General features: G+C 70.2%; 54 protein-coding genes and 1 pseudogene (2 of these 55 only partly in view). 21 read left to right on the forward strand and 34 right to left on the reverse strand.

Annotation, left to right across the window (positions count from 1 at the left end; all coding sequences use genetic code 11):
* The 5 genes from M8445_RS04015 to M8445_RS04035 form a co-directional block, all read left to right on the forward strand.
* Nucleotides 1-1,113, forward strand: partial view of a DUF3160 domain-containing protein gene (locus tag M8445_RS04015; protein WP_273989860.1) — the 3' portion only. The gene continues 933 nt to the left of window position 1, outside the view; the window shows 1,113 of its 2,046 coding nt (coding positions 934-2,046); the start codon falls outside the window, past its left edge; its stop codon occupies nucleotides 1,111-1,113.
* Between the two features lie 133 nt (nucleotides 1,114-1,246).
* A complete protein-coding gene (locus M8445_RS04020; RefSeq protein WP_273989862.1) occupies nucleotides 1,247-2,149 on the forward strand; it encodes a CapA family protein in 903 nt (300 codons plus the stop codon).
* Nucleotides 2,146-2,727, forward strand: coding sequence for a hypothetical protein (locus M8445_RS04025; RefSeq protein ID WP_273989864.1), 582 nt, complete (start codon nucleotides 2,146-2,148; stop codon nucleotides 2,725-2,727). The genes M8445_RS04020 and M8445_RS04025 overlap by 4 nt, the downstream gene beginning before the upstream one ends.
* Nucleotides 2,728-2,779: 52 nt before the next feature.
* On the forward strand, nucleotides 2,780-3,463 hold the full coding sequence (locus M8445_RS04030; RefSeq protein ID WP_273989866.1) for a hypothetical protein: 684 nt from the start codon (nucleotides 2,780-2,782) through the stop codon (nucleotides 3,461-3,463).
* A gap of 259 nt (nucleotides 3,464-3,722) precedes the next feature.
* Nucleotides 3,723-5,126 (forward strand): RtcB family protein, encoded by a 1,404-nt coding sequence (locus M8445_RS04035; RefSeq protein ID WP_273989868.1) that lies wholly within the window; start codon nucleotides 3,723-3,725, stop codon nucleotides 5,124-5,126.
* Between the two features lie 547 nt (nucleotides 5,127-5,673).
* Here M8445_RS04035 and M8445_RS04040 read toward each other — a convergent pair.
* Together M8445_RS04040 and M8445_RS04045 are read right to left on the reverse strand one after the other, a co-directional pair.
* A complete protein-coding gene (locus M8445_RS04040) occupies nucleotides 5,674-6,927 on the reverse strand; it encodes a M16 family metallopeptidase (RefSeq protein ID WP_273989870.1) in 1,254 nt (417 codons plus the stop codon).
* Nucleotides 6,920-8,275 (reverse strand): M16 family metallopeptidase, encoded by a 1,356-nt coding sequence (locus tag M8445_RS04045; protein ID WP_273989872.1) that lies wholly within the window; start codon nucleotides 8,273-8,275, stop codon nucleotides 6,920-6,922. The genes M8445_RS04040 and M8445_RS04045 overlap by 8 nt, the downstream gene beginning before the upstream one ends.
* A 172-nt stretch (nucleotides 8,276-8,447) precedes the next feature.
* Between M8445_RS04045 and M8445_RS04050 the strand changes: the two genes are divergently transcribed.
* Nucleotides 8,448-8,963: a M23 family metallopeptidase gene (locus M8445_RS04050; RefSeq protein WP_273989873.1), complete on the forward strand. Its 516-nt coding sequence runs from the start codon at nucleotides 8,448-8,450 to the stop codon at nucleotides 8,961-8,963.
* Between the two features lie 6 nt (nucleotides 8,964-8,969).
* Here the strand turns inward: M8445_RS04050 and M8445_RS04055 are convergent, their stop codons facing one another.
* Nucleotides 8,970-9,521, reverse strand: a complete 552-nt coding sequence (locus M8445_RS04055; protein WP_273989874.1) for a GNAT family N-acetyltransferase — start codon at nucleotides 9,519-9,521, stop codon at nucleotides 8,970-8,972.
* 93 nt (nucleotides 9,522-9,614) lie between these two features.
* Between M8445_RS04055 and M8445_RS04060 the strand changes: the two genes are divergently transcribed.
* Together M8445_RS04060 and M8445_RS04065 are read left to right on the forward strand one after the other, a co-directional pair.
* Nucleotides 9,615-9,929, forward strand: coding sequence for a hypothetical protein (locus M8445_RS04060; RefSeq protein WP_273989876.1), 315 nt, complete (start codon nucleotides 9,615-9,617; stop codon nucleotides 9,927-9,929).
* Between the two features lies 1 nt (nucleotide 9,930).
* On the forward strand, nucleotides 9,931-10,983 hold the full coding sequence (locus tag M8445_RS04065; protein ID WP_273989877.1) for a DUF6745 domain-containing protein: 1,053 nt from the start codon (nucleotides 9,931-9,933) through the stop codon (nucleotides 10,981-10,983).
* On the opposite strand, the gene M8445_RS04070 is transcribed toward M8445_RS04065, so the two are convergent.
* The 10 genes from M8445_RS04070 to M8445_RS04115 are packed head-to-tail and all read right to left on the reverse strand — an operon-like array spanning nucleotide 10,959 to nucleotide 19,347.
* On the reverse strand, nucleotides 10,959-11,921 hold the full coding sequence (locus M8445_RS04070) for an STM4011 family radical SAM protein (protein ID WP_273989880.1): 963 nt from the start codon (nucleotides 11,919-11,921) through the stop codon (nucleotides 10,959-10,961). The two genes, M8445_RS04065 and M8445_RS04070, sit on opposite strands and share 25 nt — an antisense overlap.
* Nucleotides 11,912-13,249 (reverse strand): STM4012 family radical SAM protein, encoded by a 1,338-nt coding sequence (locus M8445_RS04075; protein WP_273989881.1) that lies wholly within the window; start codon nucleotides 13,247-13,249, stop codon nucleotides 11,912-11,914. The genes M8445_RS04070 and M8445_RS04075 overlap by 10 nt, the downstream gene beginning before the upstream one ends.
* Complete coding sequence (locus tag M8445_RS04080; protein ID WP_273989882.1) at nucleotides 13,246-14,046, reverse strand: STM4013/SEN3800 family hydrolase; 801 nt, start codon at nucleotides 14,044-14,046, stop codon at nucleotides 13,246-13,248. The genes M8445_RS04075 and M8445_RS04080 overlap by 4 nt, the downstream gene beginning before the upstream one ends.
* Nucleotides 14,030-15,160: an STM4014 family protein gene (locus M8445_RS04085; protein ID WP_273989883.1), complete on the reverse strand. Its 1,131-nt coding sequence runs from the start codon at nucleotides 15,158-15,160 to the stop codon at nucleotides 14,030-14,032. Before M8445_RS04085 ends, M8445_RS04080 begins: the two co-directional genes overlap by 17 nt.
* On the reverse strand, nucleotides 15,157-16,077 hold the full coding sequence (locus M8445_RS04090) for an STM4015 family protein (protein ID WP_273989884.1): 921 nt from the start codon (nucleotides 16,075-16,077) through the stop codon (nucleotides 15,157-15,159). The genes M8445_RS04085 and M8445_RS04090 overlap by 4 nt, the downstream gene beginning before the upstream one ends.
* Before the next feature lie 25 nt (nucleotides 16,078-16,102).
* Nucleotides 16,103-16,753, reverse strand: coding sequence for a histidine phosphatase family protein (locus M8445_RS04095; protein ID WP_273989886.1), 651 nt, complete (start codon nucleotides 16,751-16,753; stop codon nucleotides 16,103-16,105).
* Nucleotides 16,750-17,706: an NUDIX domain-containing protein gene (locus M8445_RS04100; RefSeq protein ID WP_273989887.1), complete on the reverse strand. Its 957-nt coding sequence runs from the start codon at nucleotides 17,704-17,706 to the stop codon at nucleotides 16,750-16,752. Before M8445_RS04100 ends, M8445_RS04095 begins: the two co-directional genes overlap by 4 nt.
* Nucleotides 17,703-18,341, reverse strand: a complete 639-nt coding sequence (locus tag M8445_RS04105; protein WP_273989888.1) for a nucleoside deaminase — start codon at nucleotides 18,339-18,341, stop codon at nucleotides 17,703-17,705. The genes M8445_RS04100 and M8445_RS04105 overlap by 4 nt, the downstream gene beginning before the upstream one ends.
* On the reverse strand, nucleotides 18,338-18,724 hold the full coding sequence (locus tag M8445_RS04110) for an NUDIX hydrolase (RefSeq protein ID WP_273989889.1): 387 nt from the start codon (nucleotides 18,722-18,724) through the stop codon (nucleotides 18,338-18,340). The genes M8445_RS04105 and M8445_RS04110 overlap by 4 nt, the downstream gene beginning before the upstream one ends.
* A 14-nt stretch (nucleotides 18,725-18,738) precedes the next feature.
* On the reverse strand, nucleotides 18,739-19,347 hold the full coding sequence (locus M8445_RS04115; RefSeq protein ID WP_273989891.1) for a GGDEF domain-containing protein: 609 nt from the start codon (nucleotides 19,345-19,347) through the stop codon (nucleotides 18,739-18,741).
* Nucleotides 19,348-19,629: 282 nt separating this feature from the next.
* Between M8445_RS04115 and groES the strand changes: the two genes are divergently transcribed.
* From groES to M8445_RS04130, 3 genes and pseudogenes are all read left to right on the forward strand, one after another.
* Entirely contained in the window at nucleotides 19,630-19,917 is a 288-nt protein-coding gene (groES, locus tag M8445_RS04120) for a co-chaperone GroES (protein WP_189064704.1), read from the forward strand.
* Between the two features lie 147 nt (nucleotides 19,918-20,064).
* Nucleotides 20,065-21,699: a chaperonin GroEL gene (gene groL / locus M8445_RS04125; RefSeq protein WP_273989892.1), complete on the forward strand. Its 1,635-nt coding sequence runs from the start codon at nucleotides 20,065-20,067 to the stop codon at nucleotides 21,697-21,699.
* A gap of 202 nt (nucleotides 21,700-21,901) precedes the next feature.
* A pseudogene (locus M8445_RS04130) lies at nucleotides 21,902-22,279 on the forward strand (P-loop nucleotide/nucleoside kinase family protein); the annotation flags it as partial.
* A 374-nt stretch (nucleotides 22,280-22,653) separates the two neighbouring features.
* Here the strand turns inward: M8445_RS04130 and M8445_RS04135 are convergent.
* Nucleotides 22,654-23,886 (reverse strand): benzoate/H(+) symporter BenE family transporter, encoded by a 1,233-nt coding sequence (locus tag M8445_RS04135; protein WP_273989894.1) that lies wholly within the window; start codon nucleotides 23,884-23,886, stop codon nucleotides 22,654-22,656.
* A gap of 117 nt (nucleotides 23,887-24,003) precedes the next feature.
* On the opposite strand from M8445_RS04135, the gene M8445_RS04140 reads away from it, so the two are divergent.
* Nucleotides 24,004-25,485: an aminotransferase-like domain-containing protein gene (locus M8445_RS04140; RefSeq protein WP_273989896.1), complete on the forward strand. Its 1,482-nt coding sequence runs from the start codon at nucleotides 24,004-24,006 to the stop codon at nucleotides 25,483-25,485.
* Nucleotides 25,486-26,104: 619 nt separating this feature from the next.
* Here M8445_RS04140 and M8445_RS04145 read toward each other — a convergent pair.
* The 5 genes from M8445_RS04145 to M8445_RS04165 form a co-directional block, all read right to left on the reverse strand.
* Nucleotides 26,105-27,337: a 2,3-bisphosphoglycerate-independent phosphoglycerate mutase gene (locus M8445_RS04145; RefSeq protein WP_273989898.1), complete on the reverse strand. Its 1,233-nt coding sequence runs from the start codon at nucleotides 27,335-27,337 to the stop codon at nucleotides 26,105-26,107.
* Between the two features lie 90 nt (nucleotides 27,338-27,427).
* A complete protein-coding gene (gene trmH, locus M8445_RS04150) occupies nucleotides 27,428-28,093 on the reverse strand; it encodes a tRNA (guanosine(18)-2'-O)-methyltransferase TrmH (protein WP_273989900.1) in 666 nt (221 codons plus the stop codon).
* Nucleotides 28,094-28,124: 31 nt separating this feature from the next.
* Nucleotides 28,125-29,141, reverse strand: a complete 1,017-nt coding sequence (locus M8445_RS04155) for an MBL fold metallo-hydrolase (RefSeq protein ID WP_273989901.1) — start codon at nucleotides 29,139-29,141, stop codon at nucleotides 28,125-28,127.
* Nucleotides 29,142-29,189: 48 nt separating this feature from the next.
* Nucleotides 29,190-30,530 carry a deoxyribodipyrimidine photo-lyase gene (locus M8445_RS04160; protein WP_273989902.1) on the reverse strand — a complete coding sequence of 447 codons (1,341 nt, stop codon included), beginning with the start codon at nucleotides 30,528-30,530 and terminating at the stop codon, nucleotides 29,190-29,192.
* 121 nt (nucleotides 30,531-30,651) lie between these two features.
* Nucleotides 30,652-31,302, reverse strand: coding sequence for a trimeric intracellular cation channel family protein (locus M8445_RS04165; RefSeq protein WP_273989904.1), 651 nt, complete (start codon nucleotides 31,300-31,302; stop codon nucleotides 30,652-30,654).
* A 287-nt stretch (nucleotides 31,303-31,589) separates the two neighbouring features.
* Between M8445_RS04165 and rpmF the strand changes: the two genes are divergently transcribed.
* Entirely contained in the window at nucleotides 31,590-31,772 is a 183-nt protein-coding gene (gene rpmF, locus M8445_RS04170; protein ID WP_055363851.1) for a 50S ribosomal protein L32, read from the forward strand.
* A 558-nt stretch (nucleotides 31,773-32,330) separates the two neighbouring features.
* Here rpmF and M8445_RS04175 read toward each other — a convergent pair.
* Nucleotides 32,331-34,736, reverse strand: coding sequence for an ATP-binding protein (locus M8445_RS04175; protein WP_273989906.1), 2,406 nt, complete (start codon nucleotides 34,734-34,736; stop codon nucleotides 32,331-32,333).
* Between the two features lie 313 nt (nucleotides 34,737-35,049).
* Here M8445_RS04175 and M8445_RS04180 point away from each other — a divergent pair, with 313 nt between their 5' ends.
* A complete protein-coding gene (locus tag M8445_RS04180) occupies nucleotides 35,050-35,469 on the forward strand; it encodes a bleomycin resistance protein (protein WP_273989908.1) in 420 nt (139 codons plus the stop codon).
* Nucleotides 35,470-35,514: 45 nt separating this feature from the next.
* On the forward strand, nucleotides 35,515-36,003 hold the full coding sequence (locus M8445_RS04185) for a hypothetical protein (RefSeq protein WP_273989910.1): 489 nt from the start codon (nucleotides 35,515-35,517) through the stop codon (nucleotides 36,001-36,003).
* Nucleotides 36,004-36,020: 17 nt separating this feature from the next.
* On the opposite strand, the gene M8445_RS04190 is transcribed toward M8445_RS04185, so the two are convergent.
* On the reverse strand, nucleotides 36,021-36,533 hold the full coding sequence (locus M8445_RS04190) for a PaaI family thioesterase (protein ID WP_273989911.1): 513 nt from the start codon (nucleotides 36,531-36,533) through the stop codon (nucleotides 36,021-36,023).
* A 29-nt stretch (nucleotides 36,534-36,562) separates the two neighbouring features.
* Here M8445_RS04190 and hemW point away from each other — a divergent pair, with 29 nt between their 5' ends.
* On the forward strand, nucleotides 36,563-37,786 hold the full coding sequence (hemW, locus tag M8445_RS04195) for a radical SAM family heme chaperone HemW (protein ID WP_273989913.1): 1,224 nt from the start codon (nucleotides 36,563-36,565) through the stop codon (nucleotides 37,784-37,786).
* A gap of 16 nt (nucleotides 37,787-37,802) precedes the next feature.
* Here hemW and M8445_RS04200 read toward each other — a convergent pair whose 3' ends face one another.
* The 3 genes from M8445_RS04200 to M8445_RS04210 form a co-directional block, all read right to left on the reverse strand.
* Nucleotides 37,803-38,708, reverse strand: a complete 906-nt coding sequence (locus M8445_RS04200) for an LD-carboxypeptidase (RefSeq protein WP_273989914.1) — start codon at nucleotides 38,706-38,708, stop codon at nucleotides 37,803-37,805.
* Between the two features lie 70 nt (nucleotides 38,709-38,778).
* Nucleotides 38,779-39,294 (reverse strand): GNAT family N-acetyltransferase, encoded by a 516-nt coding sequence (locus tag M8445_RS04205; RefSeq protein ID WP_273989915.1) that lies wholly within the window; start codon nucleotides 39,292-39,294, stop codon nucleotides 38,779-38,781.
* Nucleotides 39,291-40,232 carry a carbon-nitrogen hydrolase family protein gene (locus M8445_RS04210; protein ID WP_273989916.1) on the reverse strand — a complete coding sequence of 314 codons (942 nt, stop codon included), beginning with the start codon at nucleotides 40,230-40,232 and terminating at the stop codon, nucleotides 39,291-39,293. The genes M8445_RS04205 and M8445_RS04210 overlap by 4 nt, the downstream gene beginning before the upstream one ends.
* 83 nt (nucleotides 40,233-40,315) lie before the next feature.
* On the opposite strand from M8445_RS04210, the gene M8445_RS04215 reads away from it, so the two are divergent.
* From M8445_RS04215 to M8445_RS04225, 3 genes are all read left to right on the forward strand, one after another.
* Nucleotides 40,316-40,903 (forward strand): 5-formyltetrahydrofolate cyclo-ligase, encoded by a 588-nt coding sequence (locus M8445_RS04215; protein WP_273989918.1) that lies wholly within the window; start codon nucleotides 40,316-40,318, stop codon nucleotides 40,901-40,903.
* A gap of 17 nt (nucleotides 40,904-40,920) precedes the next feature.
* A complete protein-coding gene (locus M8445_RS04220; RefSeq protein WP_273989920.1) occupies nucleotides 40,921-41,484 on the forward strand; it encodes a DinB family protein in 564 nt (187 codons plus the stop codon).
* Between the two features lie 172 nt (nucleotides 41,485-41,656).
* Nucleotides 41,657-42,733 carry a PilT/PilU family type 4a pilus ATPase gene (locus M8445_RS04225; RefSeq protein ID WP_273989921.1) on the forward strand — a complete coding sequence of 359 codons (1,077 nt, stop codon included), beginning with the start codon at nucleotides 41,657-41,659 and terminating at the stop codon, nucleotides 42,731-42,733.
* A gap of 78 nt (nucleotides 42,734-42,811) precedes the next feature.
* Here M8445_RS04225 and M8445_RS04230 read toward each other — a convergent pair whose 3' ends face one another.
* The 5 genes from M8445_RS04230 to M8445_RS04250 all read right to left on the reverse strand — a co-directional run bounded on the left by M8445_RS04230 (nucleotide 42,812) and on the right by M8445_RS04250 (nucleotide 48,776).
* On the reverse strand, nucleotides 42,812-43,153 hold the full coding sequence (locus M8445_RS04230) for an endonuclease domain-containing protein (RefSeq protein ID WP_273990827.1): 342 nt from the start codon (nucleotides 43,151-43,153) through the stop codon (nucleotides 42,812-42,814).
* A gap of 200 nt (nucleotides 43,154-43,353) precedes the next feature.
* The gene (locus M8445_RS04235; protein WP_273989923.1) at nucleotides 43,354-43,815 is read right to left on the reverse strand and encodes a hypothetical protein; all 462 of its coding nucleotides are present in this window, start codon (nucleotides 43,813-43,815) and stop codon (nucleotides 43,354-43,356) included.
* Nucleotides 43,816-43,857: 42 nt separating this feature from the next.
* Nucleotides 43,858-44,349, reverse strand: a complete 492-nt coding sequence (locus tag M8445_RS04240; RefSeq protein ID WP_273989924.1) for a hypothetical protein — start codon at nucleotides 44,347-44,349, stop codon at nucleotides 43,858-43,860.
* Nucleotides 44,346-48,338, reverse strand: coding sequence for a DNA polymerase III subunit alpha (gene dnaE, locus M8445_RS04245; protein WP_273989925.1), 3,993 nt, complete (start codon nucleotides 48,336-48,338; stop codon nucleotides 44,346-44,348). The genes M8445_RS04240 and dnaE overlap by 4 nt, the downstream gene beginning before the upstream one ends.
* A 9-nt stretch (nucleotides 48,339-48,347) precedes the next feature.
* Nucleotides 48,348-48,776 (reverse strand): hypothetical protein, encoded by a 429-nt coding sequence (locus tag M8445_RS04250; protein WP_273989926.1) that lies wholly within the window; start codon nucleotides 48,774-48,776, stop codon nucleotides 48,348-48,350.
* Between the two features lie 112 nt (nucleotides 48,777-48,888).
* Between M8445_RS04250 and M8445_RS04255 the strand changes: the two genes are divergently transcribed.
* Entirely contained in the window at nucleotides 48,889-49,485 is a 597-nt protein-coding gene (locus M8445_RS04255; protein WP_273989928.1) for a PAS domain-containing protein, read from the forward strand.
* A 61-nt stretch (nucleotides 49,486-49,546) separates the two neighbouring features.
* Here the strand turns inward: M8445_RS04255 and M8445_RS04260 are convergent, their stop codons facing one another.
* Nucleotides 49,547-50,347 (reverse strand): class I SAM-dependent methyltransferase, encoded by an 801-nt coding sequence (locus M8445_RS04260; RefSeq protein WP_273989930.1) that lies wholly within the window; start codon nucleotides 50,345-50,347, stop codon nucleotides 49,547-49,549.
* 71 nt (nucleotides 50,348-50,418) lie between these two features.
* Here M8445_RS04260 and M8445_RS04265 point away from each other — a divergent pair, with 71 nt between their 5' ends.
* The gene (locus tag M8445_RS04265) at nucleotides 50,419-51,342 is read left to right on the forward strand and encodes a LysR family transcriptional regulator (protein WP_273989932.1); all 924 of its coding nucleotides are present in this window, start codon (nucleotides 50,419-50,421) and stop codon (nucleotides 51,340-51,342) included.
* Nucleotides 51,343-51,374: 32 nt separating this feature from the next.
* Here the strand turns inward: M8445_RS04265 and M8445_RS04270 are convergent, their stop codons facing one another.
* The 4 genes from M8445_RS04270 to M8445_RS04285 form a co-directional block, all read right to left on the reverse strand.
* A complete protein-coding gene (locus M8445_RS04270) occupies nucleotides 51,375-51,977 on the reverse strand; it encodes a c-type cytochrome (RefSeq protein ID WP_273989933.1) in 603 nt (200 codons plus the stop codon).
* A gap of 95 nt (nucleotides 51,978-52,072) precedes the next feature.
* The gene (locus M8445_RS04275) at nucleotides 52,073-52,459 is read right to left on the reverse strand and encodes an MGMT family protein (protein ID WP_273989934.1); all 387 of its coding nucleotides are present in this window, start codon (nucleotides 52,457-52,459) and stop codon (nucleotides 52,073-52,075) included.
* A gap of 36 nt (nucleotides 52,460-52,495) precedes the next feature.
* Nucleotides 52,496-54,265: an N-acetylmuramoyl-L-alanine amidase gene (locus M8445_RS04280; RefSeq protein ID WP_273989936.1), complete on the reverse strand. Its 1,770-nt coding sequence runs from the start codon at nucleotides 54,263-54,265 to the stop codon at nucleotides 52,496-52,498.
* 272 nt (nucleotides 54,266-54,537) lie between these two features.
* On the reverse strand, nucleotides 54,538-55,035 hold the 3' portion of the coding sequence (locus M8445_RS04285; protein WP_273989937.1) for a peptidoglycan-binding domain-containing protein. Its footprint extends 465 nt past the window's final position; only the last 498 of its 963 coding nucleotides appear in the window; its start codon lies off the right edge, out of view; the stop codon is at nucleotides 54,538-54,540.

Below are 55,035 nucleotides of genomic sequence, written 5' to 3' on the forward strand. Positions count from 1 at the left end.
CCCCCGCAGGTGAACAGCGCCGTGGTGATCGCCCGCCCCGGCGAGGGCCGCGAGGTGCGCGACGCGCAGACACTCGGCTTCCGGCTGATGGGGCAGCGCTTCACGCTGGACGGCGCGGCCTTCCAGCGCCTCGTGTACCGCGAGGTGGGCACCGACACGCAGCCGCGCCTGCTGCCCAGCGGCCTTGACCTGCTGGCCGTGCTGGGCAGCGACGCCGCGCTGAATGAACTGCGCCGCACCGGGCAGTCGAAGTACGCCAACTACGACGCGAACATGGCGAAACTCCGCGCGAATTTCGCCGCGCTGAAGCAGGCCGACTGGACCGCGAACGTCTATTCCGGCTGGCTGTACGCCCTCCAGGCCCTCGCCAGGCCTGAGCCGCGCGACGCACGCTACCCGGCGTTCATGCGCACGCCCGCCTGGACGCGCAAGGAGATGCTGACCGCGCTGGGCTCCTGGACGGAACTGCGCCACGACACGATCCTGTACGCCAAGCAGACCATGGCCGAGATGGGCGCCGGGGAACCCCCGCAGCCCCCACGCGGGTACGTGGAACCCAACCCGGCCCTCTGGGCACGCCTGCAGACCCTGGAGGCCCTGACCCGCCGCGTCCTGAAAGAGCAGGGCGTCCTGTCGGAACGCACCGCGCAGAACCTCGACTCGCTGCGCGACATGCTGGGCCTCCTGAGCCGCGCCACCGCCAAGGAACTGGCGGGCACCCCGCTGACCCGCGACGAGTACGACCGCATCCACTACTTCGGCGGGTGGCTGGAACAGATGAAGATGGCCAGCGCCGACCCCGAGGACGGCGAGAACGCCAGCCAGTTCGACGAGGATGCCATGGCCGCCGTCGTCGCGGACGTCGCCACCGGCGTTGATAGGACGGGAAATACCGTCGCCCTGGAGGAAGGCACGGGCTTCATCCACGAGCTGTACGCCGTCGTGCCCGACGGTCGCGGCGGCCTTCAGGTCGCGCGGGGCGGCGTGTACTCGCAGTACGAGTTCACGGTGCCCGTCTCGGGCCGCCTGACGGACGAGGCGTGGCGCGCGCAGCTGCGTCAGGGCAAGGTGCCGCCCGCGCACCCCTGGCTGGATGGCGTGCTGGTGAAGTGATGCGGACTCCGAGTGAATGGTTTGCACAAACCATTCACTCCGAGCGGATGCGAGTAGGAGAGAAGCGGGTTCCGGACGTGGAGTTGATGACCCGGCGCCCTTCCGGGTTGTCAACGAAACAAACGGAATCCGTATGAGGATCGCCATTTGCGGCCTGCTGGCGGGTCTGCTGCTCACCTCGGGCGGGCGGGAGGCCCCGCCATCTGGGCCGCCGTCCGGGCCGGTCACGCTGGCGCTGGCCGGCGACCTGAGCCTCGCGCGCGGCGTGGCGCAGGCGAACGCCACCGACTGGCCTGCCACGCTGCGGGCGGTGGCGCCCCTGCTGCGCGCCGATCTGGTGGCCGCGAACCTGGAATCCCCCCTGACGGACGCGCCGCGCGTCACGCCGGGCATCGACCTGCGCGCCCCGACCGGCGCAGCGGCCGCCCTGTGGCCCCTCACGCATCTGGGCGTGCTGAACAACCACGGCCGGGACGCTGGACCAGCCGGGGAGGTGCAGTCGCAGGACACGCTGAGGCGCGCGGGCCTCCACCCGGTCACGGCGACCCCGACCGTCCGCGTGGTACGTGGCCAGCGGGTCGCGCTGCTGGCGTGGCTGGACGACGGCGCGGTTCCCCTCCCCCTGACGGCGGTGCGCGCGGCGGCGCGGCAGGCGGACACCGTGATCGTCCTGGCCCACTGGGGCGAGGAGTACGGCCTGACCACCGCCCGGCAGCGGACGCAGGCGCGGGCGCTGGTGGCGGCCGGGGCGACTGTGATCGCCGGGAGCGGCCCGCACGTCCTCCAGGGGCACGAGGTCCTGACCGGACCACGCGGAGCGGCGCTGGTGCTGTACAGCCTGGGCAACCTGCTGTTCGACCAGCCGTTCCCAGCGGCGCAGATCGGCGCGGTGGTGCGCGTGCCGCTGCCCAACGTAGCCCGCGCCTGCGCCGCCCCCACCCGCACCCGCGCGGGCCGCGTGACCCCCGCCAGCGGGACGCAGCGGACGCAGGCGCTGACCCGGCTGGACCTCCCTGCCTGCCCGGAGGTCCGGTGAGAGGCCTGTTCACGGCCCTGCTGCTGCTGGGCAGCGCACTTGCGGGCGGCGGCGAGGGAACGTGGCGCAGCCTCACCCCGGCGGGCGACTGGACGGCCAGCCCCGCCCGGCACGCCCCGCCCCCCTGCCCGGCCCTGACCCTGCCCCCAGACTGGGAGGTGCGCAGCAGCGTCCTGGCCGACGTGACCGGCGACGGCGCCCCCGAGTGCGTGCTGGCCGTCTGGCGCCCCTGGCGCGACTGGCGCACCGCCCGCTGGAGTGCGCACCCCACGCCCATCCAGGGCAACCGCGACGCGCGCGGTTACAGCAGCCACGTCGCTGTGCTGCGCCCCCTGGGCGGCGGCCGGTACCGGGAGGTCTGGGTGGGCAGCGCCCTGTTCCAGCCGCTCGCGGCGCTGACTGTACTGCCCGGCGGGACGCTCGCCACGCTGGAAACCACCTACGCCGCCCCCGGCGCGCCCGCCCGCGCGCTGAGCCTGTGGCACTGGACCGGCTTCGGGTTCCGGCTGGACCGCCGCGCCCTTACCGTGGCCCGCGAGGTGCAGCCCGACGCGCAGGGCCGCCCCGCTGTCCGGTAACGCCGGGCCGTCCGGTAGCGCAGGGCCGCCCGGAAACCCGGCATGATGGGGTATGCGCCGCCTCTGCCTGCTGCTTGCCGCCTCGCTTCTGCCCGCGCACGCCGCGCAGGTGCCAGTCCCGACGCCCACGGGCGGTATTCCCGCCGGGGCGACCGTCGCGCGGCACGAGGGTCCGAACCTGACTGTGCAGACCACCGCACCCGCACGGGAGGGCCTGCTGAGCGGCCTGCGCGTCACGGCCGGAACGGTCACGCGGACCTTCCCGGCGTGGCGCACCCTGAGCAACCCCACCTTCTGGCCGGGCCTGACCGTCACGGACGTGGGCGGGGACCGCCAGCCGGAACTGCTCGTGACCCTGATGACCGATGAGGGCACGGGCGTGGCCGTGTACGACGCCCGCGTCCTGACCCTGCCGGACCTGCGCGAGTGGCCGGTCACGCCGCCCCTGCCGTACCTGCGCCAGCAGGTCCGCTTCGGCACGGGCAGCCTGATCCTGCCAGACCGCACCGTGAAACTGCCCGCACTGCCCGGCGTGCCCCGCACCGGGGCCGCCCGCATCGGCGATCAGGTGCGCTGGACCGTGCAGGGCGGCCACCTGACGGCACTGGTCGAGGTGCAGCGCGACTGGGCGTTCACGGGTCGCCTCGTCCTGACCTACCGCGCGCAGGGCGGGCGGCTGATTCCCGACCAGATCCGCTTCGACCCCACCCCGCTGGACGCTGACCCGCTGGAGTAGGCACTGGCCTACGCCACTGCATACGCCACTGGGCGGATGCCTGCCCCCCCACCCGCGCGGCACACTCATCACGACCCGATTCAGGGAAAGGAGGCGACCATGCCCGCAGGAACACCCAGTACAGCTCCATTCAGCACAGCCACACCCAGTACGCCCGACGCCCCGGACGGCGATCCCGGCGACCGGACACCCACACCCCGAGGCCCCACCACCCGAGGCGCAGTCGCCTCCCCACCCACCTGAAAGAGAGAGCCCCGACATGAACGGCAAACACCTCGTGAAACTCGGCCTGGAAAAGAAAGCCATCGCCCTCGCCCAGACCGCCGCCACCCAGCGCGAAACCGCCGGACTGACCCGCGACGACATCCTGAGCGAACTGCGCGCCGTGCAGGCCACCCCCGCCGCGTACACCGCGGGCGGCGTGTACGCCCCGCTGGCCGCCGAACTCCTCGCGCAGCAGGCCATCATCGACGCCCGTAAGGGCAGCGACCTGCGCGCCCAGCCCCTCCCCTACCCCACATGGGGCGCCGACCTGATCGACCCCGGCGCACACCGCCAGATGGACGTCGCCATGCGCCTCCCGGTCAGCCGCGCCGGCGCCCTGATGCCCGACGCACACGTCGGCTACGGCCTCCCCATCGGCGGTGTGCTGGCTACCGAGAACGCCGTCATTCCCTACGGCGTCGGCGTGGACATCGGCTGCTCCATGATGCTCTCCATCCTGCCCATCCAGCCCGGCGCGCTGCGCACCGACGAGGCTGGCACCCTCCTGCTCAAGCACACCCGCTTCGGCGCGGGCGTCGCCTTCGAAAAACGCGACCGCCAGGACCACGAGGTTCTGCACGAAAACACCTGGCAGGAGCAGCCCCTCCTCCAGCACCTGTTTGAGAAGGCCGCCACGCAGATCGGCACCAGCGGCAGTGGCAACCACTTCGCCGAATTCGGCACCCTCACCCTCCCACAGGGCGACCTCGGCCTCGACGCCGGACAGTACCTAGCGCTACTCACCCACAGCGGCAGCCGCGGCTTCGGCGCGCAGGTCGCCGGACACTTCACCGCCCTCGCCGAACGCCACCACCCCACCCTCGCCCCCGAAGCCAAGAAACTCGCGTGGCTCCCCCTCGATCACGAAGACGGACAGGCGTACTGGCAGGCCATGAACCTCGCCGGCCGCTACGCCCTCGCCAACCACCACCTCATCCACGCCCGCCTCGCCCGCGCCCTGAACGTCACCCCCCTCACACAGATCAGCAACAGCCACAACCTCGCCTGGAAACAAACCGTGAACGGCCAGGAACTCATCGTCCACCGCAAAGGCGCCACCCCCGCCGCCCCCGGCCAACTCGGCCTCATCCCCGGCAGCATGGCCGACCCCGGCTTTGTGATCCGCGGCCTCGGCCACGAAGGCGCCCTGCAAAGCGCCAGCCACGGCGCCGGCCGCCAACTCGGCCGCAAAGCCGCCATCGGCGCCCTCGCCAAGAAAGACGTCCAGGCGTACCTCACCGGGCGCGGCGTCACCCTCATCGGCGGCGGCATCGACGAAGCCCCACAAGCGTACAAACGCATTGAGGACGTCATCGCCCGCCAAGAAGACCTCGTGAACGTCGTGGCCAGCTTCCAGCCTCGCGTGGTTCGCATGGACAGCGGGAGTGAGGACATCTAGCAGTTGGATTGGGTGCGCCTGGCGGCGGGCCTCCCCACCCCCCAGCCCCCTACCCCAGGGGGGCAGGGGGAGCTGTCGTTGGCACTGGGCAGGTATTTCGCCGAGGTGGTCGGCGGGCATGGTGCGGGAACGGCCACGTATGGGGCTGCATGCCTCCGTTCTCGCGGCGTTCGCCCCGCGCGCTGCGCGCACGACGGGCTCGTCTGCCACGACGCCCGTGTGGCCACAATTCTTGGTGCGTGCTGGAAGGTTCTACTTTTTCTCGCTTCCGCAAGAGCATGGTTTTCAAAGCAGATCAGCAGCTGTCATCAGGTTGCCCTGCCCTTGACCGCAGATCACCACCGGCCGTCGTGCGCGCAGCGCGCGGGCCTTCCACCGGGCACGGCAGGATGGCGTCAAAGCCGGACACGTCACCGCCCACTGCACATACGCCGCGCCAGTCGAATCTCTTGCCCAGTGCAACGCCTGCTCCCCCTGCCCCTCTGGGGTAGGGGGCTGGGGGGTGGGGCAGCACACGGGAACCCCGCCGCAGGCGCCCACCTTCCAGTCAGAGAGCCGTGATCGGCCCGAGAGCCACGATGGTCAGTTCGTTCAGTGGGCACAGGCGCAGGACTTCGCGGACGTCGTCGGCGGTGACCTGTTCGTAGCGGCGGACGTGTTCCTCGGTGGTGAGGGTGTGGCCGGTGGCGAGGTGTTCCATGCCGAGGGTGAACAGGCGGCCCTGGGGGGTTTCGGCGCGCAGGAGGGTGCTGACGGCGAGTTTGCGGGCGGCGCGGCGCACGGCGACCGGGGTGATGAGGGTGTCGGCGTCTGCGAGGACTGTGCGGTACGTGGTGAGGGCGGTGGCGGCGCGGTCGGGGTCGCAGGAGAAGCCGCCTTCGAAGGTGCCGGTGTCGTGGTATTCGAGGTGGCCGAGGTCGGCGCTGTCGCAGGTGCCGTTGTCGATGAGGTGCCAGTAGAGGGCGCCGTTCTCGCCGCCGATGAGGTCGGCGAGGATGTGCGCGGCTTCGCGCAGGGGGTGGGTGGCGCTGAGGCCGGGGGTGGCGGCGGTGACCTGCACGCGGGTGAGGGTGGGGTCGTGGATGGTGCGGGTGGTGCGGGGGTGGTGTGGTTGGGCGGGGGTGTGGGTGTGGGGGGTGGCGGCGGGCCAGTCGCTCAGGTGGGTGGTGGCCCAGTCGAGGGCGTGGGCGGGGTCGAACTGGCCGGTGAGGGTGAGGGTGACGCGCTGCGCGCCGTAGCGTTGGCGGTGGTTGCGGCGCAGGGCGTCGGGGGTGAGGGCGGTGACGGTGTCGGTGGTGCCGAGGATGGGCCAGCCGAGGGGGTGGGTGCCCCAGTAGTCGGCGCGGAGTTCGTCGGTGACGCGGACGGTGGGTTGTTCGGCGTACATGGCGATTTCTTCGAGGATGACGCCGCGTTCGGTGTGGATGTCGGTGTCGCGCAGGGCGGGGCGCATCAGTTCGGTGAGGGTGCTGAGGAGTTGCGGGGTGTGTTCGGGGAGGGTGGCGGCGTGGTAGACGGTGGCTTCTTCGCTGGTGAAGGCGTTGGCGTTGCCGCCGAGGTCGTCGAGGCGTTCGTTGAGTTGGGCGGCGCTGAGGGTGTCGCTGCCTTTGAAGAGGAGGTGTTCGATGAAGTGGCTGGCGCCCATTTCGGTGGGGGTTTCTTCGCGGCTGCCGGTGTTGACGAAGTACCCGGCGGCGGTGGTCTGGGCGTGCGGGTCGGGTTCGAGGAGGAGGGTCAGGCCGTTGGGGAGGGTGTGGCGCTGGGTGGTGGGCGCGGTGGTGGGGTGGGTGGGGTCAGGCATGGGGTCCTTCGCTGGGGGCGCTGTCGGGTGCGGCGCTGTCGGGTGCGGCGTTGTCGGGTGCGTGTGCATCGGGTTCCTGTGACTGGGGGCCGTGCTCGTCGGGGCCGATGGTGACGGTGGTGGCGTCGGGCGCGGGGTGGTAGCGGGTCAGGAAGCTGTTCACGTCGTCCAGGGTCAGCTTGCTGAGGGACTCGCGGAGTTCGGTGACGCTGCGGATGCGGCCGAACACGGCGGCGTCGCGGGTCAGGGCGTGGGCGCGGGCGCGCATGCTTTCGGCGCCGAACACGACACTGACGGCCAGTCCGGCGCGGGCGCGTTCGAATTCGGCGGGTGTCAGGCCCTGCGGGAGCCGGTGCAGTTCCGCGAGGATGACCTGAAGCGTTTCGGGCGCGCGGGCGGGGGTGCTGCCGGCGTAGGCGCTGAGGAAGCCGCTGCCGCCCAGGATGACGGGGTTGGCGCTGACGGCGTACGCGAGACCGCGTTCCTCGCGCACGGCGTGGAACAGGCGGCTGGCGCTGCCGCCGCTCAGGGCGGTCAGGGCGACCTGCCACGCCATCCAGTCGGGGTGGCCGGGGGGCACGCCGGGCATGGTGAGGCTCAGGTGGGTCTGTTCGGCGTCCGGGTCGGTGGTGTGCGCGCGGGCGCGGGTGCGCAGCGTGGCGGGGATGGGGTCGTGCGCGCCGGGGCGCAGGCCGCCCAGGGTGCCCAGGGCCAAGGCGTGGGCCTGTTCGGGCGCGAGGTCCGCGACGAGACCCAGGACGCTGCCCGCCTGCCCGTAGCGTTGCAGGTGGGCGCGCAGCGTGGTGGGCGTCAGGGCTTCCAGGCCCTGCGGGGTGCCGCTGGCGGGGTGGCCGTACCCGCTCAGGGGCGTGCCGGGCGGCGTGGGGAAGGCCGTCTGGCGGGCCAGTGTGGCGAGGCGGTCGGCGGGACTGTCCAGCAGGCCTTCAAGGTCCTGGCGGGCCAGGTCGGTCAGGACTGGCAGTTCGCCTTCCGGCAGGTGCGGGTCGCTAAGGACACTGGCGGTCAGGGTCAGCGCGGCGCTCAGGTCGGCGGTCAGGCCGCTGACGGAGAAGCGGGTCGCTTCGGGGCCGACGCCGCCGCCCCGGCGCACGCCGAGGTCGTCGAAGGCGTCCTGCAGGGCGCGGGCGTCCAGGCCGGCGGCGCCCTTGAACAGCCATTCTTCCAGGACGGCGCTGGCGCCCTCGTGCCCGGCGGGGTCGTGGGCGCTGCCGACGGGCACGCGCAGGTCGAAGGCAAATCCGGGTCCGGTCCGGCGTTCGAAGGCGACCGTCAGGCCGCCGGGAAGCGTCCAGAGGTGCGCGGGAATGGGGTGGGAACGCGCAGGCATCCGGGCAGTCTACCCTGCGGGGCGCTCCGGGCGGCAGCGGCGCGCACGGTTGGTCCGGGCGTGGTTGAGGCGGCCTTCATGCTGGGCGCACTCTGCAACTTTTGTCCGGTTCCGGCGCGGCCCCCACGCGCCATCCTGGGGCCATGAGGCTGGGTCGGGATGGGGGGCAGGGGTGAGGCGGGTACTGGGCTGGCTGGTCACGCTGGCGGTGCTGGGCGGCGCGGCGTTCCTGTTGTGGCCGCAGCTGGAGGGCGCGCAGCGGTACGCGGCCCTGATGTCGGCCCCGGGGGCGACCGAGGCCTCGCTGCCCAACCCTCTGCCGGGGCAGCGCTTCGTGGACACCTGGGGTGGGGCGCGCAGTCAGGGCCGCACGCACGAGGGCGTGGACATCTTCGCGCCGCGCGGCACGCCCATCCGCGCCACGACGCGCGGCGTGGTCGTGAACGTCGGCCCGAACAACCTGGGGGGCCGCACCGTCATGGTGCTCGGGCCGGGCGGGCAGCGGCACTACTACGCGCACCTGGAACGCTACCCGGACCTGAAGCGCGGCGACTGGGTCGAGCAGGGCGACGTGGTGGGCTTTGTGGGCGACAGCGGGAACGCAAAGGGCACGCCCCCTCACCTGCACTACGGTATCTACACGACGGGCGGCCCCATCAACCCCTACCCACTGCTGATCAACGAGTAACGCCGGTCAGCTGGCCCCCAGCAGCCGCGCCCGCACCACAGGCCACTCGGCGGCGATGATGGAGTACATGACCGTGTCGCGCTGCGTGCCGTCCGGGCGGGGCATGTGCTGACGCAGGACACCCTCGCGGGTGGCGCCCAGGCGTTCGATGGCCTGCTGGCTGCGGGTGTTCAGGAGGTCGGTCTTGATCTCCACACGCAGGATGCCCATCTCGCCGAAGGCGTGGTCCAGCAGCAGGCGCTTGAAGGTGCGGTTGGCGGGCGTGCGCATGAACGCCGGGGCCAGCCACGTACTCCCGATCTCCAGGCGGCGGTGCCTGGGGCGCATCTCCATGAAGCGGGTGGCGCCCGCCAGTTCGCCGCCCACCAGTTTCACGAACGGCAGCTGATCCAGGGCGTCCAGCGCGCCCGCGTAGTACCCCTCCAGGGTGGGGAAGGTGCCCATGCGGGCGTACTCGGCGGCGTGAGCCCGCGCCAGCGCCATCAGCGGGTCGGCGTCGGCATCGGTCATGGGACGCAGGGTGTACGGGCCTTCGCTCAGGGTCAGGTCGTGGCGCATGTGGGTACTGTACGGGGCAGGGGGCGGGTTGCGGTGTACCCGTCAAAATGTTATGCTATTTACATAAAATTACATTCGATTCAGGAGTAAGCTATGTTGTACCGTCACGGAGATGTTCTCGTTCAGCACGTCGATTCTCAGCAGTGGACCCAGGTGCGGGCCGCCGCCCATCCCCGTCCCGGCGCAGTCCTCGCGCGCGGCGAGGTCACCGGCCACAGCCACCGCTTTCGCGACCCGGCCCAGGTGCAGCTGTACACCGCCGGGGCCGAGACCTTCGTGCAGGTCACCGCACCCAGCGCCGACCTGATCCACGAGGAACACGCCACCATCACGCTCCCGCAGGGCACGTACCGGGTGTGGATGCAGCGCGAGTACAGCCCCGAAGCCATCCGCCGCGTGATCGACTGACATGCGTATCCGCACCAGTCTCAGCGGCCCCACCCACGCGACCTCGCCCGTGGTGTCGCCCCGTCAGGTCACCGCCAGCGAGGCCCGCGACCTGATCCTGCGCGGTCAGGTCAGCGGTCCCCTGACCTTCCGGGGAACCCTCGACCTGAGCGGCGAGCGCCTGACCCGCCTGCCGGACGACCTGAGCGGCGACACCCTGAACATCAGCGGCACCGGGGTCCAGGCGCTGCCGGAGCGGCTGGAGGTCGGGGAACTGATCGCCAGCGGACAGCCCCTCCAGCACCTGCCAGCCAGCCTGCGCGTCCGCTTTCGCCTGACCCTGGACGGCTGCGCCCGCCTGACCGACCTGCCCGCCGGCCTGAGCGTCGGATCGCTGAGCCTTCAGGACTGCGTGTCGCTGGAGGCGCTGCCGGAGGGGCTGGACGTGTGCTTCCTGAACCTCAGCCGCTGCGACGCCCTGAGCAGCTGGCCGGAGACGGCCCGCGTGCGCTTCGGGCACCTGACCCTGCGCGACTGCCTGAGCCTGCGCACCCTGCCCACGTGGCTCACGCAGGTCGCGCAGCTCGACCTGAGCGGGTGCCGGGGCATCACGGCCCTGCCGGACGGCCTGCGGATCAACGGGTGGCTGGACGTGGCCGGCAGCGGCCTGAGCGCCCCGCCCGCCGGGCCGGACGTTCCGCTGCGCTGGCGCGGCGTGCAGGTCACCGAGCGCATTGCCTTCGACCCGGACAGCATCTCGGGCGCGGACGTCCTGGCGGAAGCCAACACCGAGGTACGGCGCGTGATGATGGAACGCATGGGGTACGAACGCTTCCTGGCTGAGGTCGGCGCGCAGGAACTCGACCGTGACCGCGACGCGGGTGGCGAACGGCGCCTCGTGCGGATCGACCTGCCAGACGACGAGCCTTTCGTGGCCCTCAGCGTGCAGTGCCCCTCGACGGGACGGCAGTACGTGCTGCGCGTGCCCCCCACCATCCGCACCGCACACGCCGGAAGCGCGTGGCTGGCCGGGTTCGACGATCCGGCCGCCTACGCGCCGGTCATGGAGGCCTGAGCGCCGCTTCCCCTCCACAGTTGCCGCGCCCGCTCCAGGTACGCCTCCGGCTGCGCCCAGTCCGGCCCCTCAGGAATGCGGGCCAGCAGGCCGGCCCCATACACGGCGCCCGCGCCGAGTTCCGGCAGGTGCACGTACCCGATGTGGCAGTCACAGGCAGCGCGCGTACACGGGCGCGGGGCGAGCAGCTCCCGCACGTCCTGCGCGTAGATGTTGCCCAGCGGCGCGGCGATGAAATGGCAGCGCCTCGCCTCGCCGTCACCGTCCACGCTGATCACGGACTCTCCGGCGTGACAGGCGTGGCCGCGCGTGCGGTAGGGGCGGGTATTCACCTCGAACAGCGGGTCGATCCCGCGCAGGGCCGCGCGTTCAGCCGGGGTGTACGGCCGGCCGCCCGCGAGGGCGTTCACCCACAGGTACGTGGCGGGGTTCAGGGCAGCCCGCAGGGCCTGAATGTCCGGCAGGCGGTCGGGGACGCCGACCACGCCGACGCTGTGCCGCACGCCCAGCACGTCCAGTTCGGCGGTGCGCGCCAGGAAGCGGGCCTGGGCGACCTCGCCAGGATGGTACGTGGCCCACAGGCCCACCTTGCGCAGATCGGCGTGCTCAAGCCAGCGCAGCGGCCCGCTGAGATTCGTCTGGATCGCCACCTGCCGCACGTGCCGCAGGCGACTCAGGCGCGTGACGGCCTGCTGGTAGCGCGGCCAGATCAGCGCCTCGCCCCACGGCGTGAACAGCACGGATACCGGGAAGGGCTGCGCCTCCACCCACGCCACGAAGCGGTCCAGTGCGGACCGGTCGGCCTCGTGTTCCTCGGGCGTCTCGCGGTGCTTGGCAAACGGACAGTACGGGCAGCCGTAATTGCAGCTCGACAGTGGGCCCCGGTACAGCACCGTCAGGTGTTCCAGGGGACCGCCAGCCGCGTGGTCTACCGCCACTCAAACGCCTCGCTGAGTCGCTGCACGGCGTCCGAGTACAGCCACGGGCCGAGGGCGTCGGACCCTTCCATCCCGACTGGCGTGAGGGTCAGGGTCTCGCCGCGCTGTTCGGCCAGCCCCAGCGAGAGCAGCTGCGCCAGTTGCGGGAAGTCCTGCCGGGCCTCCGACGCGAAGGCCGCGCGGTAGGCGGTGAGATTCAGGCCCGTGTGGTGCAGCAGGGATTGCAGCACGTACCGCCGCCGCTGCTCATCGCCGCTCAGGTGCATCCCGTGCGAGGCGACCGCGAACGCCCCGTCCGGGCGGTCCACGAAATCACGGATGATGTCCCGCACGCCGACCGCGCCCACCGCGTACTCGCTGCTGTAGTGCAGGGCGCGCGTGTACGACCGCGCGCCACAACCCAGGCCCACCATGCCGTCGAGCTGACAGGTGTACTCCGGTTCATCGCCCGGTGGCCCGTCTGCCCGCTGGAACCGGCGTATGGACGTCTGCACGTACCCGCGCGCGGTCAGGAAGTCGCGGCCCAGGCGGTACAGTTCCAGCCGCTCGTCGTCCCAGGAGCGCCCCAGGCGGCCGATGCCGGTCAGGGGCCGCACGTACAGCGGGTACAGGAACAGTTCCTCCGGCGACCACGTCAGGGCCGTTTCCAGCGAGTGCAGCCACGTCTGCGGCGTCTGGTGCGCCAGACCGTAGATCAGATCGATGTTCAGGCCCGGCAGGCCCGCCGCGCGGATGGCGTCCAGGGCGCGGCGCACCTGCGCGCCGTCCTGCGCGCGGCCCACGCTGCGAACCTCGCTGTCCACGAAACTCTGCACGCCGATGCTGACGCGATCCACACCCCGCGCGGCCAGCACCGCCAGCCGGTCCGGCGTGGCCGTCGCCGGCGAGGTCTCCACAGACGCGGGCAGATCCCGTGGCGACGCGCCGAAGGTGTCCTCCAGCAGGTCGAACACGCGCTCCAGATCCCCGGCGCGCAGGTAGGTGGGCGTACCGCCACCCAGCGCCATGCGGGAGAACCGGGCGCCCGCGCCCAGCGCGCCCCGGATCACCCGGGCCTGCCGGGTCACGGCGTCCAGGTACTCTTCCTCCAGCGTTCTGGGCGCGTTCACAGTGGTGAACAGGTTGCAAAAGCCGCAGCGCATCTCGCAGAAAGGCACATGCAGGTACAGGAACAGGTTGTCCTTCTGCTCGGCCGCCCAGGCGTCCCGTAGCGGCACGGGCGGGTCCAGCGGGCGGTAGGCGGTCTTGTGCGGGTACGCGTACGTGTACGCCTGGAACGGCCCGCGCGCCAGAATCTTGGAGAGGCTGGATGGAGAGGTGATGGTCATAGGGCTCCCAGAATCCGTTCAGTGTACGGGACCGTCCACACGGCCGGGTGCGCGATCCGGTGGCCCCAGTACCCGTCGTCACCGAAGCACGTGCCGTGATCGGCGCACACGATCAGCAGCGCAGAACCCCGGGCGCGCAGGGCGTCCAGCAGGATCGGCAGGGCCGCGTCCACGCTACGCAGCGCGGCCCGCTGCGAGTCCGGCGAGTCCACCCGTGCGCCCGGCAGGTACATGTGCGTGGGCGTGTGCGTGGCCGCCACGTTCAGCAGCAGGAACACAGGCCGCCCCGCCACGCGGGTCACGGCGTCGGCCGCGACCCCCATCTGCACGCGCGCGGAATCCGGGTTCTTCACGCCCAGCGCGGGCGACCAGTGCGCCTCGGCAAACAGGGCCGGCAGGGCCGAGCCCAGCGCCGTGCGCCCGTTGAAGAAACCCACGCCGCCCACGCAGACCGTGTGGTAGCCGCGCGCGGCCAGCGCCTGCGGCAGCGTCGCCTCGGGGAACACGAAGGTGCCACTGCCCGTGCTGCGGCTGCCCCCGAACTCGGCGGCGAACAGCCGGGCATGCCGCCCCGGCCGCGCGGGCGTGGGCAGGAACCCCGCCAGGAACGCGTGGTGCGCCGCGTACGTGAAACTGCCCGGCGTGTGCCGCGCCTCCCACCCGTCCGGCGGCAGCAGCGCGGAGAGGTTCGGCGTCTCACCCAGTTCGTGCGCCCGCGCGGCCACGTCGAACCGCAGGCTGTCCAGCGTGACGAGCACCACGTCACAGCCGGGAATCAGGTCACGCGGTCGCAGCATGGGCCTCCGCCGGGTTCAGCAGGGCGCGCAGCTGGGCGCCGTACGTGTCCCGCCCGTGCGCCAGCACACCCCGGTGGTAATCCCCGAAAGCATTGACCTCCAGCACCGCGCAGTGCCGCCATCCGGGCGTGAGTAGCACATCCACCCCGCCGTACAGCGCGCCGGGAAACGCCGCCAGCGCCGACCGCGCCGCGCGGGTCACGTCTGCCCAGCGGTCCGCGCCCAGTTCGGCCTGCAGGGCCGTCAGGTCGCCGCGTTCGTTGCCCAGGTGCAGGTTCGTGATCGGGCCGCGCCCCAGCCGCACCAGCGCGTGATCCGCGCGGCCGCCGATGACCACCACGCGCAGGTCGACCGGGCCACCCTGCCACGACGCCTTCGGCAACCAGCGTTCCACGTGCAGGCCGTGCGGCGCGAGCCCATCCACGATGGTCCGCACCTCCGGCCACGTGCGGGCGTGGATCAGGCGGCGCGAGTTGAACAGCCGCCCCCCCTCCACCCGGACGGTACTGACTGCCGACACCTGCCTTCCCGACCAGCGCAGCGCCACCGCGCCGGACGCGCTCGACCCAAAAGCGAGTTTCACGAACACCTGCGACCATCCACGTTCCCGCGCGGCGAGCAGCACGTCGTCCAGCGAGTGCACGGGCGGCAGTGCGTCCGGCACGGGCACGCCCGCCGCGTGCAGGCGCGCGTGCGTGGCGGGCTTGTCAAACATGGCCAGGATGTGGTCGCTGTGCTGCATCCGCCGGTGCGGGGGGGCCTGCGCCAGTCCAGCCTCCACCTCGCGCAGCACGGCACTGAAGCCCGCGTACCACGCGCGCATCGGCGCGATCTCCCCCGCCGCCAGATCCGTAGGCACACCCCCGCCCCGCTCGATCAGGGCCCGCTCGGTGGGCAGGTCCTCGCCCGGCGATTCCAGCCGCACGACCGTCCCGGGCCGCACGAGGTCCGGCAGCGCGGCCCGGCCCGCCAGCACGTCCAGGTACGACACCGTGCGGGCGGGCGGCCAGCCCAGCCCGGCCAGGGTCGCCTGGAACGCCCGCGCGCGCCGTCCGTCCGGCGGGCCGATCAGCAGGACGTCCGGCCCGGCGCGGCCCGCACCCACGCGGCTCACTCGCCCAGGGCTACGAACCGCCACTCTTCGTCGTCGTCCTGGCGGTCACTGGCGTCCACCTCGGGCGGCAGGGCCTCCAGCCGGGCGACCATCTCGCCGCTCATGAAGTGGTGGGCGACATGCAGTTTCTTCAGGTTTCCCACGTGCTCACTGCCCAGCAGGGCCTGGGCGCCCTCGTCCGTCAGGACGCCCAGCGACAGGTCGAGTTCCTCCAGCGTGGCCGTGACGGGCGCGCTGGCGAGCACCTGCGCAATCTGATCCTGGTAGTCGCTGTTCTTCAGCCCCAGGTACTTCAGACGCGGGAACAGCGTGCCGTCCAGCAGGGGCGTCAGGTCATCCACGCTGCTCGTCGCACCGTAATTGTCGGTGCCCAGGAACAGTTCCAGGTGCTCCAGCGCGGGCAGGTCCGCCGTCATGACCTGCCGCACCACCGAGGCGTCCAGCCCGCCGGTCTGGATGATCAGGTGCCGGAGTTCCGGCAGGTGCAGTGGCCCGAGGCTCAGTTCGTTGCCGCCCCGCACACCCAGATGCGTCAGGCGCGGGTACGCGGCCAGCACGGGCGACAGGTCCCCGTTCGTGATCCACGAGAGCTCGGATTCCTCTGAGGTGATGTCGTTGATGAACAGCACCCGCAGGTTGGGCAGGGCCCCGTGCGCAGCGGTCAGGGCCTGGATCATGGCGTCAGGCGACGAGCCGGACGAGACCTCCTCGTCCCACATGCCCACCACCAGTCCGCGCGTGGCTTCCACGCCCGGCAATGCCAGGAACGCGCTCAGTTTGTCCGTCCACGAGCCGCCCTCGTCCCAGTCCACCGACAGGCGCACCATGGTCGTCGCGGGGTCCGGCAGGGGATCGCCGGGATTCCACGGCTGCACGCGAAGGTCACCGAACCCGGTCAGATGCTCGTAGATGGCCATACCCGGAGTGTACCCAGTGAACGGTTCAGGGGAGCGGCAAATGTGGCGTGAGGTTCGCGCCGGTCACGTAGGCGGTATGGCTGCCCCGGCTCAGGCGCAGCGTGGCGAAGGCCGTGTCGCCGAACGCGAACCAGCCGCGCTGCATGCCGAGCAGTTCGCGTAGCAGGCTGTTGCCGAAGCCGCCGTGCGTGACGAGCAGCACGCGCTGGCCGCCGCCATTCCACACGAGTTCCAGGGCGTGCAGGGCGCGGGCGCGGATCGCCGCCTGGGATTCGCCGCCCTGCGCCGTGAAGGGGTCGAGGTCGTGCCGGAACGCCGGGATGGGGTACCGCTCCAGCGCCTCCTCGCGGCCCATTCCGGCCAGGGGACCGTTGTCCCACTCGCGCAGCAGGTCCGTGGGTGTCAGGGGGACGCCCAGTGCGTCCGTGACGATGCGGGCCGTGCCGTGCGCCCGCTGGAGCGTCGAACAGTACGCCCGGTCGAAGCCCGGCGGGTCCGCCGTCCAGTACGCGGCCAGCGCGGCGGCCTGCGCCTCGCCTTCCGGGTTCAGGGGGCTGTCGTAGCGGCCCTCGTGCACGTTCTCGTCGTCGGCGCGGCTGCGGCCGTGGCGCAGGACGGTCAGGTGCAGGGCGTCTGTCCTGGGGGCGTCGGTCTTTTGCGGGGTCTCTGGGGTCATGAGGTCCTCACGGCCAGCAGCACGCGTTCGCGGCGACTGACTTCCAGTTCGGTGCAGGTCAGCTGCGGGTGGGTGAACAGCGCGTCCCGCAGCGGGTCGCCCGCATGCCGGTCGGGCGACATGAAAGCGGGCGGGCTGAAGTTATCCATGCTCAGCGTCCCGCCGGGCTTCAGGGCGCGGGCCAGGGCGTCCGGGTCGGTTTTTGCGGCGGCACAGTCCGCGAAGATCAGGTCGAACGGTCCCTCGCGCAGTGCGTCCGTCCAGTCGCCCGGCTGCACGCGGGCGCGGGGGTCGGCGTTCAGCACGTCACGGGCTGCTCCGGCGCGCGCGGGGTCGGCCTCCACGGTCAGGAGGTGGGCGGCGCGGTCCAGGCCCGCCAGGAGCCACGCCGCGCCCACGCCGGTTCCCGTCCCGAGTTCCAGCACCTGCCCGCCGGGGCGCGTGGCCGCCAGGGTCCGCGGCAGTCGGCCCGTTTCGGGCGAGCAGGAATCCCTGAACGCCAGTCGGGCGGCCTGCTCCTGTGCGAGCCACACCAGCGCCGGGGCTTCCAGGTGCGGGGGCGTCTCGCCGCGCGCGGCCAGCACCTCGCGGATCTGGAGGTCGTTCGCCCACGGCAGCGAACGCGGGTTAACCCAGGTCACGGGGCGGCCCTCCGGGCTGGGTTCCAGGTGCTTCAGGCGCAGCGGGACGCACCCGCTGTCGCCGGGCAGCATCACGGCCTCGCCCGCCACCCCGCCCACCACCTCGGCGTGCGCTTCGGCTTCCTCCCACGCCTCACGCACCGCCGCCTGCTGTGGGGTCTCGCCCGGGTGAATACCGCCGCCCGGCAGGGTCCACCCGCCCCACTCCAGACCCGTCATCAGCACGAAGCCGTCCTCACGCTCGATCCACGCGCAGGCGCGGCCCACGCGGTCCAGGCCCGGCGACAGGTTCAGGAACGCGGGGCGGCTCATGCCAGCACCGCCAGCGCCTCGGCCAGCGGGGCGTGGCGCGCACGCAGGGCCGCCAGGGTGCCGGAGGCGTGCAGGGCGGCCACGGCGTGAATGTCGTCCCGGTACTCGTGGAAGGCGTCGTAGAGGTTCCCGCCGGGTACGGTCGTCACAGGGGGCTGATCATTCAGGAAGCCCGCCCAGGCCAGCCGGAGCGCGGCGCGCTGCACGTCCAGGGGCGCGCGGCCCACGCGGATGCCCTTTCTCGACACGTACGGGTCGTCGGTCAGCAGGCGCGTGCAGCCGGCCCAGGGGTCGGGCGCAGCGTACTCCAGGGCGCGCAGGCCACTCATGGCGACCGCTCCGGCGCACTGCGGGCAGGGTTGCACGGTGGTCAGGACCGTCCAGCCGTAACAGTCGGGGCGCGGCACGTCCCGCAGGTCCAGCAGCGCGTTGATTCCCGCGTGTGCCAGATCATGCCCGCTGATCACGCCGCCCTCCGCGCCGCGCGGCTCGCCCAGGCGATTGCGGCCCCGCGCGATCACGTGCCCGTCCGCGTCGACCACGCACGCCCCGATGGCGTACGACCCGGCGCAGTAGGCGTCCCAGGCTTCCTGAAGCGCCGCGTTCCAGCCGGCCGACAGGCCAGCCGGCGTCACAGCCAGCCTCGCTGGCGCAGGATCTCCAGTGCCGGGGCAAGCTGGTAGTCGTCGCACCAGGGGGCCACAGCAGGGTCCACCCAGACGTGCTCGCGCCCTTCCGGGCTGGGTTCCTGTCGGTGCAGGCGCGCCAGGAAGATCACGCTGGTCACGCCGTTGTGGGGCGAGGTGACCTCGAAGGGTTCACCGTCCACGGTGACGTGCGCGCCCGCTTCCTCCCAGGCTTCGCGGGCAGCGGCCTGGGCGGGCGTCTCGCCGGGTTCGATGCCGCCGCCCGGCAGGGTCCAGCGCCCGCCGGACGTGCCGGTCAGCAGGACCTGTCCGGCGTGCAGGACGCACACGCAGGCGCGTCCGGTGCGTTCCAGGCCCGGTGAAAGGTTCACGCGCCCGGTGCCGTTCACAGTTCGCCCCGGTTCTTCTCGATCAGGTCGTCCACGGCTTCGCGCAGCAGGCTGGCCTCGGTGCGGCCGAGTGCGCCGCTCAGCTTGGTAAGGCGGTCGAGCTGGCTTTTGCTGTAGTAGTTGCTCTTGAGGACCATCTTGCTTTCCACGTAGATGCACGCCCGGGCGCGGCCTTCGCGTTTGGCGCGCAGCAGGGCTTCCTCGGCGGCGCGGTACAGGTCGGCGTAGATGGTGGCGTGGGCGGGGCGGGAGGCGAGGCCGACGCTGAGGCCCAGGCTCTTGGGCCAGTGGGGGTCGCGGTGGATATGAAAGTGCTTGATAACCTCGTCGAGGAGGATCAGGGCGGTTTCGGCGGCGGTTTCTGGGAGCAGGCAGGCGTACTCGTCACCGCCGATGCGGCCGATGACGCTGCCGGAGGGGAGGCTGCCGGAGAGCAGGCGTTCCACGCCGCGCAGGACGCGGTCGCCTTCGCTGTGGCCCAGGGTGTCGTTCAGGGTCTTGAAGTGGTCGAGGTCCAGGACGGCGAGGGTGAGGGGGGCGGCGCCGAGGGCGTCGAAGGCGTCCTCAAAGGCGTTGCGGGACAGGATGGCGGGGCGTGCAGCCATGCGGGTAGTCCTCCTGGGGCGGGGGGGGGCGGGGCGTGCCGGGGCGCTGGGTTGGGGGCGTATGTTCCACTTACATATATACGTTGCACCTATGAGATGGCAAGCGCATATGCGCTTTGCGCGTGCTGGCGCACCTTGAGCGCATCACACTCAAATTGTCGGATTCCCCAACTTGACATTTTTGTCACTTCGGGCCTAGGATTGCGTGCGGAACGGCAAAAAACAGTCGGAGGCATCCGGCACGCCGAAGCTCCACACCCCACATTCACAGGAGGACACAACATGCTGAAACCCTTAGGTGACCGCGTTCTGGTTGAAATCATCGAGGAAGCCGAGCAGAAGACTGCCGGCGGCCTGTACGTCCCCGACACCGCCAAAGAGAAAAGCCAGCGCGGCAAGGTCGTCGCCGTCGGCAGCGGCAAGGTCCTCGACAACGGCACCCGCATTGCCCTCGACGTGAAAGAAGGCGACACCGTCTACTTCGCCAAGTACGGCGGCACCGAAGTCAGCCTCGAAGGCAAGAACTACTCCATCCTCGCCGAACGCGACATCCTCGCCATCGTCGAGTAAAGCGCCCGCCGACTGAGGCCTCACCCCTCAGTCAGCGGCGCTGACCGCTCCCCTCAAAGCGGAGCCAAACCCCAACCTCATCCCACTCAACAGGCGTGACCCCAGAGCCCACCGCTCTGCGCTCACCGCCCCCAAAGGAGCCCCACCATGGCCAAGCAACTCGTGTTTGATGAACAAGCCCGCCGCGCCCTCGAACGAGGCGTGAACGCCGTCGCCAACGCCGTCAAAGTGACCCTCGGGCCGCGCGGCCGTAACGTCGTCATCGAGAAGAAATTCGGCAGCCCCACCATCACCAAGGACGGCGTCACCGTCGCCAAGGAAGTCGAACTCGAGGACAAACTCGAGAACATCGGCGCGCAGCTGCTGAAAGAAGTCGCCAGCAAGACCAACGACATCACGGGTGACGGCACCACCACCGCCACCGTGCTCGGCCAGGCCATCGTGAAAGAAGGCCTGCGTAACGTCGCCGCCGGCGCCAACCCCCTCGCCCTGAAACGCGGCATCGACAAGGCCGTCCTGGTCGCCATCGACGAGATCAAGAAACTCGCCGTGCCCGTCGAGGACAGCGAAGCCATCAAGAAAGTCGCCGGCATCAGCGCCAACGACGAGCAGGTCGGCGAGGAAATCGCCAACGCGATGGACAAGGTCGGCAAGGAAGGCGTCATCACCATCGAGGAGTCCAAGGGCTTCGACACCGAAGTGGACGTCGTGGAAGGCATGCAGTTCGACAAGGGCTACATCAGCCCCTACTTCATCACCAGCCCCGACACCATGGAAGCCGTCCTTGAAGACGCCTACATCCTCATTTACGAGAAGAAAGTCAGCGCCCTGAAAGACCTGCTGCCCGTCCTCGAGAAAGTCGCGCAGACCGGCCGCCCCCTGCTGATCATCGCCGAGGACGTCGAAGGCGAAGCGCTGGCCACCCTGGTCGTCAACAAACTGCGCGGCACCCTGAACATCGCCGCCGTCAAGGCCCCCGGCTTCGGCGACCGCCGCAAGGAAATGCTGCGCGATATCGCCGCCGTCACCGGCGGGGAAGTCGTCAGCGAAGACCTGGGCCACAAGCTGGAGAACACCAGCATGGAAATGCTCGGCCGCGCCACCCGCGTCCGCATCACCAAAGACGAAACCACCATCGTCGACGGTAAAGGCGAGCAGGCCCAGATCGACGCCCGCGTCAACGCCATCAAGGGCGAACTGGACACCACCGACAGCGACTACGCCAAGGAAAAACTCCAGGAACGCCTCGCCAAACTGGCCGGCGGCGTCGCCGTCATCCGCGTCGGCGCAGCCACCGAAACGGAACTCAAAGAGAAGAAGCACCGCTACGAGGACGCCCTGAGCACCGCCCGCAGCGCGGTCGAGGAAGGCATCGTCTCCGGCGGCGGCACCACGCTGCTGCGCATCATCCCCGCCGTCCGCAAGGCCGCCGAGGCCCTCAGCGGTGACGAAGCCACCGGCGCCCGCATCCTGATCCGCGCGCTCGAAGAACCCGCCCGCCAGATCGCCGCGAACGCCGGCGAGGAAGGCAGCGTCATCGTGAACGCCGTCATCAACAGCGACAAGCCCCGCTTCGGCTTCAACGCCGCCACCGGCGAGTACGTCGACGACATGGTCGCCGCCGGCATCGTCGACCCCGCCAAGGTCACCCGCACCGCGCTGCAGAACGCCGCCAGCATCGGCGCGCTGATCCTCACCACCGAAGCCATCGTCAGCGACAAGCCCGAGAAGGCCTCCACCGCACCCGCCGGCGGCGCTGACATGGGCGGCATGGACTTCTAACCAAGAGCAAGCACTCCTGCGTAAATTGGTCAAGGAAGACGAGGGGCCGCCCCCGAGTCTGAGGCCACCAAACGCAAGCCGCCCATCCGAAAAGGTGGGCGGCTTTCAGCTGTGGCTGGGGCGTCATGCTCCGGCTTTCCCCGTCTGTCGTGCTGCTGAGGTCTGCCTGCCTGTGAGCGCCGGGGGCGGTAATCTGCCGTTCATGTCGCCGCCGTTGTCGCCCCTGCTGCTGATCGTGTCGGGTCTGCCCGCCTCTGGAAAATCCACACTGGGCGCGCGACTGGCAGAGGCGCTGAGCGTGCCGTTCGTGACGAAGGACGAGTACAAGGCGCTGCTGCTGGCCCGCCTGCCGGGGCTGGAGCGTGCCGTGTCGGGACCGCTGAGCTTCGACCTGATGTGGCACGTGGCGGGCGTGACGCTGGCGGCGGGGGCAGACACGCTGCTGGAAACGCATTTCTACCGGGGCGTGAGCGAGAAGCACATCCTGACCCTGGCAGCGGCGCACGGAGCGAGGGTCGCGCAGGTGTTCTGCCACGCGCCGCTGACCGTGTTGCAGGCCCGGCACGACGCGCGGGTGGCGTCGGGACGGCGGCCGGGCATTGATCTGCCGATGGAGTACGCGGCCCTGCCGGATCACTGGTGTCATGAACCGCTGGATCTGGGAAGCGCGCCGTGCCTGACGGTGGACACTACCGGGGGGGGACGTACTGCCCGGCGTGCTGGCTTGGCTGGCGAACCTCCCTCGCGGGGTGGAATGAGGAAAGCCACCGCGTGGGTGGCTTTCTGGGGGATCAGGGGGGCCGGTGTGACCGGCCTCTGCCGCTGTTCGCGCGCCCGTGTTTTTGTGACTCCTAGAGGTGGGCGCCTCCCTCAAGTGCATTCATGTACAACGTGGACTGCACTGCACGATCCTTTCAGATCAGAAGGGAAGTGTACCAGTCCTTCGGCCTGCTGTCAAGTGGGCGGGGCGTGTTCTGTTTTCAGCGGAGCGCGGGGGACGACGCGGCGCTGCTCGGTCCAGTGGACGGCCAGTCCGGCCAGAATGCCCCAGAAGGCCGCCCCGATCCCCAGCGGCGTGATCCCGCTGAGCGTCACGAGCAGCACCACGGGCGCGGCCAGTTGCCCTGCCGCCGCGCCCTGAAAGGCCCCCTGGAGGCTGCTGCCCACAGCGGACAGCAGGGCCAGCCCGGCCAGCGCGGCAATGGCCTGCGCGGGCAGGATCCCCATCAGGTGCAGGAACGTCCCGGCGAACAGGCCCACGCCAATGTTGAACACCCCGGCCCACACGGCGGCCGTGTAGCGCCGCTGCGCGTCCGGGTGCGCCTCGGGGCCGCTGACGATGTTGGCCAGCAGCGCGCCCAGCGTCAGGTTGTGGCAGCCGGCGAACGCAGCCGCCACGCTGGCCACCCCGCAGGCCCGCAGGATCGGCCCCGGCGCGGGCTCGTACCCGTTGGTTTTCAGCACGCCGAACCCCGGCACGAACTGCCCCGTGAAGGCCAGCAGCGTCAGCGGCAGCGCGAGGTTCAGGGTGGCGTGCAGGCTGAAAGCAGGCATCACGAACTCCGGGCGGGTCAGGGCCAGCGCCACGGGGGCCGGGTGCCACAGGTTCAGGGCGGCGCTGGCGATCACGCCGACCAGCAGCACGCCCGCCACCGCCCAGCGCGGCGCGAGTTGCCGCAACGCGAAGTACGTGAGGATCATCACGCCCACCAGCGCCGGGGTCTCCCCGAACGCCTGCAGGGCCCGGAACCCGAACGGCAGCAGAATCGCGGCGTTCAGCGCGGCCGCCAGCGGCGCAGGGATGCCCTGTAACGCCCGCGTCAGGGGGCCGAAGGTGCCCAGCAGCACAACCAGCACCCCGCTGGTGATGAATGCCCCGACCGCCTCCGGAAAGGGAATGCCGGGCAGCGCCGTCACCAGGAACGCGATCCCCGGCGTACTCCAGGTGATCAGGACCGGCATGCGCGTCCTGAGGCTCAGCAGAATGCCGGTCAGGCCCGCCAGCAGCGCGTGCGCCCACAACCACGACATGGCCGCGCCGTCACTCAGGTGCGCGGCCTGCGCGACCGAGTAGATCAGCACGTTCGGCCCGGCCCAGCCGATCAGCATGGTGATCAGGCCACTGAGAACCGCGCCGGAATTGGAATCCTGCCAGAACGAACGGGACGGGGCGGGCATAACGGTCATGCCCCACAGTCTGCGCGGTCAATGGCCCACCCGGCAGTGGCAATGGCCCCCCGAATGGCCCACCAGCCACCCCGCCAGTGGCCCACCCCTACCCGGCCACAGCAGTACCCTGAACCGGTGCCCCCCCACCCCACCCTGCCAGACGCACCCCGCTGGGCCGCCCTGCTGACCGGATGGCGCCGCAACCCCACCGCACCCACCCTCCAGGGCCGCCTGACCAGCACCCTGCAAACCCTGATCAGCACCGGCCAGCTCAGCCCCGGCGAACGCCTCCCCGCCGAACGCCCCCTGGCCGCCCTGCTCGGCCTCAGCCGCAACACCGTCGCCCAGGCCCTCGACGACCTCGCCGCCAGCGGCTGGGTCACCCGGCGCGTCGGCAGCGGCACCCACGTCTCAGGCAGCGCCCCCCGCACCGCGCCCCTCCTCACACTCCGCACGCCCGTCAGCCCCGCCCACCCCGGCCCGCACCCCATCCACCTCACCCAGGCCGGCCCGGCCGAACTGGACTTCACCATCGCCGTCCCCCTCCTCACCGAACCCCAACGCCAGCGCCTGCGCGAAGCCACCCTGGACGCCTTCCAGGAAAGCCTCTACCACCCACTCGGCCTCCCGGACCTGCGCGCCTGCATCGCCGAAATGTACGCCACGCAGGGCCTCCCCACCACACCCGAACAGATCATCGTCACCAGCGGCGCACAGCAGGCCATCTCCCTCACCGCCACCACCCTCCTGCGCCGCGGCGACCACGCCCTCCTCGAAAGCCCCACGTACTTCGGAGCCATCGACGTCTTCCGCGCCGCCGGCGCCACCCTCACCGGCGTCCCGATCACCCCACACGGCGTGAACCCCGACACGTTCATGACCCTCGCCCGCACCCACGCACCCCGACTCGCGTTCCTCACCCCCACCTACCAGAACCCCACCGGCACCGTCCTCCCCACCCACGCCCGCGCCCGCCTCGCCGCGTTCATTCACGACACGCACCTCCCCACCATCGAAGACGACACCCTCACCGACCTCAGCTTCGACCCCCACGACCACCCAGGCAGCCCCCCACCCCGCCTCAGCGCACACGCCCCAGACGCCCCCATCATCAACGTCGGCTCCCTCTCAAAACTGTACTGGGCAGGCCTCCGCGTCGGCTGGATGCGCGTCCCCCACACCCTCACCGCGCCCCTCACACAGGCCAAAACCCTCGCCGACTTCGGCGGCAGCCAACCCGCCCAGCACGCCGCACTCCACCTCCTCCAGAACCTCCCCACCCTCCGCCAGGAACGCCGCGACGCCATCACCCCCGCCCGCGACCACCTCGCCTACCTCCTGCGCACCCACCTCCCCGACTGGACCTTCAACACCCCCCACGGCGGCCAGTTCCTCTGGGTACAACTCCCCACCCCCACCGCCAGCGCCTACACCCACCACGCCGCCCGCCACGGCCTGCGCCTCTTCCCCGGCGCCAGCATGGGCGTCGACCCCCTCCCAGACCAGTACCTGCGCCTCCCCTTCACCCTCCACCCCGACCACATCCCCGAAGCGGTCACTCGACTCTCACGGGCATGGGCGGAATTCACCAGCAGAGGGAGTGAACGGCTGGCGTGAACAGGGGCAGGCTGTGGGTTGGAAGGTGGGCGCCTGCGGCGGGCTTCCCCACCCCCCAGCCCCCTACCCCAGGGGGGCAGGGGGAGTAACGTTGGCACTGGGCAGGGATTTCGTGGGCTTGCGTGGCAGGTAGTCGGCGGGTTTGGTTCCGGCTCACACGCCATCCTCCGCGCCCGCGCCGTTCGCCCCGCGCGCTGCGCGCACGACGGGCTCGGCTGCCACGACGCCTGTGTGGCCACAATTCTTGGTGCGTGCTGGAAGGTCCTACTTTTTCGGCTTCGGCAAAAGCTTGGTTTTCAAAGTCGATCAGCGGTTCGCGTCAAGTTGTCCAGCTGGCCGCCGCAGACTGCCACCGGCCGTCGTGCGCGCAGCGCGCGGGCCTTCCACCGGGCACGGCAGGATGGCGTCGAGGCCGAACACGTCACCGCCCGACACAAGCGCGCCACCCAAGTAGAAACTCTTGCCGAGCGCAGCGACTGCTCCCCCTGCCCCTCTGGGGTAGGGGGCTGGGGGGTGGGGCAGCCCGCCGCCAGGTGCCCACCTTCCAACCAGCAGAGCCACAGCTGCCAACAGAAAAACCCCTCCCAGAGCGGGAGGGGCTGCCAGAAGCGCGTGGGCGTTACGCGCCGTACTTGTTGAGTTTCAGGGCGTTGGCCATCAGCAGGGGCATCAGGTCGGTGCCTCTACGCAGGCCGAGGCTGCCTTTGACGGCTTCGTCCTCGGTGTAGCGGGCAGCGGCGTCTTTGCGGCCGTAGTCGCTGCGGATCAGGAGGGGCACGGGGTGCCAGGAGTGCGTGGCGAGTCGGCTGGGGGTGCTGTGGTCGCCGACGATGGCGATCACGTCGGGGTTCAGGGCGAGCAGCTGGGGGAGCAGGGCGTCGAACAGTTCGATCTTCTTGACCTTGGCTTTAAAGTCGCCGTCCTCGCCGGTGCTGTCGGTCTTCTTGACGTGGAAGTAGAAGAAGTCGTACTTGTCCCAGTTGTCTTTGAGGGCCTGGACCTTGCCGTCCAGGGCGTCTTCTTCGCCTTCGACCGTCAGGACGTCCATGCCGACGAGGCTGGCGAGGCCCTTGTACATGGGGTAGCTGGCGATGCAGGCGGCTTTGAGCTGGTAGGCGTCGTCGAAGCTGGGGAAGTGGGGGACGTCGCTGTACCCGCGGAAGAGGACGCCGTTGACCTGCTCCTCGTCTTTGAGGGTTTCTTCGGCGCGCTCTACGAAGGTGTTGACGAGGTGGGCGGTCTTTTTGCTGGCGTCGTCGTGGGCGTGGGCGGTCAGGGGTTGCACTCCGGTCGCCTGGGGGTCCACGTCGCTGAGGTTCGCGCCGAGGGCGGCGCCGCTGCCGGCCCGGAAGACGACCACGAAACGGTGTTCCGACTCGGTGTAGATCTCGACGGGCGTGCCGTCGATGCCACTGATGGCGGCCTTGAGTTTGCCCACGATCTCGGCGTTCTTCTCGTCGCTGGGGCGGCCGGCGCGGCGGTCCTGCACGACGCGGCCCGCTGCGAGGGTGGCGAAGTTGCCGCGCACGGCGACGTCGCCCGCGCCGAGTTTCACGCCGATGCCGACGGCGCTCAGGGCGCCGCGTCCGACGACGTACTTCAGGGGGTCGTACCCGAAGAGGCTGAGGTGGCCGGGGCCGCTGCCGGGCGTGATGCCGGCGCCGACCAGTTCGACGGCCCCCAGCTGGCTCTGCGCGGCCAGCGCGTCGAGGTTGGGGGTCTTTGCCGTGGCGAGTTCGGTGTCTCCGCCGAGTTCCAGGGGCAGGCCGCCGATGCCGTCGAGGACGACCATCAGGATCTTGCTGTCGGTGGGCTTGGCGAGGTCGCGGATGGTATCCAGAAGGTCGCTCATGGGGTTCAGTGTACGCCTGACACTAACGGGGGCCGGTCAGCCCATATGACCAGCCCCCCATCAGCCCGTGCCGGGGCGCTGGACTGCCGTTCAGGCCAGGATCTGCCCGTGCTCGTCCAGCGCGGGGTAGGCCTCGCCGCGCTCGCGGTAGGCGGGGGCCAGGTCTGGGTAAGCCCACTCGAAGGCGCGGTCCGCGAGGGCCTGCGGGGTCAGTTGCGGCGCGTCGTACATCCCGGCGGCGAGGCGCTGGCGCTGCGCTTCGAACAGGATGGTCGCGGCGGCCACCGAGACGTTCAGGCTCTGCACCATGCCGAACATGGGGATGATGATGTTCCCGTCGGCGGCGTCGGCGGCCTCGTCGCCCACGCCCCACTTCTCGGCGCCCAGCAGCACGCAGGTGGGGCGGGTGTAGTCGGCGTCGCGGTAATCCACGCTGCGCTGCGAGAGGTGCGTGGCGAGCACCTGCACGCCCTGCGCCTGCAGGTCACGCACGGCCTGCGCGGCGTCCTCGTGGCGGTTGACGGTCACCCACTTGTGGGCGCTGCCGGACGTAGCCTCAAAGGTGTGCCCCTCGAATTCCGCGAGTTTCCCACCCTTCGGGGCCACGGCGTGCGCCTCGAGAACGCCGACGGCGTCGCAGGTGCGGATGATGGCGGACAGGTTGTGGGGTTTGTTCACCTGGTCCATCAGGACGGTCAGGGTCGGCTGGCGTTTGCTCAGCACCCGCATGATTTTCGCGTAACGCTCCGGGGTCATAACGCTCCAGAGTACCGCACGGCGCGCAGGCTCAGGCCCGGGTGAACAGGCCCGCGCCGTCCTCGCGCGCAGTCTCGCTCAGGGCGCCTGTTCCGGCGAGGTACTCGGTCAGCGCGGCGGTCTGGTCGAGCAGCAGCACCGCCTGAATGGACCGCAGGCGCGGGTGCAGCGCGAGCAGCAGGTCATGGATGGTCATGGGGTGCGTGCAGGCGGCCAGCAGGCCGTCCAGTTTCTCGTGCGTGCGCGCCCGCAGCGCGTGAATGCGGGCGTGGGGGTCGGGCATGGGGCCGTCGTGTCCACCCAGCGCGAGGATCACGCCGTCCAGCCGCTCCACGCGGTCCAGTGAGTCCAGGTAGGCGGCCACGCCACTGCCGCGCAGGAAGCGGGCGGGCATCAGCGGCGGCGAGTTCAGCGGCAGCAGATGATCGGCGCTCAGCAGCACCTCGTCCACGCGCAGGCAGATCTGGTTGCCCTCGTGCCCCGGCGTGTGGATGACGTGCAGCAGGTCGTCCAGCACGTCCCCGTCGTGCAGGGGCGTGGCGACCGGAGTGCCGTGCGGGACGGTCAGGTTCGAGCCCCGGCGGCGGATGCGGCCGTCCAGTTCACCCCCGGGCGGCAGGCCCAGCCACGCGGCCTGCGCGTCGGGCAGGGTCAGCCACGCCGCGCGGATCGCGCCGGGCTGCTCGATGAACGGCACGGCGCTGTGGAACGCCGCCACGGGCGCGTCCTTGTGCTCACGCAGGGCGCTCAGGCCGCCCAGGTGATCCGGGTGCGGGTGCGTAATCACGATCCGGGTCAGGGTGTCCAGGCTCACCGCCTCGCCGTGCCCGGCCCGCACCGCCGCAAATCCGGCCTGAAGGTCCCCCAGATTGTCCGGGCCGCTCCCGCCGGTATCCACCAGCGCCGCGTACGAGGGCGCGTGCGGGTCGCCGCGCACCAGCAGGTAAGTGTTCGCGCGGAAGTTCGGGAAGGCCCGCACAGGCAACGTGTACACGCGCGTACCGCCATCCGTGACGTGCCGCGCGGGAAGAGGGGCAGCGTCGGTCATGAGCGGACTCTAGCGGCTGGAAGGCCCGCCGGGGTGATCAGGTCTTCCCTATTCCGCCCACTGCCGGGCGTACTTCTCGATGTCGAATTTGCGTTTCAGGCCGCCGGCGTTCATGTAGCGCACCGTGCCGAAGATGGGGCGGCGCGTCCAGGGGCGGTCGTGCAGGCCGAAGATCCAGCCGACGCCCACCCAGGAGTTCGGGTCGCGGCCGTCCTGCTCGTGGCGGTTGTTCAGCCAGATCAGCGTGTCGAAGGCTTCCTGTGGGGTGGGTGTCCATTCGAGGACTTTCTTGCCCCAGTACATGCGCATGTAGTTGTGCATGCGGCCGGTGCGGGTCATCTGGCGTTGCGCGGCGTTCCAGTACGGGTCGTGCGTCTGCGCGGCGTCCAGTTCGGCGCGGGTGTAGGTGTGTTCGCGGCGGTCCCCGGCGTGTTCTTGCAGTGTGGCGCGCGCCCAGGCGGGCAGGCCCTCGTAGCGGTCGTAGTGGGGGTTGTAGGTCGTGTAGTTGAAGCTGAGTTCGCGCCGCACGATCAGTTCTTCCAGGAAGGCGTCCGCGCCGGGGCCGCCGTGTTCGCGGGCGGCGATGGAGGCGCTCAGGGGTGAGAGTTGTCCGTAGTGCAGGTGGGCGCTCAGGCGGCTGCTGCCGTCCACGGTGGGGTCGTTGCGGCGGGTGTCGTAGGTGTCGAGCTTGCGGGTGATGAAGTCCTCCAGCAGGTCGTGCGCGGCGTTCTCTCCGCCTTCCTCGTCGCCGGGGGGCACGCTGTGGTCGATGGGGAGGGTCTTCAGGAGGCGGGCGGGGTCGCTGATGTCCTCGCCGGTCTGCCAGTCGCGTGCCTGCTGTTTCAGGTCGTGGGATTCCAGCGGCACGAGGTAGTCGTGCCACAGCCGGTGGATCTTCGGGCGGATGGTGCGCGCCGCGTACTCCTGCTTGCCGCTGACCACCCGCACGGGAATGAGGGCCTCGGATTCCACCTGCACCAGCGGCACGTCCAGCTGTCCGGCCAGCCAGTCGCGCCACTCGCGCTGGATGCGGGTGTAGCCCACGTCGGTCACGACGAGCGCCGCCCCCTCCCGCGCTGCGTTCAGGACCACGGCGGGCGGGTCGCCCAGCGTGACCCGCAGCGGAATGCCGCGCGCCGCGAGGTTCACGCGCAGGTCGCGCAGGCCCTCAAGCAGGTACGCGTAGTGGCGGGCGTTCGCTTCGGGGTAGCCCGGCGTCAGGCCGAACGCGGCAACCAGGGGCAGGCCCAGCCGGTTCGCCTCGCGCACGGCGTACTCCAGCGCGTGATTGTCGCGGGTGCGGACGCTGGCCTGCACCCACAGCAGCACGAAGCCCCCCCGGCGGGGCGTGCCGGGCCGCAGGACCTGCACGCGCGAATCGTGAATCATGCCTGCCGTTCTACCAGCCCCGGCCCGCGCCGGACGGTGGGAACGCTTACCCGCCCCGGCCGCAGCTTCGGGTGACGGGCGGATGGCCGGCTGATCAGGCCGTGGGCAGACCGCGCCGTGGTCAGGCTTCGGGCAGGCGGCGCACGGGCAGTTTCACCCAGCCGCGCCGGGACAGCCAGCGCAGCGCCACGACCGTGCCCGCCCCCGCAAACTGCGCCTGGAACGGCGTGACGTGCGGGTACAGCGCCCACACCATCAGCGCCCCGGCAGCGGCGGCCGTGGCGTACAGCTGATCGCGGCGGTACATGACTTCCGGGACCTCGTTGGCGATCAGGTCGCGGATGATCCCGCCGCCCACCCCGGAAAGCATCCCGGCGAACACCACGCCCAGCGGCCCCAGCCCGAAGTTGATCGCGCCGATCGCGCCGGACGCCGCGAACAGGGCCAGTCCGGCCGTATCGAACACGCTGAGAGTCCGCTCGAAGCGCGCCAGCCGCTCCCCGAACGCGAAGGCCAGCGCTGCGCCCGCCAGGGCCGCCCACAGGTACGATTCGTCCCGCAGGAACAGCGGCGGCGTCTGCCCGGTCAGCGTGTCGCGGATCGCGCCGCCCCCCACGGCCGTCACGCAGCCCAGCACCAGCACCCCGAACAGATCGAAGCGCTTACGGACGCCCAGCAGCGCGCCCGACATGGCGAACGCCACCACCCCGATCAGATCCAGGATGTGCAGGCCGGTCGCCAGCGTGATGGGAGTCCACTGCAGTTCATGCACTCGTCAACTGTACCGGAGCGTCCGGCGTCCCGGCACGCCCGTGTCTGCGTCGGCTGTGTCTGGGCCGCCCGTGTCTGCGCTGCTTGTATCTGGGCCGCCCGTAACGTGGAGGCGGGCTGGGAGTGGGCTGCGCGCCGTGCAGGGCGCGGCTCTGCCGTGACTGGCCGGGTGCATTGGCAGCGTGGCGGGGCGCTGTGCTATACTCCCCGCTGTTGTCTCGCCCGGGTTCCTTGTGGGCAGAGAATCGCGCCCCGGCGAGAAACGCCGTGCGGCCCAGGAGAAAAATCATGGCCAAGCACCCCGTCCCCAAGAAGAAGACCAGCAAGAGCAAGCGCGACATGCGCCGCAGCCACCACGCCCTCGTCGCGCCCAACCTGACCGAGTGCCCCCAGTGCCACGCGAAGAAGCTCAGCCACCACATCTGCCCCAGCTGCGGTTACTACGATGGCCGCCAGGTGCTGGCCGTCTAAGACGCGCCGCACCGAACAAACGCCCTCCCTCTGCGGAGGGCGTCGTTCATTTGCCCCGATCATGGGCACGGGCCTATGCAGACCATCTCCCACATCCGGCTCTTTCCGGAACAGGGGAAAACCCGCTGCTGTACGCCCTTTCCGACCTTCAGGTCTGGACCGCCGGGCTTGGCTTGACCATCCGTGAATACCGGGGTATACTTTTCCAATCACCGTCCGCAGAGGGCGGATTTTTTGTTTTCTCCTCTGGTGATCCGATCAGGAGTTCCAGTCGGATCATCGCGGGCAGCCCGCCCCGGCCCGTGACCGCTGCATACCGGATCAACCCTCCAGACAGAAATCGCGTGCCACAGGGCATTTTCCGGAGGCCCCGCATGGACTTGACGATTCCTGCATACCGCGCTATGCTGAACCTATCAATCGAGGAAATCCCTCGGCACCCTTTGAATAACATAGTAGAAAGCCGAAACAGCCGCCTGGGAAGGCGGATTTTTTATGTCTCCCCGACGGTTGGCGGGCGCGGCCTCCCCCTCTGTCGGGAGGCCGCGCCCCGACCGTTCAGGTGGGCGTGTCCCAGGCGGGCGTCAGCATGCCGCTGGCCGCGCGGGTGTACGGCAGCCACGCCAGCGCGACCAGCGGAACGGTCACGTCGGTACTCTTGGCCTTCACGTCCAGCTGCACCAGTTCGCTGCTGGCGGTCAGGGTCAGGGCGTCCACCTCGGCCTGCACCTGATTCTGCAGGTCCTGAAGTTGCTGGGAGACCTGCATCATCTCGGTCTGCGCGGCCTGCACGTCCTGACCCTCGCGCATGCTGCGGCCCACGCCGGACACGCCGCTGCGGATGGCCGTGGTCCTGCGCCCGCCGCCGAACAGCGCGCCCAGCACGCCCGCGCCGACGCTCATGGCCGTCTGGAGCTGGGCCTGCTGCGCCTGCGCCTGCTGCTGCTGCACCTTCAACTGCGCGCGCGCCAGCCGGTCCTGCAACGTGGAAACCTTACTGGCATACTTTGCGCGGAGCTTCTGCACGGCCGCGTCCCTGGCCTCCCGCCCGGCCAGACTGGCCCGCGCGCGGAAGTCCCCCTCGGGCTCACCGGGCGCGCTGATCAGGCCGCTGCCCGGCTCCTGCCACAGCGTCAGGGGCCGGCTGCCCGCCACGAACTTCGCAGCCTCCTTCGCCCACCGCGCGTGGTTCTTCGCGTTCAGCAGCGCCGCCGGCACGTCCGAGAAGGTCGCGCCGTCCACACCCGCCTGCTCCAGTGCGTTCGGGTCGATGTGCAGTTCGGTCGCCTCGTCCCAGTTCACGGGAATGGGGCCGTCCGTCACGTCTGCCACCAGCGGGAGCACGCCCGCCACGTCCAGGCGGTACTTCACCGAGGCGTAGCGTACCTGCGTGACCGCCAGCAGCTGCGCGTGGTACTGCACGTCCGGCTGGGACGTGGGCACGAAGACCTCAGTGATGCCGGGCGGAACCACGGGCTTCGCCGGCGCAAAAGGCTGAAGGCCGATGGCCGAAGGCGAACCTCCAGCTTCTGCCTTCTGCCTTCCGCCATCCGCCTTCTTCTCCCCCATCAGTCGCCGGATCTGCGTGCCGGTGATCGGCCCGGCGAGGTAACTCATGGTCCAGCGGGTCGTGAACAGTGTGGGGCGGGCCTCGTGGACGTTGTGCATCAGGAACACGCGCTTGCCCAGGCCGGACAGCAGGGCGTCCAGTTGATCGCGGGTCAGGGCGTTCGGGCCGCTGGTCGCGCCCTGCAGCGCCTCCAGCACGCGGGCCTTGTCGTTATCGGTCTGGAGGCGGCCGATCATCCAGGTGCCGGTGTTGCTCAGGCCCTTGTAATCCAGGTCCACGGGGTTCTGCGTGGACAGCACGACGCCCAGCCCGAAGGCCCGCGCCTGCTTCAGCAGGGTCAGCATGGGCGGCTTGCTGGGCGGGTTACCGTTCGGGGGGAAGTACCCGGCGATCTCGTCCATGTACAGCACGGCGCGCAGGCTGCTCGTGCCGGACTGCGTGCGCATCCACGCGAGGGTGGCGTTCAGCAGCATCGACACGAAGAACATGCGTTCGGCGTCACCCAGGTGCGCGATGCTCATGACCGACACGCGCGGTTTCCCTTCCGGCGTGAACAGGAAGCGGCCCACGTCCAGCGGCTCGCCCTGCGTCCACGCGGCGAAGCCCGGCGAGGCCAGCAGGTTGTTCAGGCTCATGGCCAGCTCGAACCGCTCCTTCGGTGGGTAGAAGGCGTCCACGGGCATCACGCCGATCTGCGCGAACGGCGGCGCCTGAATCCCGGCGATCAGGCCGCCCATATCCAGCGACTGCCCCTCGCCCCACGCGTGCCCCAGCAGGTTCGACAGCAGCACGTGCTCGCGCGAGCGCATGGGATCGGCGTCGATGCCCAGCAGGCCCAGCAGTCCAGTCACAGTGCCCTGAATGCGCTCACGCAGGGCGTCCGCGTCATCCATGATCTCCGTGGGCGGCACGTCGAAGCCCTTCAGGACACTGACCGGCAGGCCCGCACTGCCGCCCGGCGTGTACACCGCGAAATCCGCCTTCTCCCGCAGGGTGCGGATGCGCTCGCCGCTCTGGCCCCACTCGCCCAGCCCCTTGTGCCACAACGCGGCCTTCTGCGCCGCCAGATCATCGGCCGACACGCCCGCCCGCGCGGCCTCCGCCTCATCCACCCACGGGCGGAAATCGCCGGGCGCGAGGTCCGGGAAGGTCAGCAGCAGGTTCCCCAGATCCCCCTTCGGATCGACGGCCAGGACCGGCACGCCGTCCATCAGGGCCTCCTCGATCAGGCTCAGGCCCAGGCCCGTCTTGCCGCTGCCCGTCATGCCGATGATCACGGCGTGCGTGGTCAGGTCCGCGCTGTCGTACAGCAACAGTTCATCCGTCGGTTGATTCGTGTTCGGGTCGACCGCCCTGCCCAGGTAGAACGCGCCCAGCTTCTCGTAATCCTGCATCTGACCTCCGGCCCAGCTGTGTGACGCCCCCAGCATAAACACCCGGCCCGCCGGTCCGTACCAGCCCCCCCGGCGTGGGCCTGCGCGCGGCAAGGCGGGAACAGCATGCAAACGGCGCATACCCCACTCCCGGAAATGCCCACCAGCACAGCATTTGCGCAACCCGCCCGCCGAAGTTGACACACCCTGCATACCGCGCTATTCTTTCCTTATCACCGTCCGCGCAGGACGGATTTTTTGTTTTCAGAGCCCTGCGCGGCGCGTAGGCCACCACGCCGATCCCACAGCCACGCTGGGCCGCTACCGTGCAGCCATGACCGACAACCAATCCCTGGTGCCCGTAACCGAGTGGGCCGCGCTCGTGCCCGAGCTGATGGTGAGCGACCTGCCGCACAGCCTCGACGTGTATACCCGCATGTTCGGCTTCACGCTGAACTACACGCGGCCCGGTTTCGCGTACCTGAGCCTGGGCCGGGCGCAGTGGATGCTGGAGCAGGCGCACGCGGAGGGAGCGTGGCTGACGGGGCCGCTGGAACGTCCCTACGGGCGCGGCATCAACTTCCAGATCGTGCACCCGGAGCTGGACGCCCTGCACGAGCGCCTGCGGGCGGAGGGCTATCCGCTGTTCGCACCGCTGACCACCGCCACCTACATGGAAAGCGACACGCCGCACACGCAGCGGCAGGTGCTGGTGCAGGACCCCGACGGCTACCTGCTGCGCTTCACGGACTGAGCGGGGCGGTCTGAGAGGGGTAGTGCGCCCGCTATGCTGGGCGGCATGCAACACACCCGCACCTGGTCTGACGTGTACGGCAGTGCCCTCGCCCTGTTCGAGGGTCGCGCGGGGGGGCACGCGTGGCTGGTCGCGGCTCCCCCGTCCCTGGCGGGTGGGCTGGCAGAGGAACTGGCGGGCGTGGACGGCAAGGGCCGCGTGACGCTGGTCGTGCATGACGGCCTGACGCCGCTGCTGGCGGCGCTGCGCGAGGCGGACCCGCGCGGCGTGATCGTGGTGGCCCCGTCGGCCCTGTCGGGCGGCCCGAACGTGAGTGTGCCGGAGTGCGTGGTGAACGACGCGGGCGGCGTGGAGTACCACGAGGGCGGCGAGTTCCCTGCCTGGACGGGCGCGGACGGCGCGGGCGGCCCGCTGGGCGAGTGCGCGGCCGCGTCCGCAGCAGCCCAGGCAGGCGCGGCGGTGGTCGTGGTCGGCCCGGAGAACGTGGGGGGAGCCCTGAGCGCCTGGATGGACCGCACGCCGCACGGCCGCTGAAGTTCACTGGCGGGGCTTCAGCGCAGGATCAGGCAGGTGGTCGTGGCGTGCGCGTACAGTTTGCCGGCGTCGTCCACGATGCGGCCCTCGGCGATGGCAGTCTGGCGGGTGGTGGCGACGACCTGCCCGACGGCCTGCACTTCTGGGCCGCCGGCGATCAGGGGGCGGACGCAGTTGAATTTCAGTTCCAGCGTGGTGTACCCCACCCCGGCGGGCAGCGTGGTGTGAATGGCGCAGGCCAGCGCCGAGTCGAGCAGGGTGGCGAACACGCCGCCGTGCACGCTGCCGATGGGGTTGTAATGGAATTCCTGGGGTTTCAGGCGGAACACGGCGCGCCCTTCCGTGAAGTCCTCCTCGCGCAGGGGTTCCATGCCCAGCGTCATGCCGACGGGTGAGGGGGGCAGGTCGCCGCGGGCGATGGCGTGCATGAATTCCAGGCCGCTGAGGGTGCGCAGGGCGGCCAGGGCGGGGGCAGTGTCGGCCCAGGTGTAGGTGCGCTGGCGGTCGTTCGTGAGGGGCGCGTCGGTCATGCGGCGAGGATACGCGTAGACTGCCGCGCGTGAGTGCCGACCCCGCCGCCCAGACCAGCCCAGCCCCGGATGTGGTGCGGCACCTGTACGTGCACGTGCCGTTCTGCCCGACCATCTGCCCGTACTGTGATTTTCATGTGCTGACACGCCGGGCGGGGATGGTGGAGCGCTACCTGGAGCGGCTGGAGGCCGAGGCGGCGCAGCTGGCCGCCACGTACCGCACAGAGCTGGACACGGTGTACCTGGGGGGCGGGACGCCCAGCTTCCTGCGGGACGCAGAGATAGAGGCGCTGGTGGGCAGCGTGCGCCGTCACCTGGGCTGGGGCCGCCTGGAGAACACGCTGGAAGTGAACCCAGGGACGGCCACGCCGGAGCGGGCGATGCACTGGCGGGCGCTGGGCTTCGACCGGGCCAGTGTGGGCGTGCAGAGCCTGGACGACGCGACCCTGACCTTCCTGGGCCGCCAGCATGACGCGCAGCAGGCGCGCGAGGCGGTCACCACCCTGATCAGGACGGGCTTCCGGGTGAGTGGGGACCTGATCACGGCCGTGCCGGGGCAACCGCTGGAAAGTGACATTCAGGGCCTGCTGGACCTGGGTGTGGGGCACGTGAGTGCGTACACGCTGACCATCGAGCCCGGAACGGAATTCGCGCGCCGGGGTGTGACGGTCGAGGAGGAGGACGAGCGGCGCGGCTTCGAGCAGACCGAGGCCCTGCTGACCGCGCGCGGCCTGACCCGCTACGAGATCAGCAACTACGCCCGCCCCGGCCAGGAATCCCGGCATAACCTCGCGTACTGGCAGGGCCGCACGTACCTGGGGCTGGGGCCAGGGGCTGCGGGGCACTACCCGGCGGATGGCGGATGGCAGATGGCGGATGGGGGCGGACCGCGCGCGGCGGACGTGTTGACGGTGCGGCGCACGAATCCGCACCTGCACGAGTGGCTGACCGGCGAGGCAGGCGAGGCGGAACCCATCGACGCGCCCGAGTTCGTGACGGACGCGCTGTTCATGGGCCTGCGCCTGCGTGCGGGCGTGAACCTGGGCGACCTGTCGCGCCGCAGCGGACTGAACGTGCCGCAGGTGTACGCCGCGCCCATCGAGGTGAACGTGGCGCGCGGCCTGCTGGCCCTGGACGGCGAGCAGTTGCGCGCCACGCCCGACGGCTGGTGGGTGCTGAACCGCGTGATCACGGACTTCCTGGAGGTTGAGGTGACCGGCCAGGACGCAGCCGGTTCAGGCAGCCCCAGCTGAGGCCGGGCCGGGCGGGTCAGGGCCAGACGGTCACGCGGCCCGCGCGGGGGTCCAGACGGGCGGGCGCGCCCAGTGGCAGCGTGAGTTGCGGGCTGGTGTGCCCGAAGTCCACGTTCGCCACGACCGGCATCTCCGCGCGGCCTGCCTCGGCCAGTACACGGCGCACCCAGCCGTGCAGGTCCTCGACCATCCCGGGCGTGTAGGTGCGGGGGCGGGCCAGGATCAGCCCGGCGGCGCCCGCCAGGTGCCCCTGCGCGGGCGCGTCGCCCTGGAGCCACACCCAGCCGTCGCCGGGAAGGAAGGTGCGCGGGACTTCCTGCGCGGCCTCGTCAGCCCAGTCGGGGCCACCCTGCGTCCACTCAGGGGCGGCCTCCAGCTCGAAGGGCGCGGGTGGGTCCACCAGTGCGCGCCGCAACCCCTGCACCGTGAAGGGGTGCATTCCGCCGTTCTCGGCCAGATCGGTCAGGAGGGCCGGGCCGTGGTACGCCATGACGCCCGCCCGCAGGAACTGCGTGAGGGTGACGGTGGAGTCACTGAAGCCCAGCAGCGCCTTCGGGTGCGCACGGATCAGGTCCGGGCGTAGCAGCGGCAGCAGGCGCACGCTGTCGTCCCCGCCGATAATGCTGACCATACCGTCTATGTCCGCCGACTGAAGCGCCCAGTGCAGGTCGTCCGCGCGGGCCTGCGGGTTCGCCGCCAGGAACTCCGGGCCGCGCAGAGCGTTCGGGGCCGCCACGACCTCCCACCTGAATTCACGCGCGACCTGACCCACCCCGGCGCGGTAGCGGTTCATGACCTCCGTGACAAAACCGCTCGACAGGCTCAGCGCCGCCACCCGCGACCCCGGCCCCAGGCGCGGCGGACGCACGAACCCGCGCTGAACGGAGGGAGGCACCAGGGACGCCGGATCGGGAACGGTCATGCCGGGCAGCCTACCGCCGGGGCGTGCGGGCCGCCTGCGCCGACTGGCGTACTGGCAGCAGGCGGAAGGCTCAGGGCACGGTCAGGTCGAGGCTCAGCCAGTGCTCGGCGTGCACGCTCCCATCGCGGCGCACCGCGTCCGGCCGGGTGCCCCACACGCGGAACCCGGCGCGTTCGTACAGGCGAAGCGCGGCAGGCTGCGAGTCCATGACCGCGAGGTGCAGCGAGGTCACGCCCACCCACGAGCGCGCCAGTTCCACGCCCGCCGCGACCAGCGCCGCGCCGACGCCCTGACCACGCACCTGCGGGGCGACGGACACGCCGTACACGTTCACACGGTGTGCCAGGGGCGGGGCCGCCTCGCGCACCAGCGTCAGCAGCCCCACGAGTTCGCGGCCCCCGAACGCGCCCAGCGTGACGCCCGCCGCGTCCGGCGCGAGGCGGGCCGCCAGCGCCTCGTCGCCGAGCGCCGCGAACTCGGCGGTGTTCGTCAGGAAGGCGGCCGGGTCGGCGTGCAACGCGGCCAGTCGCGCGGCCCGGTACGCGGGTGCGTCGGCGGGCGTCAGGCGGCGGACCGTGACGGTCACGCGGGTTCCGGCGCTCCGCCCAGCGTCACGACCCCGGCGGGCACAGCGCGGCTCACGCCGACGTGCCGGTCCCGCCAGTTCAGCACGTGCCCGTCCGCACGGACGTGGCGGGTCAGGGTCAGGTCCAGGTCCGTGACCAGCCAGCCGGGCTCGTTCCAGCCGAGCTGCGCCACGATGCCGTCCTCGGGCAGCCCGTTGTCGGACGGGGCGTACACGCCCGCCGCGCCGTGCGCGTCCTCGACCGCGTACGTCCAGGGGGCGTCCGCGATCAGCGGGGCGTGCAGCGCGTACAGCTGGTTTTCGAGTGCGCGGGCCATGCTGCCCACCCGCACGCGCGTGAACCCGGCCCGGCTGCCCGTGAAGGACGGCACGACCAGCAGTTCCGCGCCCGCCTCGGCCTGCGCGCGCGCCAGTCCCGGAAACTCGCTGTCGTAGCAGATCGCCACGCCGAAGCGCAGCGTGCCGCCGGGCAGCGGAAGGTCGAACACCTGCACGCCCTCGCCCGGCGCGACGTCCCACTCCTCGGCCTCGAACCGGGTCATCAGCAGCTTGTCCTGATGGCCCTGCGTGCCGTCCGGGCCGAACACGAACGCCCGGTTCACGAACGCCCCCGCGTGCGCGACCGGGTAACTCCCGGCCACGATCCCCACGCCGTACTCCCGGGCCAGCCGCGCGTGCAGCGCCACGAACTCTGGCACGAACGCCTGGAGGGCCGGGCGCATCCCGATCACGTCGTGGTGCAGCCCAACCGGCAGCAGACTCACCAGTTCCAGCGGCGCGTACTCCGGGAACACCAGCAGCTGCGCCCCCTGGCCCGCCGCGTCCGCCACCCAGCGCGACAGCTTGGCCTCGAAGGCCGCCCAGTCCGCCAGGAAGTCCACCGGGTACGCCGCCGCCGCCACCCGCACCCGTTCCACGCTGCCCACATGCCCTGTCATGCGCCCGAGTGTACCCGCCCCGCCGCACGCGCACCGCCGCCAGATGACCTATCCCCCCGCCGCCCCTCTGGTAGCGTGCGCGCATGACGGTCACGGCGGGCGCGCTGCGCGAACAGGTGTGGGACGATCTGCTGGCCCGCCGCGCCTGCGCGTACCCGCTGCCGCCGCACGGGCACTGCCCGAACTTCACGCACGCGAGGAAGGCCGCCGCGCAACTGCTCTCGCACCCGGACGTGGCGGCCCTGCACACCCTGATCGTCGGGCCGGAACGGGCGCTGCTGCCCCTGCGGCAACAGGCCCTGAAGGCCGGGAAGACGCTGTTCGTGCCGCACCAGAAGAAAGAAGGCTGGTACTGGCGCGTGACCGACCCGGCCGGCGCGAAACTCAGCGCCCTGAGCGCACACGGCGAGGCGACCCTGACCCCGACCGGCGCGCAGGCGGCCGTGCTCGCCTGCGTCGCCGCCGACCACCACGGCGCGCGGCTCGGGAAGGGCTTCGGCTGGGGCGCGCGCGGCCTGCACCTGGACCTGCCTGAATTCACGCTGGCGCACCCGCTGATGCTGCGGCCCGCCCTGCCCTGCCCCGCCGACTCGCACGTCACCCTGATCGGCACGCCCGACCGGGTCATCACGCCCCCGGCGCACCTGCCCGATGGAACGAACCGGCCCTGAAGCGCGTACCATGCGGCATGAGCAAGAAAACCACCCCCACCTACGTGCCCGCCCTCGTCACGGTCGCCACGGTCGGCGTGGCCGCCGGGGCCGCCTACGTGGCCCGCACCCGCAAGAAAGAAGTCACGGAACTCGTCGTGAACCGCGTGCTGGAACGCCCCGCCGGCCGCAGCAGCTACAGCGACCTCGGGCAGAGCCTCGAACGGGCCGGGACACTCCTGACCGGCCGGGCCGCGCGCGCCGCCGACACCCACGCCAACCGCGAAGTCCTGGCGCACATCATCGGCATTGAACGCTGGGGGCAGCAGCGCCTGAACGCCGCGCTCGGCGCAGCGGCCGACCAGACCGACACGTACCACCCCTACCGCCCCCCGCAGGACACCACCCTGAAAGACTTACAGGCGCTGATCACCAGCACCCGCGCCGGCACCGTCGACCTGACCCGCCGGCTGGGCCACAACCCCCCCGAAGACAGCCTGACCGTCAACCACAACGGCCTGGGCCCCATGACCACCAAGGCGTGGCTACGTTACCTGACGCAGCACGCCGACCTCGAAAGCCGCAAACTGCGCGGCGAGTAATCCCCCAGCGCAGCGCGGACAACTCAGCGCCCCGCACCGCAGGCGGGCAGCTTCCGGAAAAGCACCACCTACCCGGAACCTGCCCGCCCTCCCATACCCCCACCGTCCCCCCCACCCGGAACACCGCTCTGCATTAAAACTGTAAGACCCGTCCTCCTACCCTGAGTGCAACATGAGTGTCCTGAACAGCGTACTGACCGCCATCGTCAAGGAAGGAGCCAGCGACATCCACCTGCGCACCGGCAGCGCCCCCGCCGGCCGCGTCAACGGCGTGATCAGACGCTACGGCGACACCCGACTCGCCCCCGAACACGTCGAAGCCTTCACCCGCGAAATGATGAGCCCCGCCATGTGGGACGCCTTCACCGAGAAACGCGAAGCCGACTTCGCGTACGGCATCCCCAACCTCGCCCGTTTCCGCGTCAACGCCTACTACCAGCGCGGCACCATCGGCCTGATCATGCGCGTCATCGAAGACAAGGCCATCCCCACCTTCCAGCAACTCGGGCTGCCCATCGAAACCTTCGAAGCGCTCGCCCAGCACGAACGCGGCCTCGTCCTCGTCACCGGCCCCACCGGCAGCGGCAAAACCACCACCCTCGCCAGCCTCCTCAACCACATCAACGCCACCCAACCCGTCAACATCGTCACCCTCGAAGACCCCATCGAAGTCCTGCACCGCGACCAGATGGCCATGATCAGCCAGCGCGAACTCGGCATGGACACCATGAGCTTCGCCAACGGCCTGCGCGCCAGCATGCGCCAGGACCCCGACGTCATCCTCATCGGCGAAATGCGCGACAAGGAAACCGTCGAGGCCGCCCTGTCCGCCGCGCAGACCGGCCACCTCGTCTTCAGCACCCTGCACACCCAGGACGCCATCCGCACCGTCAACCGCATCATCGACTTCTTCGCCCCCCACGAACGCGACCAGATCCGCCAGGGCCTCTCAGAAAGCATCGTCGGCATCGTCAGCCAGCGCCTGCTGCCCAAAGCCACCGGCGGCCGCGTCCTCGGCCTCGAAATCCTGCTCGGCACCCCCACCGTCCGCGAATGCATCAAGGACCCCGAACGCACCGAAGAAATCAAACAGGCCCTCCAGGAAGGCGGCTCACGCGGCATGCACACCTTCGACCAGCACCTCGCCGGCCTCGTCGCCAGCGGCCTCATGACCGAAGAAGACGCCATGGCCAGCGCCACCAGCCCCCACGAACTCAAGATCATGATGATGCGCGCCCAGTACGCCTGAGCGGGGGGCAACCCCTCTGCTCCGCAGAGAAACCCCTCAGTCAGCTACGCTGACAGCTCCCCTCAAGGGGAGCCTTTTTTATTGCTGGAGTGCCAACTCGATCAGGGCCGCCACGCCCGGCAGGTTCCGCATGACCTCCGCATTCTGGAAGCGCACCACCCGAATCCCCGCCCCACCCAGCACCCGCGACCGCTCGGAATCGTACGCCTGGGCCTCCGCCTCGTCATGACTGCGACCATCCAGCTCAATGCACAACCGGGCAGACGGCGCGTAGAAATCTAGGATGTAACCCAGCACCGGCACCTGCCGGCGGAACTTCACAGGATGGGTACGCAGCAGATCGAACCACAACCGGCGCTCGGCAGGCGTCAGAGCGTTCCGCAACTCCCGCGCACGCAGAGCCAGATTCTTCGAGTACATATCCCGCACGCCCAGAGCATAAGCGGAAGAACCGCCCCTCTGCTTCGCAGCTGTGCCAGCCAGTCAGCTTCGCTGACAGCTCCCCTCAAAAGGGAGCCTTAAAAGCACAAAAACGTCGCCTGTGACGCCCTTCAAAGCCTCCCTTTTAAGGGGAGGTGCCCCGAAGGGGCGGAGGGGTCGCCCATAACGTTCAGTTGGGTTCAGGCGAGGGCTGCCCAGTCCTGGAGCAGGCGTTCGAAGCAGATGAAGTCCTGGTCCTCGTCGAAGGTTTCGACGTACTGGCTTTGCCAGGCGTCGAATTCCTGTCGGCGTTCGGCTGGGAACGCGTCCGCACGGGTGACGGGGTAGAAGTTCGAGAAGTGGCGGGCGTAGCTCATGGCGCGGGGGCGGATAAGGGGGAGGGTTCGCCGTGCGAATTCAGGCAGGGTGGCTGGCCAGGATGCGGTGGCCGTGAGGTTCGCCAGTGGGATCCCGGTGTCGGCCATGATCTTCACGTGCAGGCTGATGTCCAGCAGGTCGTCGGGCAGGTCGGTCAGCCTGAGAATCCACGCGTCAGCCCAAGCGCGGACGGGTTGCGCTGGGTCTGCGGCCACGCCGTGCAGATCAAGCAGGATCTGCCACTGCCAGATCAGTGCCTCCTGGGCAAGGTCGGGGGGAATCATTCCGGCTCGCCTCCGCGGCTCTCAAAAGGCAGAGTGTGCTCGTCAGGACTCATACGGATTCCGGATCAGTTCCAGGTAGACCTCAACCTCCTGAGCAAGCATATGTTCGGCAGCTTTCCGAGCCTCGTCAGGGAGCCAGTCCGCAATCGCTTCCTCAAGGTAATGATCCAGGCGGTGGATGTGGGTCCATTCTTCGGCATCCGAGGGGAGGGCCTGACCGGCTCTCCACGCCCCACTGACCACCTCACCGCTGCTGATCTCGCCAGCGATCCATTTTTCCCGCCAGATGGCCTTGAGGTAAGGGACGAGTGTCGTCCTGCGGCTCTCGTCCGCCATCCCTTTGAGGGCTGTTGCTCCGTCTTTCGGCCGGGTGACGCTCAGGCTCACATCCAGAAGAAGTTCAGGGTGGGTGTCCAGTCGCAGAATCCAGCCGTCGGCCCAGGCCATGATCTGCGCCCAGTCCATCAGGCCGAGATCAAAGGCGGCCCAACGCTCTGCGGCTTCATCGGCCAGAACGGCAGGGATCTCGTTCAAGCCCGCATGCCCCCACCTTGCTGCTTGTTCATCCAGGCGGGGGGTTTGGGGGCGAATCGGCCGAGGATGGTCTGCTGGTCGTAGGCGAGGTAGGCGTCGGCCCAGGGGAAGGTGTGGTTGAGAACGCGGATGGCTTCAGGGCTGCCCATGCCGTGGTCGAGTTGGTAGATCACGAACTGTTCGGGGGTTTCCAGGCGGAGGTAGGTGGGCATGCTGCCGGCGTGTTCGTCCAGCACGCTCTGGAATTCGCCGACGGCGTCGGGGCTGGCGGTTTCGAGGTCGATGGTGACGTACATGACTTTGGGCACTTCGGCGAGTTGTTCGATGCTGACGAGTTCCTCGGCGATGGCGCGCAGGCCGCCGTCCTCGGATTCGAGTTCGACGATGACGAGGGCGGGGGTGTCGTTGACGAGTTTGTCCTGGATGCGGTCGTAGGCGCGGCTGAAGGCGACGAGTTCGGTCTGGCCGCTCTCGTCGGCGAGGATGAAGCGGGCCATCATGCCGCCCGATTTGGTGGGTTTCTTGACAACGCTCTCGACCATGCCAGCCAGGACGGCTTTGATGCGTTTGCCGGGGGCGACGTTCTGCGTCTGGAACCAGGTGTCCAGGTCGGATATTCGGCAGCTGGCGGCTTCGCGCAGGCCTTCGTGCTGTTCGAGGGGGTGGCCGCTGATGTACAGGCCCAGGGCGTCTTTCTCGATGCTGAGGCGTTCCAGGTCCGTGTAGGCGGGGATGCCGGCGCGCAGCGGGCGTTCCTTTTTGACTTCTTCCAGGCCGAACATCATGCTCATGCCGGTCTGGGCTTTGGCGTTGATGTCGGCGGTGCCGGCGGCGTCTTCCAGCGCGTCCTCGAGGCTGTGCATGAGCTGGTTGCGTTCCCCGAACTGGTCGAAGGCGCCGCTCTTGATCAGGCTTTCCAGGGCTTTGCGGTTGCAGACCTTGTTGCCCAGGCGTGAGCAGAAGTCCGCCAGGGATTTGTACCGGCCGGCGCGTTCGCGTTCCTCCAGGATTTTCAGGACGGCGCCCTCGCCCAGGCCCTTGATGGCGTACAGACCGAACAGGATTTCCTCGCCCTGCACGGCGAAGTCGGCGGCCGAGCGGTTGATGTCGGGCGGCAGGACGTGCACGTCCATCTTGCGGGCGTCGCTGATGTACTCGGCGACCTTGTCGCTGTCCTTGCGTTCGACGGTCAGCAGGGCCGCCATGAACTCGACTGGGTAGTTCGCCTTGAGCCACGCGGTCTGGTACGTGATCACGCCGTACGCGGCGCTGTGGGATTTGTTGAAGCCGTAGTTGGCGAACGCGTCGAGCAGGTCGAACAGTTTGTTGGCTTCATCCCTGGGCACGTCGTTGGTCCTGGCACCGTCCACGAACAGTTCGCGCTGCTTGGCCATCTCGGCCACGTCTTTTTTACCCATGGCGCGGCGCAGCAGGTCGGCTCCGCCTAAGGAGAAGCCGGCGACCTCGCTGGCGATCTGCATGATCTGCTCCTGGTACACGGGAATGCCGTACGTTTCGGCCAGGATCTTCTCCAGGTATCTGGCGCTGGTGGGGAAGCCGTCCCGGACGTAATCGACCTCTTCCAGGCCGTGGTGGCGGCGGACGTAGGTGGGGATGTTCTCCATCGGGCCGGGGCGGTACAGGGCCGAGAGGGCGATGATGTCGGCCAGTCGGCGGGGTTTGAGGCGACGGCTGGCGTCCGCGATCCCTGCGCCTTCGAGCTGGAAGACGCCCTTGGTGTCGCCGCGGCTCATCAGGTCGTACGTGATCTTGTCGTCGAAGGGGATGGCGTCGAAGTCGATGTCGACGTTCTTGGATTCCCGCATGATGCGCCGCGCCTCGTCCAGGAACGACAACGTGCGCAGGCCCAGGAAGTCCATCTTGATCAGGCCGATGTCCTCGACCGCTTTCATGTCGTACTGGCAGACCATGCCCGCGCCGCTGGTGTCGCGCATGACGGGCACGAGGTCCGTGAGTTTGTCGCGGCCGATGACCACGCCGGCCGCGTGCACGCTGGCGTGGCGGGTGAGGCCCTCGAGTTTCTGCGCGAACTCGTACGCTTCGAGCAGCTGGGCGTCCTCGTTGAGCATCTGGGCGATGTCGGGGACGCTCTCACGGGCCTGTTCGAGGCTGTAGCTCTTGCCGAACTTGATGGGAATGAGTTTGCTGACCTTGTCGACCTTGGCGTACTCGAGCCCCATGACGCGCGCCACGTCCTTCAGACAGGCCTTGCTCGCCATGGTTCCGAAGGTGGCGATCTGCGCAACCCTATCCTCGCCGTACTTGTCCTGCACGTACTGGATGACCTCGACGCGGCGGGCGTCGTTGAAGTCGATGTCGAAGTCCGGCATGGAGATACGGTCAGGGTTCAGGAATCGCTCGAACAACAACTCGAATTCCAGGGGATCGAGGTTCGTGATGCGCATGGCATACGCCACGAGGCTGCCTGCGCCGGACCCGCGCCCCGGCCCCACGCTGATGTCCTGATCCTTGGCCCAGTTGATGTAATCCGCGACGATCAGGAAGTAGTCGGGGAACCCCATGTTGTTGATCACCGACAGTTCGTACTCGGCGCGGCGCAGGATCACCAGCGCGTGCTGGTGGTGACCGCGCGTGGTTTCGTGCTGCTCGTCGGGCGTCAGTTCGATGCTGGTGTCGCTGCTGTTCTGTCTGGCGCGGCGGCAGTCCTCGTGCGCGTAGGCGGGCAGCGTGCCCTCCCCGGCTTCGGCTTCCATGAGTTCCAGCGCGGGGTACTTGGTGTACTTCTCCCCGGCGGCCTTGCCACGCGCTTCCCACTCGCTGCCCGCGAAGGCCAGCAGTGTGAACAGCGTTTCCAGGTCGCAGGTCTGCGGGTCGCACCCCCCCGCGCGTTCTAGCACCCGCGCCGCGTCGCCGCCCAGCGCACTCAGCGTGCGGGCCGCGTAATCACGCAGCAACGCTTCCGTGGCGTGCGCCGGGTAGCGTTTCACGGTGCCCCGGTACGTCTGCACGCGCAGTTCCTCGGACATGGTCCGGCCTTCCGGGATGGGCAGGGCGGGCATCTGGTACACGCGTTTCTTGCCGACCGGTAGTTCCACGTTGCACAGGTCCGCGATCAGGGCGGTGTTGTCGAAGACTTCCTCGCCCCACTCGCTGACGGGCAGTGCGGCCTGCATCTCCTCGAGGTTCTTGACGTAGAACTCGTCGCAGGGGAACTTGAAGCGGTTCTCGTCGGCCAGCGTGGCTTTCGTCTGGATGGCCAGCAGCGTCTCGTGCGCGGTCGCGTCGGTCTTCTTGACGTAGTGGCCGTCGTTCGTGGCGACCATCCCGATGCCCAGTTCGTTCGCCCAGGCTTTCAGAATGGGGTTGTTCTTCTTCTGCTCGGGCAGCCCGTGATCCTGAATCTCGATGAAGTAATTCTCGCCGAACAGTTCGCGGTACCACATCAGGCGCTTCTTGGCATCATCCTCGCGGCCCTGCATCAGCAGTTGCTGCACCTCGCTGCCCAGGCAGCCGGACATGGCGATCACGCCTGCGTGATGTTCGCGCAGCAGTTCGTGGTCGATGCGGGGCTTGTAGTAGTAGCCTTCCGTGTACCCACGGCTGCTCAGTCGGCAGAGGTTCTGGTAGCCCTCGAAATCACGGGCCAGCAGCGTCAGGTGAAAGATGCCCTTCTCGCCGTCCTGCCCGCGCGTCCGGTCGCGGCGCGTGCCCTCGCCCGGCACCACGTACGCCTCGTACCCGATGATCGGCTTGACGCCCATCCCGGTCGCGTAATTGTAGAAATGCACCGCGCCGTGCATGTTCCCGTGGTCCGTCATCGCCAGCGCCGGGGTCTGCCCCTCCGGCGTGACCTCCTTGGCCCACTTCAGCAGGTCCTTCAGTTTCGCCGCGCCGTCCAGCAGGCTGTACTGCGTGTGCTGGTGCAGATGCGCGAACCGCTTGGGCTTGCAGCAGGAACCGTCCGGCAGGTGAATGTGAGGCGCGGGGGCGAGGTCGGGGGCGGTCATGAAGCGAGTCTAGGGCGGGGCGGGGCGGCCTGTCAGTGACGGCCGGACTTGACGGCCCCCGGCCGCAGCTTCCCCCGGATCACCCACCGGCGTGGCCAACGTGACCTGCCGCAGCCGCACCTCGAACGCCACGTAGAATCCGGCAGCGGTCAGCAGCAGTCCGCCCGCCACCCACAGCGCCACGCGCCGCCAGCGGGCCACAGGCAGGTGAGGCCACTGGCCGCGCAGCACGAAATGCGCGCTCCACAGGGCGGCCAGTAGAATCACGCACAGGCAGAACAGGGCGCCCCCCAGTTCGCCCAGCACCCGCTCCTGCGGAGTGATGAAACTGGCGCTCATGCCCGCCGAGACGAACGTGCCCAGCGCATACACGCTGAGCAGACCCAGGACGCAGGTCAGCAGGAAGGTCGGCCCGCAGCCGGACGGTCGGTCGTTCATGCCCGGAAGCGTAATGGGACGGGAGGGACAGAGGCAGCGCAGACCTGCTTGACACACCCGCCCAGGGGCCGGCGGTAAGAATCCTGACAGGTCCGGTCGGTCACCCTGAGGTATGAAGCCGGGTCTGGCCGAACTGAGGTGGGCGTACCTGCTGTTCGCGCTGCTGGCCCTGGAGACGCTCCTGGTGGCGTGGCTGGCGCCGCAGCCGGCGGCGCTGGTGCTGGTGCTGCCGCTGCTGGCCGTGCAGGGCGTGGCCGTGTGGCTGGCCCCCCGGATCGTGACCCTGGTGCGCGGGCACCGGCTGCTGAAAGAGTCGTTCGAGCAGGAACTGGATTTTGCGCGGCAGGTCATGGAGAGCGTGGATCACGGCCTGACCGTGCTGGACGGCGACGGGCGTTTCACGTACGTGAACCGGGCGTACGCGCAGATGCTGGGGCTGCCCGCCAGCGCGCTGGTGGGGCGCACGCCATTCGAGTTCACGGTCCCTGACGATCACACGCAGTTACAGGAGGGCCGCCGGGCGCGGGAGGCCGGGCAGGCCAGCTCGTACCGGACGCGGCTGAAACGCACGGACGGCACGACCCTGGATGTGATCGTGACCGGCACGCCCCAGTGGCACAAGGGGCGCATCGTGGGGAATTTTGCGGTGATCGCGCCGCTGCGGGAACTGATGGACGACCTGTGCTGCGAGGAACGTCGGCAGGCGTGAGCGGAAGCCCGGCCGACTCAGGGGCGGGCGCATCCGCAGTTGCGCCTACCGGCCCCGATGGTCAGTCGCGTTCCAGCCGGGCGACCATCATCTGATCCACGTGGGCGCTCAGTTGTCCGGCAGCGTCGAATTCCGCGCCGATGGCGGCCTGCTGCGGCGGGGTCAGGGCCGCGACCATCTCGCGCAGCGCCTGCACGGTGCCCTGCGTGCTGCCGCTCTGCGCGGTCCACCACGCGAACTCCAGGCGGTAGGGGACCAGCGTCTCGCCTGCCCAGCGCAGGCCCGCCTCCCGCGCCAGGGCCTGCCATGCGGGCACGGTGCGCTGCGCGTGGTGGCTGGGGTCGCGCCGCCGCTGGTAGGCGTCGATCCAGGCTTGCAGGTCGGGCGCAGGGCTGATCTGGTCGGCGATGACCAGCCGCCCGCCGGGTTTCAGGACGCGCCGCGCCTCGGCCAGAAAGCGCGGCAGGTCCCGGAAGTGATGCGGCGCGTGGCGGGACGTGACCAGCGTGAACGACCCGTCCGGGAAGGGAATGGCCTCGGCGCTGCCCACGACGAACGTGGCGTTGGGCACGCCCTCCTGCGCGGCGCGGTCCCGCGCGTGGGCCAGCATGCCCCCGGCCACGTCCAGGCCCGTGACCTGCGCGACGTGCGGTGCCAGGGCCAGGGCGGTGTTCCCGGTCCCGGTCGCCACGTCCAGCGCCACGTCGGCTGCGTGCGGGTCGGCGGCGGCCAGCAGGGCGGGCAGGCTGGGCCCGTGGCGGTGAACCTCGCTGGCGGCGTACTTCGCGGCGTGCCGGTTGAACTGCGCCGCGCTGCTGGTGTCAGGGGTGGCGTGGTCTGCGCGGGCGGGGTGGTCGCTCATGCCCTGATGGTGCGCCTGCGCCGGGCATCACTGCAAATCACAGGCCCTGGCATGGGGTATAAGAAAACCTGATGGCGTCTCTTGATCCGTTCCGTGTGTTCGTGGCGGTGTACCGTGCCGGCAGCCTGAGCCGCGCCGCCCGTGACCGCCACCTGACCCAGCCCGCCGTGAGTGCGCAACTGGCGGCGCTGGAGGCCCGCATGGGCGAGCCTCTATTTCTGCGCACCCCGCGCGGCGTGACTCCAACCGAGCGCGGCAAACTGCTGTACGCACAGGTGGCGCAGAGCGTGGATCACCTCCAGGCGGCCAGCGCTGCCCTGCGCGGCAGCCCGGCCCCGCCTGGCCCACTGCGGCTGGGCCTGACACCCGAGGTCCTGCACGGCTTCGCGCTGCCCCGGCTGGCCGGACTGCCGGGCGCGCTGCACGTCACGTTCGGCGAGGACCGCGCGCTGCTGGCCGCGCTGGGCAGCGGCACGCTGGACGCCGCGCTGGTCACGACCGAACCCGAGGGCCGCCAGTTGACGGCGCAGGTCGTGACCGAGATGCCGTTCGCGCTGATCGGCCCGCCCGACTGGGACGCCGCGCCCACCCTGCCCGCCACGCTGGGCGCGTGGCTGAACGCGCGGCCGTGGGTGAGTTACAGCGTGGAACTGCCGGTCACGCGGCGGTTCTTCACGGGCACGCTGGGGCAGCGGTTCGCGGCGCGGCAGGCGCTGATCGCGCCGGACCTGCGGGCCGTGGTGCGGGCCGTCACACTGGGCATGGGGGCCAGTCTGGTTCCCCTGTTCGCCGCGCAGGAGGCGCTGGACGCCGGGCAGGTCCGCGAACTCTGGCCCGCCCGGTCGCGCATCCCGGCGGCCCGCTGGTGGCTGGCGCAGCGCGCGGCCGACGAGGCGCGGCCCGACCTGCACGCCCTGCGAGGAGCGTTGCAGACCGGGCCGCTGCCGGACGTCATACGGGTGCCGTCTGTTCCCACCCGCATCCGCCCGGATTGAACAGGTTGACACCCATTCAACCGGGTTCCGGGTCAGTTCAGAGTCTTGAGGTACGCGTGGATGTTGGCCACGTCCGCGTCGCTGATCTGGCCTTCGCTGAAGCGGGGCATCGCGGCGCTCAGTTCACGCTGCGGGGTTTTACCCTCGCGCAGGGAGGTCAGGAACTGCGCGTCCGTCCAGGCTTTCGGGCCGTCGGCGGTCACGAGGCTCGGGCCGATCTGACCCTGTGCGTTCGCGCCGTGGCACCCGGCGCAGTTGCCCGCGAAGACCGTCTGCCCGGCGGTGGGATCGCCAGCGGCGGCCTCCCCGGCAGGCGCGGCGTCGGTGGTCGCAGCGGCGGCAGGTGTAGCGTCGGGGGCAGCAGTATCGGTGGCGGGCGCAGGGGTCGTGGTGGCCCCCGTGGTCGTCGAATTGGTCGTCGTTGACTCTGCGGTCGTTGACTCTGTGGTCATTGACTGGGTGGCCGTTTCGGGCATGGTCGTTGCGGTCGTCCCGGTCTTCGTGGTTTCGGCCTGGGGGGCTTTCATGAGCTGCGGGGTGGCGATCAGCAGGGTCACGCCCAGTACCAGTCCGGCCGTAACGCCCAGGGCCCAGGACATCACGTCACCCGCTTCACGCTGCGTTCGTCTGTTCATGCCCCGAGCATACGACTGGCCTGCCGGGACATGTGGGAGGGCCGCCGGGGGAGTTTCTTCATGCCCCTGCCCGCCGCCTCCCGGGGCGCGCGGCGTTACAGCAGCGGGGTGGGGGGCGCGCCGCGTTCCTCTTCCGGCCACCACTGCCTCGCGGCGAGGTCGCAGCGGCCCGTGCCGTCCAGCACGACGCCCTCGGCGCGCAGCAGGCCCTCCTGCATGTCCCCGAAGCCGACCTTGTGGGTGCTGACGCGGCCCTGCGCGTTGATCACGCGGTGCCACGGCAACCCGTCGCCGGACGTGCTCACGCCGCCCACAAGCGAGTTCATCACGAAGCCCACCTGCCGGGCCGCACCGGGATTCCCGGCCAGCAGCGCCAGTTGCCCGTACGTCATGACGTGGCCCTCGGGAATGCGGGCCACCAGGGCCAGCACCCGTTCACGGAACGCGGGGGCCACCGGCGCAGACTGGGCAGGGTCGCTCATGCCGTCATTGTGCACGACTGGACGGCCCGGGCCGCGTCAGGGGGCCCGTTTGGCGAGGGGGGGGGAGCTCCCGGCATCGGCGGTCACGCCGCTGACCAGGGCCTCGCGGACGCCCTGCGCGATGCCCAGCGCCACGCGGTCCAGGTAATTGCTGTCTTTCAGGTTCTGCCCGTCGACCGGGTGGCTGGCGAAGCCGATCTCGACCAGCGCGGCCGGAATGCGGCTGTTACGCAGCACGCTCAGGGACTGGTTGTTCTTCAGACCCTTGCTGAACGCGCCGGTCTGCTCAACCATGTTGCGTTGCAGCAGCGAGGCCAGGGCGCTGCTGTTGGGGTGGTTGGGATTCCACCAGGTTTCCACACCGTAGCCCTTGAGGGCGCTGCGGGCTTCGAGGGCGTTCACGTGAATACTGACGAACAGTTGCGTGCCGGGGGTGCCCATGCCGGCGCGCATCTTCAGGTCGGTGTTCTTGTCGCTGCTCAGTTCGCGGTCGCTGTCACGGGTCAGGACGACGTCCACGCCGGCCGGTGCCAGCAGGTCCCGCACGCGTAGCGCGACGGCCAGCGTGACTTCCTTCTCGGTGACCGACCCGACCGCGCCGGGGTCCCGGCCGCCGTGCCCGGCGTCGATGACCACGCGGGGCCGGACGTACGTGGCGCTCAGGGCCAGGATGGCCGTGCCGCGCGTGGCCGGGAAGGGCGGCACGGCCGCCACGATCCGCGCGGCGGCGGGCAGTGGGGTCAGGTCGGCCATGGCGGGCGACAGGTCGATGGCCAGCCGGGACAGCGCGCCGCTGCCCGGCAGCAGCAGTTGCGCGCGCCAGCCGCTGCGGGCGGTGGTGGGGGCGGGCGTGGACAGCAGGATGATCCCGCCGCTCAGGGTGGGCTGCGCGGACCATTCCGTCAGTTCCGGGCTGACGTTCCGTTCCCGCTGGGCCGGGACGGCCGGGCCGGTCAGCTCCACGCTCAGGCCGCCGGGTCCGGGCACGATGCGGTAGGCGGTGCCGGGCGGCAGGTCCAGCACCACGCGCGTCTGGCCGGGGCTCTTGCCGATCCGCAGTTGCGGCAGCGTGACGCCGCCCGACGTGCCGGGCACCAGTCCGTTCAGGTCGTTGGGGCGGGCGGTGTTGTCGCCGGGCAGGGCCGGGGCGGGCGGCAGGACCTTCCCGCCGCGCGTGACGGTATCGCCGGGCGGGAGGCTGCTGACACTGGCCGGGGCGGAGGTGACTGTGTTGACTGGAGCGTTCAGGACGGCCTGCGCGGCGGCGCTGATGGGCGCGCTGGGCAGCACGCGGCTGTTCGGCGCGCCGCCCGTGACGGTCGCGCCGATGTCGATGATCAGCACGCGGGTGCCGGTTGCCAGCGTGGCCTCGCGCGCCTGCCAGCCGTCGGTCAGGGACAGCGGAAACAGGGTGGACAGCGTGGCCTGCCCGCCCCCGGCGCGGTACTCGGTGACGCTGTTGCCCAGGCCGCTGACCACGGCGGGCTGCACGCGCGCGCCCTGCACGTCCACGCGCAGGCCTGTGAAGGTAGGGGTCAGGGAGTAACTGACGCCGGGAGCCAGGTCGAACACCACGCGCGTCGCGCTGCCCTGGTTGCTGGAGCGGGGCGAGCCGAAGGTGGCGTTCTGCACGCCGGTCAGTGTGATGGGCACTGACGGCGTGACGGTCGCGCTGCCCGCCGCAGAGACGGTGGGGGGAACGGCGGCGGGGGCGGACCGCTGAAACGGATCACCGGTCTGGGCCAGTCCTGAACCCGCGACCGCCATCAGCAGCGCGGATGAGAGGAAAGTGGCAGTCAGCTTCATGTTGACCTGTACTTTACCTGTCCGCAGTGAGAATTGAGCAGAAAGACTCATTTTTATTCAGCGGGCATGCAGCGCCCGCCAGCACACACTTTCAGCCGTGCGGCCTGCTCGTTCCTCCGGCGGCGCGCGGCGTCTCATGAGCGGCCGCGCCGCCTTTCAGGGCGTACAGAAGTCATACGGACTGCCGTCTGTTTCGTTCACAACCCGCCAGGGCACCGGGTGGCCAACTCCACGCCCGGAATCCTCTGTGCTCCTGCTCACTCCGCTCCGTATCAGGGGGCGTTGAAGGTCCGGGCGTCCGGGGCGAACAGGCGGTCCCAGGTGGCGCGGTCCACGCGGCCCGTGACGGGCAGGGCGCTGGCCTGCTGGAAGGCGCGGACGGCCTCGGCGGTGACGGGGCCGAACCAGCCGTCGCCCTGGCCGGGGCGGGCGGGGCGCATCAGGCGGATCAGGCGGTTCTGCACGGCCAGCACGTCCGGGCCGTTCAGGCGGGTGGTTTGCACGGCGAGTGGCCGGCTGAACGGTACCGGGGCCAGCGAGCGCGCCGAGCGACCGGACGCGGGGGTAGAAACGGTGGGGGACGCAGTGGCAGCCGGGGTCGCCTGTTCAGCCGCCGGCAGGGTCACGCGCGGGGTGGGAGGCGTGGGCGCCGGGCGGGCTGCCTGGGCGGTTCCGGGCGGGTCGAGTGGGGTCAGGGTCACGCCGCCCATCTGCACGGTCCCGGCGGGCAGGGTGGGCGCGGGCAGCGGGGTGGCCGGGGCACTGGCGGG

The sequence above is a fragment of the Deinococcus aquaticus genome (assembly GCF_028622095.1).
Classification (GTDB): Bacteria; Deinococcota; Deinococci; order Deinococcales; family Deinococcaceae; genus Deinococcus; species Deinococcus aquaticus.

Excerpts from the sequence above, each read along its gene's own strand:
- M8445_RS04185 (WP_273989910.1), top strand. The coding sequence starts at position 35,515 with ATGCAACACACCCGCACCTGGTCTGACGTGTACGGCAGTGCCCTCGCC.
- M8445_RS04260 (WP_273989930.1), bottom strand. The coding sequence starts at position 50,347 with ATGAGCGACCACCCCGCCCGCGCAGACCACGCCACCCCTGACACCAGC.
- M8445_RS04250 (WP_273989926.1), bottom strand. The coding sequence starts at position 48,776 with ATGAACGACCGACCGTCCGGCTGCGGGCCGACCTTCCTGCTGACCTGC.
- M8445_RS04035 (WP_273989868.1), top strand. The coding sequence starts at position 3,723 with ATGAACGGCAAACACCTCGTGAAACTCGGCCTGGAAAAGAAAGCCATC.
- M8445_RS04265 (WP_273989932.1), top strand. The coding sequence starts at position 50,419 with ATGGCGTCTCTTGATCCGTTCCGTGTGTTCGTGGCGGTGTACCGTGCC.
- M8445_RS04075 (WP_273989881.1), bottom strand. The coding sequence starts at position 13,249 with ATGACCATCACCTCTCCATCCAGCCTCTCCAAGATTCTGGCGCGCGGG.
- M8445_RS04020 (WP_273989862.1), top strand. The coding sequence starts at position 1,247 with ATGAGGATCGCCATTTGCGGCCTGCTGGCGGGTCTGCTGCTCACCTCG.
- M8445_RS04030 (WP_273989866.1), top strand. The coding sequence starts at position 2,780 with ATGCGCCGCCTCTGCCTGCTGCTTGCCGCCTCGCTTCTGCCCGCGCAC.
- M8445_RS04235 (WP_273989923.1), bottom strand. The coding sequence starts at position 43,815 with ATGATTCCCCCCGACCTTGCCCAGGAGGCACTGATCTGGCAGTGGCAG.
- M8445_RS04155 (WP_273989901.1), bottom strand. The coding sequence starts at position 29,141 with ATGACCGACGCTGCCCCTCTTCCCGCGCGGCACGTCACGGATGGCGGT.
- M8445_RS04270 (WP_273989933.1), bottom strand. The coding sequence starts at position 51,977 with ATGAACAGACGAACGCAGCGTGAAGCGGGTGACGTGATGTCCTGGGCC.
- M8445_RS04160 (WP_273989902.1), bottom strand. The coding sequence starts at position 30,530 with ATGATTCACGATTCGCGCGTGCAGGTCCTGCGGCCCGGCACGCCCCGC.
- dnaE (WP_273989925.1), bottom strand. The coding sequence starts at position 48,338 with ATGACCGCCCCCGACCTCGCCCCCGCGCCTCACATTCACCTGCCGGAC.
- M8445_RS04045 (WP_273989872.1), bottom strand. The coding sequence starts at position 8,275 with ATGCCTGCGCGTTCCCACCCCATTCCCGCGCACCTCTGGACGCTTCCC.
- M8445_RS04190 (WP_273989911.1), bottom strand. The coding sequence starts at position 36,533 with ATGACCGACGCGCCCCTCACGAACGACCGCCAGCGCACCTACACCTGG.
- M8445_RS04255 (WP_273989928.1), top strand. The coding sequence starts at position 48,889 with ATGAAGCCGGGTCTGGCCGAACTGAGGTGGGCGTACCTGCTGTTCGCG.
- M8445_RS04135 (WP_273989894.1), bottom strand. The coding sequence starts at position 23,886 with ATGACCGTTATGCCCGCCCCGTCCCGTTCGTTCTGGCAGGATTCCAAT.
- M8445_RS04095 (WP_273989886.1), bottom strand. The coding sequence starts at position 16,753 with ATGACCCCAGAGACCCCGCAAAAGACCGACGCCCCCAGGACAGACGCC.
- M8445_RS04115 (WP_273989891.1), bottom strand. The coding sequence starts at position 19,347 with ATGGCTGCACGCCCCGCCATCCTGTCCCGCAACGCCTTTGAGGACGCC.
- M8445_RS04275 (WP_273989934.1), bottom strand. The coding sequence starts at position 52,459 with ATGAGCGACCCTGCCCAGTCTGCGCCGGTGGCCCCCGCGTTCCGTGAA.
- M8445_RS04055 (WP_273989874.1), bottom strand. The coding sequence starts at position 9,521 with ATGCGCCACGACCTGACCCTGAGCGAAGGCCCGTACACCCTGCGTCCC.
- groL (WP_273989892.1), top strand. The coding sequence starts at position 20,065 with ATGGCCAAGCAACTCGTGTTTGATGAACAAGCCCGCCGCGCCCTCGAA.
- M8445_RS04215 (WP_273989918.1), top strand. The coding sequence starts at position 40,316 with ATGACGGTCACGGCGGGCGCGCTGCGCGAACAGGTGTGGGACGATCTG.
- M8445_RS04040 (WP_273989870.1), bottom strand. The coding sequence starts at position 6,927 with ATGCCTGACCCCACCCACCCCACCACCGCGCCCACCACCCAGCGCCAC.
- M8445_RS04210 (WP_273989916.1), bottom strand. The coding sequence starts at position 40,232 with ATGACAGGGCATGTGGGCAGCGTGGAACGGGTGCGGGTGGCGGCGGCG.
- M8445_RS04200 (WP_273989914.1), bottom strand. The coding sequence starts at position 38,708 with ATGACCGTTCCCGATCCGGCGTCCCTGGTGCCTCCCTCCGTTCAGCGC.
- rpmF (WP_055363851.1), top strand. The coding sequence starts at position 31,590 with ATGGCCAAGCACCCCGTCCCCAAGAAGAAGACCAGCAAGAGCAAGCGC.
- M8445_RS04065 (WP_273989877.1), top strand. The coding sequence starts at position 9,931 with ATGCGTATCCGCACCAGTCTCAGCGGCCCCACCCACGCGACCTCGCCC.
- M8445_RS04280 (WP_273989936.1), bottom strand. The coding sequence starts at position 54,265 with ATGAAGCTGACTGCCACTTTCCTCTCATCCGCGCTGCTGATGGCGGTC.
- M8445_RS04060 (WP_273989876.1), top strand. The coding sequence starts at position 9,615 with ATGTTGTACCGTCACGGAGATGTTCTCGTTCAGCACGTCGATTCTCAG.
- M8445_RS04100 (WP_273989887.1), bottom strand. The coding sequence starts at position 17,706 with ATGAGCCGCCCCGCGTTCCTGAACCTGTCGCCGGGCCTGGACCGCGTG.
- M8445_RS04225 (WP_273989921.1), top strand. The coding sequence starts at position 41,657 with ATGAGTGTCCTGAACAGCGTACTGACCGCCATCGTCAAGGAAGGAGCC.
- M8445_RS04090 (WP_273989884.1), bottom strand. The coding sequence starts at position 16,077 with ATGGCCATCTACGAGCATCTGACCGGGTTCGGTGACCTTCGCGTGCAG.
- groES (WP_189064704.1), top strand. The coding sequence starts at position 19,630 with ATGCTGAAACCCTTAGGTGACCGCGTTCTGGTTGAAATCATCGAGGAA.
- M8445_RS04145 (WP_273989898.1), bottom strand. The coding sequence starts at position 27,337 with ATGAGCGACCTTCTGGATACCATCCGCGACCTCGCCAAGCCCACCGAC.
- M8445_RS04080 (WP_273989882.1), bottom strand. The coding sequence starts at position 14,046 with ATGCTGCGACCGCGTGACCTGATTCCCGGCTGTGACGTGGTGCTCGTC.
- M8445_RS04175 (WP_273989906.1), bottom strand. The coding sequence starts at position 34,736 with ATGCAGGATTACGAGAAGCTGGGCGCGTTCTACCTGGGCAGGGCGGTC.
- trmH (WP_273989900.1), bottom strand. The coding sequence starts at position 28,093 with ATGACCCCGGAGCGTTACGCGAAAATCATGCGGGTGCTGAGCAAACGC.
- M8445_RS04230 (WP_273990827.1), bottom strand. The coding sequence starts at position 43,153 with ATGTACTCGAAGAATCTGGCTCTGCGTGCGCGGGAGTTGCGGAACGCT.
- M8445_RS04180 (WP_273989908.1), top strand. The coding sequence starts at position 35,050 with ATGACCGACAACCAATCCCTGGTGCCCGTAACCGAGTGGGCCGCGCTC.
- M8445_RS04220 (WP_273989920.1), top strand. The coding sequence starts at position 40,921 with ATGAGCAAGAAAACCACCCCCACCTACGTGCCCGCCCTCGTCACGGTC.